Source organism: Catenulispora sp. MAP12-49 (genome assembly GCF_041262705.1).
In the GTDB taxonomy this organism is placed as follows: Bacteria; Actinomycetota; Actinomycetes; order Streptomycetales; family Catenulisporaceae; genus Catenulispora.
Genome location: NZ_JBGCCP010000030.1, coordinates 57,672 through 115,342 on the forward strand (window position 1 = coordinate 57,672; position 57,671 = coordinate 115,342).

Genomic DNA, 57,671 nt, shown 5'->3' on the forward strand with positions numbered 1-57,671 from the left:
AGCCGGTGCCCCTCAGCCAGCAGGACGGCGCGGGGGTCGCTGCGGAACGCGGCCGTGCGCAGGTCCGGGTCGCCGGTGGGGAGCCACAGCAGGGCCGCGTCGGAGGTGCCCGCGTGGAGTTCGGCCATCGCCTCTACGGGTCGCAGGACCGTGCGGATCTCGACGTCGAACCCGGGGTGTTCGGCCTCGATGGTGTTCGCCAGCTCGATCGCGAGCTGCGTCGTGGGGTGCGAGGCCGCCGTGATCCGCAGGCGGCCGACGCGGCCGGCCGCCGCCGCGCGGACTTCGCCGTACAGGGTCTGGGCATCGTCCATCAGGGTTCTGCCGCTGGCGGTCAGCTGCTCGCCGGCGGCCGTCAGCCGGACGCCGCGCGAGGTGCGGACCAGCAGGGTGGCGCCCAGGGCGCGCTCCAGGTTCTGGATCTGCTGCGACAGGGTCTGCTGGGTGACGTGCAGCCGGGTCGCCGCCCGGGTGATGCTCGACTCCTGTGCCACGACCAGGAAGGACCGCAGATTGCGCAGGCTGATGTCGTCGATCACCCGCCGACGATAACCGTCGGCGGGTGATCTATGTCTGATCAAGAAGATCTGTGTCTGATCGGACTGGGCCCAATCGCTCAGAACATCGCGCCGTTCGCGCGCACCGTCTGCCCCGACACCCAGCCGGCCTCCTCGCTCACCAGCCAGCCGACCACCGGTGCGACGTCCGACGGCTGGCCGAGCCGGCCGCGCGGGCTGTGGTTCGCCGCCGCGGCCATCGACTCCGGGGTCTCTGCGTGCTGATAGAAGTCGTCGTCGATCGGGCCCGGCGCCACGGCGTTCACGGTGATGCCGCGCGCGCCGAGCTCCTTGGACAGCGCGAGCACCATGCGCTCCACGGCTGCCTTCGAGCCCGAATACAGTCCGTAGGGGCCGGTCATGATCGAGGTCAGTGTCGTGGAGAGCACCACGTAGCGGCCGTTGTCGGCGATGTGCCGGGCCGTCGCGCGCAGCGTGTTGAACGCCGAGCGGGTGTTCAGGTCGATCAGGTGGTCGAAGTCCGCGTCGGTGAAGTCCGCCAGCGGCTTCTTCATCACCGCGCCCGGAGTGTGGACCACGATGTCCAGCTTGCCGTGCCGGGCCACGACGCCTTCGAACAGCGCGTTCACGTCGTCCGAGCGCCGCGCGTCGGAGCGGATCGCCTCGGCCGTGACCCCGTGCTTCTCCAGCGCCACCAGCGTCTCCTGCGCGGCCGCGTCGTCGTTGGCATAGCTGATCACGGTGGTCGCGCCGCGCGCCGCGATGTTCTCGGCGAAGGCCGCGCCCTGGTTGCGGCTTCCGCCGATGATCAGGGCGACCTTGCCCTGGAGGTCCCGCCGCACTTCCGACATCGCAATGTCCTTCCATCGTCATGACCGGCCCGTGGCCCGAGTGCCGCGTTCGATGGTGGCAGGAGCCGGCGGCGGTCCGGAATCAGAAAGTCCCGGTGGCGGCCACAAGGAAGTCCTGTGACGAGGGAAGCGCTCTCCTGACACTGTTCAACATCCAAAAGGAACAAATCGGAAACACGCGCATGCGATGCTGACCCCATGCTTGATCAACGAAAGGTCGCCGTCGTCCGCTGGCCCGGCCAGACCCCCTCCGTGGAGAAGGGACTGCCGGCCCTGCTTGCCGCCTACCACCTCCGAACCGAGGCCGAGAAGGGCGAGTACGTCACAGACGTGTCGGCGCTGCCGGACAAGTACCGCGCGGAGATCTCGGATCCGCGGTCCGCGTTCGCCGATGACGCAGTGTTGGTCGCCCTGAGCGGGGAAACGCCCGTGGGCTGTGTGGTCGTGACCGCCGCCGCCGACGGCCGCTCGGAGATCAAGCGGCTCTGGACGGACCCGGCGTTCCGATCGCGCGGCGTCGCGACCGCACTGCTCGAAGCCGCGCTGGCCCACGCCGCCGACAGCGGCGTGGGCAGGGTGCGTCTGTCCGTCTGGCAATGGCGAGACGAGGCCGTCTCCTTGTACCAGCGACACGGATTCGTCTTCACCGACTCCTGGGACGAACGGGATCAACTGGTCTGTATGGAACGCACCCTATTGCCCGCCAATGGCCGGGTGCTCTAGTTCCGGCGGAAACCCCGACCCACCGCGTCGCGACTCAGCTCCGCCAAGCCGCCGCGCGGCACCTCGAAAACAGCGCCGCCCGGAACGCCGAGATCGATTGAACCTGCCCAGACCGACCTGCCACGCGCGTCGCGAACCAACACCGTCGCGCTCCCGCTGCCGTCGGTCAGCCGGACCCATGGATCGGTGTCGGCGTTGGCCACCAACAGCTCGTCCCATGCGCCGGCGGCGGACACCGGCAGGGCCGCGTGCCGGGCGACAATCTGCACCCGCGCGTCGTGGGCGCGGATCAGCGGGTAGCCGAGGTCGGGACGCGCGGGCTCGAAGGCACCCTGTTGCAGGGTCTGCTCATAGCGGCGGAAGATGCCGAGCCAGAAGACCAAAGCCTGGTGTTGCTCCGGCGTCAGAGTCGCGAGGTCCACCGAGATCTGCGGCACGGCGAACAGGACATTGATCAGGTGGCACGCCACCTGCTCGGCCGGTTCTTCCGGGTGCCACATCAGCATGTCGGCGTGGACCGGGATCGGGCCGGCCGCCAGGCGTACGTCGGTGGTCCGCTGCCGGTTGTCCAGGCCGCTGAGCGGGCAGTCCGTGGCCCGCAGCATCGTCGCGTGCGGCCACAGGCCGGGGCTGACGTAGGGCTGCCGGAACTCGACGAGCGCGGTCGGGCGGACCGCCGTGATCCGGGTACGGATCTCCCCCAGCAGCTTGTCCACGCCCTCCGACACCGTCGCGCAGTCGGCCTCGGGGCCGGCCGGCGGGGCCTCCTCGCGGGCGAACCAGTCCAGGAAGTCGATTTTCAGGCCGTCCATCCCCCACTCCTCGACCGCGCGGCACAGCAGGTCGGCCAGGTAGGCACGGACCGCCGGGCAGCGCGGGTCGACGATCATCGCGTCCAGGGACTCGGCGCGGGAGAGCGCGTAGGGCTGGAAGCGTTCCCAGACGGTGCTTTCCTTGCCGATGAAGGGGATCGCGTACCAGAGCATGTACTCGACGCCGAGGTCGTGGACGCGTGCGACGTGGGCCGCGGTGTCCGGCAGGGACAGCGGCTCCCAGTCGCCGGTGTGGCCGTAGCCGCGGCCCCGGTCCGGGGTCATCCAGCCGTCGTCGACGATGATCAGGTCCAGGCCGAGCTCTTTGCCCAGCCGGGCCTGCTCCTCGACCGCCTCCGGCGTCACCGCCTGGTGCATCGAGTACCACGTCGAGTACGCGGGCTTGCGCGCCGTCGCCGGGATGTCGACGCTCCCGATGCCCCGGTCCGCGAGCCACCACGCGGTCAGGTCGGCCAGGCAGCGTGCGAAGTGCCGGCCGGAGACGTCCACGCGCAGCGTCAGCCGGCCCTGCGCCTGCACCCAGAAGCGGAACTCGCCGGTCTCCTCGAACACTCCCCCGGCGGCCAGCACGTCGACCTCGGCCGCGGCGAAGGTGCAGCGGCCCACGTCGCCGGTGCCGACCAGCGACGCGATCGGGGCGCCGCGCGACAGCGAGACCTCCTTGGGCGCCGACCACGCGGCCGGGATCCCTTTGCCGGCCATCGTGTCCGGCGTCCACAGCGCCGTCACGTCGACGCAGGGCAGCCGCCATTCGGCCCGCACCGGACCGTCGGCGCTGGTGAGTACGAGCTCGATGATCCCCTCGCCGACCAGCCGCGCGGTGCTGTCCTCGGCCGTGGCCCGGAAGGTGAGCCCACCGCAGTCGATGAGTTGTACGGGCCCTGCGATGGGCTCCGCGTACGGCTCCCAGACCTCTGTCGTCGACGTCGTCAACACAGGCGGCTATCCCTTCGTGGCACCGGCCAGCAGGCCGGAGATGAACTGCTTTTGGAGGACGAGGAACAGGATCATCATCGGCACCGTCGAGACGGCCGTCCCGGACAGGATCGCGCCGTAGTCGGTGTTGCTCTCCTGGCCGTGCAGTGTGGCCAGGGCGACCGGGAGCGTGAGCATGTCCGGATGCCGCAGCGCGATCAACGGCCAGACGAAGGAGTTCCACGAGCCCAGGAACAAGAACACCGCCATCGCCGCCAGGAACGGCCGCATGACCGGGACCACGACGCTGAACAGGACCCTGAGTTCCCCGGCGCCGTCGACCCGCGAGGCGTCCAGCAACTCGTCGGGCAGCCCGGACAGCGCCTGGCGCATCATGAAGATGGCGAACGGCACGCACAGACCCGGCAGCACGATCGCCTGGTAGCTGTCGAGCAGGTGGAACGACATCATCATCCGGAACAGCGGGACCAGCATCACCTGGTCCGGGACCACCAGCGTGGACAGCAGCAGGCCGAACAGGACGGTGCGTCCGCGGAAGCGGAACTTGGCGAAGGCGTAGCCGGCCAGCAGCGCGATGGTCAGGCCGCCGAGGGTCTGCAAGGTCGCGATCGCCAGCGAGTTGCCGAGCACCCGCCACAGGCCGACCTTGGCGTTCAGGTCCCTGAGATTGGCCAGCAGGTTGCCGCCCGGAAGCCACTTGGGCGTACTGCTGAAGATGTCCGCGTCCTTCTGGGTCGCGGCCACCACCAGCCAGTAGATCGGCGCCACGCACAGGCCGGCGACGGCGGCGATGACAAGCGTGAGGGGCCAGCCCCGCAGTCGGGATCCGCTCATTTCTCCCGGTCTCCCATGAGCCGCATCTGGGCCACGCCGAGGATCACCACGAGCAGGGTGAGCGCGTAGGCGATGGCCGAGGCGTATCCGAAGTCGAAGTAGTGGAAGCCGTTCTCGTACAGGTACATCGACACCGTCAGGGTCGCGTTGTCGGGGCCGCCGCGGGTGAGGATGAAGGGCTCGTCGAACAGCTGGAGCGTGCCGATGCTGGAGAGCACAACGGTGAACAGGATGATCGGCCGCAGCGCCGGCACCGTGACCGAGCGGAACCGGCGCACCGCCCCGGCGCCGTCGACCATCGCGGCCTCGTACAGATCGCGCCGGACGCCTTGCAGCCCGGCGAGGTAGATGACGGCGTTGTAGCCGGTGTAGTGCCACGTCAGGACCAGGACGACGGCCATCCGCGCGCCGCTGCCGCTGCCCAGCCAGTCCACCTTGCCCAGGCCCACCCCGTTGAGCAGCCAGTTCAGCGCGCCGTTGTCCTTGTTCAGCAGGAAGCCGAACATGACGCCGGTGGCGACCAGGCCGGTGACCGCGGGCATGAACAGCCCCAGGCGCCAGACCGGGCGCCAGCGGACGTAGGAGGAATTGACGCCGAGCGCCAGCAGCAAGGCCAGCCCGAGCATGAGCGGAACCTGCACGACGAGGATCTCGAAGGTGTTGCGCAGGGCCTGCCAGAACAGCGGGTCGTGGATCAGGCGCTGGTAGTTGGCCGCGCCGACGCTGTGGGTGGCGTTGCCGGCGCCGCTGGTGGTGGAGATCCAGAGCGAGTCCAGGATCGGATAGGCCTTGAAGACGGCGAAGGTCAGCAGGGCCGGCGCGAGGAGGAAGTAAGGAACCAGCTTGCGGCGGGTCCAAAGACGGCGGCGGGGTGGCGGGGACGGGCGCCGGGCCGCGGCCGGCGCGCCCACGAGTCCGAGGCCGGCTCCGGCTCCGGCTCGAACTCCGGGGCCAGGGCCGTTTCCAGCTCCGGTCCCGGCCCGTCCGGCGCCGAGGTCGGCAGTCACGCGGCGATCTTCCGGCTGGTCTGCTGCGCCAGCTGCGTCGCAGCCTTGCGCAGTTCGGTCGCGGGGTCGGCGCCCTTGAGGAAGACCCGCACCTGCGCGTCGCTGGCCAGCTGGAGCGCGCGGGCGTAGTCGCCGGAGTAGTTGGTCGCGTCGGCGCCGTCGGTCAGCAGCCCGGTGAAGACCTGGAGCGGTGCCTGGCCGCCGTAGAAGGCATCCGGCTTCTGATACAGCGGGTCGCTGTACGCGGCGGTCAGGGCCGGGAACACACCGCCCGCGCCGAACATCGCGTTCATCGACGCCGGCCTGGTCAGCGCGTACTCGACGAACTTCCAGGCCGCCTGCTTGCGCGGGCTGCTGTTGGCGACGGCCAGGTGCGTGGAGTTGACGATGGCCGAGCGCTTGCCGCCGGCCGTCACCGCGGGCGGCTTGGTGAGCCGCCACTTGCCGCTCTGGTCGGCGAACGTGGTCTCCAGGTAGTGCACGGCCCAGGCCGGGTACGGCGCCACGGCCAGCTTGCCGGCCTTCATCAGGTTGCTCCAGCCGTGGTCGCCGGCCGCGTCGCCGACCAGGCCGGCGTCGTTGAGCCGCTTGATGACCGTCAGAGCATTGATGGACTGCGCGGAGCCGAGGGTGATGTTCCCCTGCAGATCGAAGTAGAAGGCGCCCTGCAACTGCATCAGGGACTGGAGGAAGTCGCAGTCCGGCGAGGAGGCCGCCGGCTTGTCGATGCCGATGAGGTAGACGCCGGGGTTGGCGGCTTTGAACTTCGCGGCGTCGGCCAGGACGTCGTCCCAGGTCTGATAGGCGGTCGGATCGATGCCGGCCTTGTCGAACAGGTCCTTGCGGTAGAAGAAGCCCAGCGGGTTCACCTCCCACGGCAGCGCGTACGCGTGGCCGTCCTTGCCGGAGACGACGGGCCACAGGCCCTTGGCGAACGCGTCCTTGTGCGCGTCGGCTCCCAGCGCCGACAGGTCGGCCAGGCCGCCGGGGAACTTCTCCAGGTAGCCGGGCAGGTAGTCGCAGCCGATGTGCAGCACGTCGGCCAGGCCCTGCCCGCCGGCCGCCAGGCCGACCGTGATCTTGTCCCAGATCGCCGGGTTGCCGACGTCCTGGACGTCGACGGTGATCCCCGGGTTGTCCTTCTGGAACGCCGGGACTATGCCCCGCAGGGCCGCGGCGGCGGTGGTCCAGGACCACACGGTGATCTTGCCGGTCGCCGCGCCGCCGCCGGAGGACGCGGTGCTCCCGCCGTCCCCGGAACAGGCCGAGAGGGTCTGGCCCGCGGCGAGGGCGAACAGGCCGGCGCCGGAGGCTCGCAGAAGACTGCGACGAGTGAGGTCTGGCATGGGGGTTCCTCTCTGGATGGGGATACGCCTCGATGTGCCTTGGAACTCGGTGTGCCGTGGAGCAGGTGGTGCCGTGGTGCAGGTCGTGCAGGTCGTGCAGGTGGAGCAGGTGGAGCAGGTGGAGCAGGTAGTGCAGGTGGCGTCTAGGCCCGGGCCCACCGGACCAGCACCGGAACGCAGCGCTCTGCGAAGTACTCGTAGTCGGCGGCCGTGTTGTAGACATGCGCCGACAGCCGCAGGTAGCCGACCCCGCCGAACGCGGTGAACGCGGTCGCCGCCCCCAACTCGCTGCCCACCCGATCGCGCAGCGCGTCGGCCTGCTCCCGGGTCGAGGCCAGGCCGTCGGGCAGCCGGACCAGGCGCAGCGCGGGCACCGGCATGCCGACGTCCGCCGCGTGGTCCTGTCCGGTGACCTCCGTGAAGGCCTGCGCGATCACCGCCGCGCCGAAATCGGCGAGCTCTGTCATGTAGCCGCGCGCCGTGTCCCAGCCCCAGGTGTCCTCGACGAACCGGAACGCGGCGCTGGCCGCGAGGTGGGCCGAGGCGTCCAGCGTGCCCTGGGAGTCGAACCGGGCCGGGTAGCGCTCTTCGGCGCCCCAGGAGTCGATCAGCGGGAACAGTCCTTCGCGCAGCGGGCCCCGCGCGACCAGCAACGCCGCTCCCGGCGGGGCGCAGGCGAACTTGTGCAGGTTGCCGATCCAGAAGTCGCAGTCCAGGCCGGCCAGCGGATTCCGAATGAGGCCCGGTGCGTGGGCGCCGTCGACCAGCAACGGGATCCCGCGCCGTGCCGCCTCGGCGCCGAGCAGTTCCACCGGCATCCGGCGGCCGGTCGGCGAGGTGATGTGGTCCACGACGATCAGCGCGGTCCGGTCCGACAGCTCGGCGGCCACGGCCTGGAACGCGGTGCCCTCGTCGGCGGCGAGCGGGACGTGCGCGGTGCGGACCTCGCCGCCGTACCGCCGCGCCAAGCGCCCGGCTCCCATGGTGACCGCGCCGTAGCCGTGGTCGGTGACCACCGCCTGACCGCCGGCCGGCAGCGTCAGCCCGGCGAAGACCGTGCTGGCCCCGGCGCTCGCGTTCGGGACCAGCACCGTGTCGTCCGGCTGGAGGCCGAGCGACTCGGCGATCTCGGCGCGCGCCGCGGCCATGCGCCGGGACAGCCCGGAGAACCAGGCCACCGGCGAGGCCAGCATCTCCCGGCGCAGCCGTTCCTGGACGAGCTGGGCGGCGACGGGGACCGCGCCGAAGGAGCCGTGGTTCAGGTGCCTGATCGCGGGGTCCAGCGTCCAGGCGCGGGACGCCGGACGTCCGTCCGGGAGGCACAGCGGCTTCGGCGCGGTGGCGGCGGTGCGCATGGGGCTCCATCTGTGGGTCTGGGGTCGGGCAGCAGGGATCTCGGGCAGCAAGGTTCGGCGAAGTCATTGGATGACTTCAGCAAGTCATCTAATGACTTGCCGAGAAGCTAGCAGCACCCAGAGCGCGAGGCAATGCCCGATCGGCGATCCACCTGGGGATGCTCCGACCGACCACCCAACCCCGATCCAAAGTCATCTAATGACTTCTCGGAGAGTCGACGTGGTGTTTAATGTCTCGGGCAGCACCGAGCGAGCGAGGGAGCGTGGCCATGACCCCGGAACCGGAGGCCAGGACGGCCGTGGACCGGGCGTTCACCGGCATCCGCCGGATGATCGCCGACGGCCGGCTGGGCCCGGGCGCGCGCCTGCCGCTGGAAGGAGAGCTCTGCGAAGAGCTGGAAGTCTCGCGCGGCTCGCTGCGTGAGGCGGTGCGGATGCTGGCCGCGCTGCACATCGTCGAACCGCGGCACGGCTCCGGCACCTACGTCTCCAGCCTTGAGCCCGCGGAGATCATCGGCAGCCTGTCCCTGACCGTCGAGCTGCTGCCGCCCGCGGGACTGCTGGAGCTGTACGAGATCCGGCGCGTCCTGGAGTCCTACGTCGCCGGCCAGGCCGCGGCCCGCCTGACCCGCGAGGCCGAGCGCAAGCTGTTCAGCCTGATGGAGGCCATGGAGGCCATCGAGGAGCCCTTCACCCCGGAAGCCCTCGACCTGCACTACCGCCTCGACTTCGAGTTCCACTCGATCATCGCCCAGACCGGCGGCAACACCGCACTGGAGTCCCTGCTCGCCGTCTTCCGCGGCCGCGCCCGGGCCTACCAGGTGTTCGAGCTCCCCGAGGGCCCGTCCATCAAGCACCGCAGCGACGAGGAGCACCGCGCGATCGCCACCGCCCTGGCCGACCGCGACCCCGCCTCCGCGGCCCACCACGCCGCCGAGCACGTCGCCCACACCGAGCGGTGGCTCAGGATCCTGGTGGACCCGGCACGCAGACCGGCTTAAGCCGTTTCTTGGGGCGCCGTGTAACCCGGCTGCTGTGTCAGGAGCGGCGCCGGAAAGTGGCACGCCACCTCGTGCCCCACCGCAGATCCCGCGACCTGCACGAGCGGCGGCGCCTCGGCGCCACAGACCTCCGCCGCCTTCGGGCAGCGGGTGCGGAACGGGCAGCCCGAGGGCGGGTTCAGCGGGCTGGGCACGTCGCCGACCAACCTGATGCGCTCGTGCTTGGGCTCGGCGCCGTCGTCCAACTCCGGGACCGCCGACAGCAGCGCCTGGGTATATGGGTGCTGCGATGCGCTGTAGAGGGTGTCGCGGTCGGCGACCTCCACGATCCGGCCCAGGTACATCACCGCGACGCGCTGGCTGACCTGGCGGACCACGGCCAGGTCGTGGGCGATGAAGACGAACGCGATGCCCAGGTCCCGTTGCAGGCGTCGCAGGAGGTTGACGACCTGTGCCTGGATGGAGACGTCGAGGGCTGACACCGGTTCGTCGGCGACGATCAGCTCCGGCTCCGTGGCCAGGGCGCGGGCCACGCCGATCCGTTGGCGTTGGCCGCCGGAGAACTCGTGCGGGTAGCGGTGCACGTGTGCCGGGTCCAGGCCCACGGTCTCCAGGAGTTCGGCCACGCGGTTCCGGCGGCCGGCCTTGGAGCCGATGCGCAGCGATTCCAAAGGCGCGGCGATGATGTCGCCGACCGTGTGCCGCGGGTTCAGGGAGGCGTAAGGGTCCTGAAAAACCATCTGGATCTTGCCGCGAAGCGGTGCCAGCTCCCGGCGGTCGGCATGGGTGATGTCCTGGCCGGCGTAGCGGACGTGGCCCGCGGTCGGCTCCAGCAGCCGGGTGACCAGGCGTCCGGTGGTGGACTTGCCGCAGCCGGATTCGCCGACCAGTCCCAGGGTCTGGCCGCGGGCCACCGCGAAGGACACGCCGTCCACGGCCTTCACCGCGCCGGCGTGGCGCGGGATCAGCAGCCCGCGCCGGACCGGGAAGTGTTTGGCCAGGCCGGCGACGTCGAGCAGCGGGGCATCGGGTGCGGTGGCCATCAGAGGGTGTTCCGTTCAGCAGCGTGTTCAGCAGCGTGTTCAATGACGTCGTCCTTAGCGGCGCGTTCAGTGGTCCGCTCCAGGGCAAGGTGGCAGGCCCTGGACCGGCCGTCGGCCGAGCCGGGCGCGAGCAGCGGAACGACGGTCGCGCACCGGTCGCCGGCGACCCGATCCCGCTGCTCACACCGAGGATGGAACGCGCATCCGCTCGGCGGATCGAGCAGGTTCGGCGGGCTCCCGGCGATCGGGATGAGTTCGGCGTCCGGGTCGCCGGCCAACGTCGGGACGGAGCGCAACAAGCCGGACGTGTAAGGGTGCTCAGGCGCAGCCAGCACCTGCGCGGCCGGGCCGTTCTCGACGCAACGGCCCGCGTACATCACCATCACGTCGTGCGCCACGCCGGCCACCACGCCGAGATCGTGGGTGATCAGCAGGATCGCCAGCTGCGACTCGGCCTGGAGCTCGGTCAGCAGCTCCAGGATCTGGGCCTGCACCGTGACGTCGAGCGCCGTCGTCGGCTCGTCGGCGATCACCAGCTCCGGCTCCCCCATCAGCGCCATGGCGATCATGACGCGCTGCCGCATGCCCCCGGAGAACTCGTGCGGGTACTCCTCGACCCGGCGGCCGGGGTCCGGGATGCCGACGCGCGCGAGCATGTCCACCGCCCGGACCTTGGCCTGCCGCCGGCTCGCGCCGGTCCGGCGCCGATAGCCGTCAGTGAGCTGATACTCCACCGTGTGGTACGGCGACAGCGCGGTCAGCGCGTCCTGGAACACCATCGCGATCCGCGAGCCCCGGTAGGACGCCATCGCGCGCTCGTCCAGGCCCGCGAGGTCGACCCCGTCGAACTCGATCCGGCCGCCGACCTCGGTCCGCCGCCGATCGTGCAGGCCCAACAACGCCAGGCCGGTCGCGCTCTTGCCGGAGCCGGACTCCCCCACCACCGCGAGCGTCCGACCGCGCCGCACCTGGAAACTCAGACCATTGACCGCCTGGACCGTCCCGCTTTCGGTCCGGAACCGGATGCCCAGATCCTCGACCTCGAGCAGCGGAGCACCAACCGCATCGACTAGTTCGTGCGCGATACCCATCAGAGCCTCACTCGGGGATCGATGAACGCGTAGCAGAGGTCGACCGCGACGTTGCACAGGACGATGAAGGCCGCCGCGACCAGCACGGTCCCGGTGATCATCGGCAGGTCCAGGTCGGTCACCGAGGAGACGGCCAGCTGCGCGATGCCGTGGATGTTGAACGTGGTCTCGGTGATCACGGCGCTGCCCAGGAACAGCCCGAGATCCAGGCCGAACTGTGTGAGCACCAGCGTCATCGCGCCGCGCCAGGCATAGCGCAGGTGCACCACGCGCGGCGGCAGGCCTTGCGCGCGAGCGGTCCGGACGTATTCCTGAGACTCGGCCTCGATCATCGAGGAGCGGGTGAAGCGCACATAGGTCGCCGCGCTGACCACCGCCAGCGTCGCCCAGGGCAGGATCATCCCGCCGAACCACTTGCCGGGGTCCGCGGTGATCGGGTTGTAGCCGGGCTGCGGCAGCACCGCGAACTCGTCCACCAGCAGGTACCGCGCCACGATGCCCACGAAGTAGACCTGCATCGAGGACCCGACGAGCGCGATCGCGGTGAGCCGTTTGTCCAGGGCCTGGCCCCGGCGCAGCGCGGCGATGACGCCCAGCCCGACGCCGACCGTCAGGATCAGGGCCGAGGCGCCGACGGCCAGGGACAGCGTCGCCGGGAAGCGGTCGGCCAGCGTGGAGGTCACCGCCTCGTGGTTCACGAACGAGTAGCCCAGGCACGGCGCCGCACACCAGGTCGGGCCGTAGTGCCGGCCGGCGACGATGCCGTGCACGAACTGCCAGTACTGCTCCCACAGCGGCCGGTCCACGCCGAGGTTGTGGCGGATCGCGGCCAGCGTCTGCGGGGTGCAGGTCTTGCCGCAGGACAGCCGGGCGGGGTCCGAGGGCAGAGCGAAGAACAGGAAGAACGTGACCGCGCTGATCGCGAACAGGATCAGCACCGCTCCCAGTCCCCGCCGGAGGATGAATCCGAACACGGTTTGCTCCAGGTCCAGGGGGTCGGACGGCTACTTGACGTAGACGTCGAGCGGGTAGCAGGTCCCGATGAACCCGGTGTGCACTCCCCCGAGCCCCGGGCCGTAGAGCGAGACCTGGCGGACGTCGACCCACGGGATCACCGGCACCGACTGCATGATCTTCTTGTCCAGCGCACCCCACGCCGTGTTCTGCTGGCCCAGATCGGTCAGACCCTGGATCCGGTCGATCTCGGCGTTCACCCCGGCATCGTTGAACAGCGAGTTGTTGCCGCCGCCGTCGGTGATCTGCCGCCCGTCGAACAGCGGCGGGATCACCGAGGAGGCACTGGGCCAGTCCGGACCCCAGCCGCCCCAGTAGACATCGAACTGGTTGTCGACCTTCTGGGTCTCGTCATAGTAGTTCTTGGAGCTGATCGCCTTGGTGACGACGTTGAACCCGGCCTTATCAAGGGCCTGCGACACCGCGACAGCCGCCTGCTGCCAGACCGGATCCTCGGAGTAGGCGAACACGATCGTCGGATGCGGGTTCGAACTCTGGGCCAGCAACGCCTTGGCCTTGTCCGGATCACCGGTGGCGGGGACGCCATACAGGTCGTAGTCCTGGTAGCCGTTGGTCACCGGCGACAAGATGGTGTTGGTGTAGTCCCCATAGATCGGCCCACCGAACAGCTGCCGCACCTGCTGACGCGGGAAGGCCTCCAGCAGCGCTTGCCGGACCTTGACGTCGGTGACGCGCTTCGTATTGATGTTGAAGAACTCCGAGAAGGGCGTCACCTGGTTGACCAGCCGCGCCTTGAGGCTGGGATCGCCGTTCACCTGGCTGGCCAGATCCGCCCCGATCGAGACCTTGAAGGTCATGGCAGTACGGTCCGGCCCATTGGCCGCCATGAGCCGCTGGTTGATGTCGACCTCCTGCGCCCCGAACTCGAACTGCCACTGGTCCGGATAGGCATGCCGCACCGGATCGGTGGCCGCGTCCCAGTAGGGATTGCGTGCGAGAACCATGCCCTTGTCAACATCATGACTGACAATCCGATACGGCCCCGACGAGAACGGATGCTGATCGAAAGCCGCCTTGGTGTCCTTGTCCTTCGGGACCGGGCTGTAGGACTGCATGGCCAGCGCGAACGGGAAGTCCTCGTGCACCGAGGCCAGGTGGAAGACGATCGTCTGCGCGTCAGGGGTCTGAATCGCCGACAGGTCCTGACCACTCCAGGGGCCGGAGTAGACGCTGGAGTAATCGTCCTTGCCGGTCAGCCACATCTGGAGGTACTGCGGACCCCCGGACAGCTCCTTCTGGAAGGTGCGCTCGATGCCGTACTTGACGTCCTGGGCGGTGATCGGGCTACCGTCCTCGTACTTGAGACCAGCCTTCAAATGATACGTCCACGTCTTGCCATCGGAACTACTCCCGGTGTCGGTCGCCAAGTCCCCGACCAGCTTCGTGGTGTTCCCGACCTGCTGGTAGCTGGTCAGCTGCCGAGTCAACAGCAGATCAGCAGTCTGATTCGTCGACGACCAGACCCGCGCCGGGTCCAGGTGACTGAAGTCCGAGACCTGCAAGACCGTGACGGTGCCCCCGGGCTTGGCCCCCGGCACCGCCGGATCGGGCCCGGTGGAGTCGGCCGCCGTCCCGATCGCCACCGACTGCTTGGCCACGGCTTGCGCCGCCGGCTCAGCCGAACCGCCCTTCTTACCGGACGCCGAGCACCCGGTGCCGACCGTCAGGGTGCCGAGCACCACGAGCGCGAGCACAGCCCGCGACCGGTTCCTGGATGTGGACATGAGTGTCCCCTTCACTATTTATCAGACAGTGGATTCACCGACCGCACTCAGCGGTCAGAAGGCGCCAGAGCATCGCGCACCGAGTCCCCGAGCAGGTTGAACGCGACGACGAAGATCAGAATCGCGACACCCGGCACGAGCATGTACGTGATGTCGGACAGGTACACCTCGGCCCCGCGATGGATCATGCGCCCCCAGTCCGGCGTGGGCTCATCGATCCCCGCGCCGAGAAACGACAGCGCGGCCTCGGCCGTGACATAGGCGGGCACCGACAACGAGGCCGACACCAGAATCGGCGTCCACAGATTGGGAAGCAGCTCCCTGACGATGACCCGCCGGGGCGAGGCCCCACCGATCCGCGCCGCCTCCACGAACTCCCGCGTCCGCAACGAGATCACCTGCCCCCGCAACAACCGCGCCACCGGCGCCCACCCGAACGCCGACAGCACCACCACCAACGTCACCACCCGCATCCACGTCGGCGTCTGCCGATCAGCGGACACGAACAACGACTGCACCACCGGCACGAACGCGATGATGAACAGCGTCGAGGGAAACGACAGCGCGACATCCACCACCCGACTGATCCCGAAGTCGAGCCACCCGCCGGCATACCCGGCGACCAGCCCGACAGCGGTCCCCAGCACAGTGATGATCAGCACCACCGCCAACGCGATGAGCAAGGAGGTCCGAATGCCATAAACCAGCTGGGTGAAGACATCACGCCCCAGCCCCGGCTCCAACCCCAGCCAGAACCGCCCACTGACACCGCCCAGCGCACCGGTCGGGTAGCCGTAGTCATCAAGCAGACCGGGCTCATTCTGACCATACGTCGTGTAAGGATCCTTACCATAAACGGCACTGATCAGCGGAGCCGCCAAAGCGACGACGAAGAACAGGCCGACCACAACCCCAGCCACCACACCAGTACGGTCGGCACGAAACCGCCGCCAGGCCAACGCAGCCGGCGTACGCGCCACGGCCACAACCGGCACAACGCCCGGCACACTGTGATCGAGGGCTGCGGAACCGGCCGTGACACCGGTGAGGTCCATCTCGGGACCATCCATCCTTGAACTGGTCATGCGGTGGCTCCGTGGGCAGATCGCGCGGCGGAAGAAGCCCGGCCTATAGCGGGAACCGAGCGTGGAATGTGATTCATCGCCACCGTCAAGCGGCGTGGAAGAAAGCTCTCATCCGCCCGACGCGGAACACAACGTCTACGGCGATAGAGAAATAGCAGTCCGGCGATAACATCCCGCACGCAAAGGCGAGCGAAAACGCCGAAGGCCACAGCGGGGGGTTTGTTCCGGGTCCCCCGCCGCGTCGACGGGCGAAGCCAAGCTGGCCGGTCCGGTGGTGTCAAGTCGCACGTTTCGCGACCAAAAGCAGCGTGTGATCCGGCTTTACACCACCGGACCGGCCTGCTTCCGTCAGGCGGCGATGCGGCGGGGGACCCGGAACATGGCGACCACAAGCAGCACCGCCACCAACAAGCGCAACGCGCCCACGCACGAAGACAAAGCCGAACAGTCGCGGGCCGCCGGTTGCAGGAGGTCCGCAGGGGGCGCCCCCCGCTGTAGAGCGCCCGCCGGAGGCACCTGCCTTTGATCTTAGGCACCCACCAAACGCGGCAGACACCCGCCCGCATGACGCGTGCGCAGTGACTCGGACCGGCGCGCGGTCGTGAACACGCGAACCGCCGGCCGCCAGCGCGAAATGAGTGGCTCACCCGAATGCGCCACCAGCGGATCCCGTAAACCGTGCGCGAAGCCGTAGAGAAACGCCTTTAAGGCCCGAAGACCAGCAGCACGCTAGCCACCCACTCAAGTCAGCAGCACGCTAGCCACCCACTCAAGTCAGCAGCACGCTAGCCACCCACTCAAGTCAGCAGCACGCTAGCCACCCACTCAAGTCAGCAGCACACCGACCAGCAGCACGCCAACTAACAGCACCCCTACCTCGGCACCGTGTTATAAGTCCGAGCCGCCCACTCCCGCAGATGCGGCGCGGACGCCGTCAGCTCCCGGTACGCCGCGACCGCCGAGCGGTACAGCGCGTCCACGACCTCGTCGCACACCGCCCCCACGCGCCATGCGAGCAGGTACCGGCACCACAGTGGCGTCCCGGTCAGGGGCTTGACCACCACCCCCTCGGTGGCGGCGAACGTCGCCTGGACCACGCCCACGCCGAGCCCTTCGGCGATCATCGCGTGCAACTGGCCGCGGTCGCCGAGGAACTCGTGGACGGTCGACGGCTGGAAGCCCGCGACCTGGCAGGCTGTGTAGAACACGCCTGGCCAGCCGGCGCCGTCGTCGGGGGTCACGAACCAGGCGGCGTCCGTCAGCTCCGTGAGGTCGACCTCCATCCGGCGCGCGAGCGGGTGGCCCGCCGACATCGCGACGAAGCTCGGCTCGGTGACGATCCCCCGGTGCGCCACCGTCGGCGAATGCCGCAGCTCCTGGCCTGGATAGTCGACGGCGATCGCCACGTCCACGTCGCCGTCCTCCAGCATGCCGACGATCTGCGCCGAGGAGTAGACGCTGCTCACGGTCACCGTGTGATCCGGCGCCGCGCCCCGGAACCGGACCAACAGCCCCGGCAGCATCGGCGTGTTGGTGACCGCGAGTGTCAGAACCCCGGCTCCCCCGCCCGCCCCCGCCCCCGAACGCACGTCGCGCGGCCCCATGGCCTCCACCCGAGCCACAACATCCCGCGCCTGAGCCACCACCTCCGCCCCGAAAGGCGTCGGCTCCACCCCTGCGCTACTACGCTCGAACAACGGCTCCCCGAAGTACTGCTCGATCCGCTGAAGTTGCGTAGTCAGCGCCGGCTGCGAATACCCCTGCGACACCGCCGCACGCCGCAAACTCCCGGTATCGGCAATAGCGCACAACGCCCGCAGATGCCGGATCTCCAGCCGCCCCATAAGTCCCCTCCCCTATTGAAATCGGTCGGTGTTATAGCGCGGCTGGAGAACTGTTATAGAAACAAGTGAGCGCTCAGACTATAGAAACGAGTGAGCCCTCAGAGCCGACCCACAACAGCTTCCGGATCATTCGCCGGAGTGCGCGGGGTCACCGACCCCGAAACCGCCGCCCCAGCCTTCGCTGCCTTCGCCGCATCCGCCCCCTGCGCCGCCTTCGCCACACTCGGCGTCGGATCAATATACGAAGGTGTCGGATCCGCCTCAGGCGCACAGGCCTTCGCCACAAAACCCTTCCCCGACGGCATCGTCCCGTCCCGCAGGTACGCGACGAACGTGTCGTCCAGACACGAGTCCCCATGGAACAGAATCTCGTGGAAGCTCCCACCGTTCTGCACCACCAGCTTCGAACTCGGCAGCGCCTCATGCATCGCGACCGCACCGGCGTACGGCGTCGCCGGATCCTCCGTGGCCTGGAACAACAACACCGGCGGCAACCCCTTGCCCGTGATCGGCAACCGGCCGGCCGTGTTCCCCTGATACGGCCAGAACATGCAAGCCGCGTTGTACCACATGTTGTTATACGTATAGAAAGGCGCGACCGCGTTCACCGCCGCCTGATCCTTCTGCCAGTACTGCCAGTCCCGCGGCCAAGCGTTCTCAGTGCACTGCACCGCGTTGTAAGCCGGGAACGTCCCGTCATCCGCCCCCGGTGCGGCGTACCGGTTGTACGCGATGTTCAGCGGCCGGGTGTCGTGGTCGACCAGGTAGCCCGACAGCACCGTCGCCATCCGGGGCCACCGCAGGAAGTTGTACCCACCCCCATAGAACGTGTCCTCGAACTCGGCCGGCCCGATCTTCCCCGGCGCCGGCGAAGCGTCGACCGGGTTGGTCCGCAGATCCGCCTCAACCGCGTTGTAGTTCTTGATCACGGCATCAGCAGTAGTGCCGAGGTGATAGACGCTGTCCGCCTTGGCCGTCCACTCCGCGAACGCCTCGAAACGCTGCTGATGCTCCTTGTCCTGCAGAACGTTGTGGTCGTACCACGTGATCGTCGGCCCGACGATGCTGTCCAGCACCATGCGCCGCACATGCGAGGGGAACAGCTGCCCATACGTCGAGCCGAGCGAAGTCCCCCACGATCCCCCATAGAACGAGATCTTCGAGACCCCCAACGCCCGCCGAATACTGTCCAGATCCCGCGCGTTGTCCACGGTCGTCATGTGCGGCAGCAGCCAACTCCAGTTCGCCGCGCAGTCGGCGGCGTACTTCGCGTCCTTCTCCAGCCACGCCTGGGACGTCCCCTGCGACACCTGGTAGTCCGGACGCTCCCCGTCGAAGTAGTGCGCATCGCAGGTCACATGCGGATCGCTGGCGTTGGTCCCGCGCGGGTCGAAGCCGATCCAGTCGTATTCGGAGGCCACGTCGGCCGGCATCTGGCCGGCGATATATGCCGGCATCCACAGGCCGCTGTCCCCAGGTCCACCCGGGTTCAGCAGGATCGGCCCCTGCTGCTTGTCCTTCGGCGCGGTGGCCGGCAGCCGGTTCAGCTTGATCTTGATCTTCTGGCCGTGCGGCTTGCCGTAGTCCACGGGGACCTCCAGCATGGCGCACTGGAGCGCGGGCGTCGTCGGGTCGTCGCACGAGGTCCAGTCCAGCGCGCCCTGGCCGGTGTCGTGCGCGACGGCGGCCTCGAGCGCGGACTCGGCCGCGGTCTCCGGGCTCGTCGGCGCCGCCGACGCCGGTACGGCGCACACGGCCGCGACGGCCGCCGCGGCGGTGACTATGACAATGGTCTTCTTCATCGGTCCTCAGCACCGTCCTGCGTTCATGTCCATCAGCCGGGACAGCACGACGTCCCCCGATGCGTTCACACCGTCGTGCTCGTATTCGTTGGTCACCCAGGCGCGGGCGGCGCCGACCTGGTTGAGAGTGCGCAGCGACAGCTCCGCGGGCACGTACATGTCGTCGTGGTAGACGGCCGCCGCCAGCGGGACCTGATTGGCGGCCAGGCGCGCCGGGTCGTACAGCGCCGGCCAGTCGGTCCAGTCGGCCAGGATCTCGGCGGCCGCGGCGAACGGTCGCAGGGCCTTGATCTCCTCGAACATCCAGGGGTAGATCATCTCGCCGGTGAACAGCAGCGGATCGGCGTCCTCGGCGAACCGCGGATGCTCGGCCATGATCCGCTGCGCCGCCCACGCGGTCGGCAGCGGGCCCTGGGCGAAGCACGGCTCCTGCATGATGGTGAACAGGGGGTTGTCGACGTAACCGGTGTGCTGCATGACCTGGAGTGCGAAGGTGTCGGTCAGCTCGCCCGAGCCGTCGAAGGCCTCGTCGAGGATCCAGTGCACGCGCTCGAAGCCGTCGCTCATCCCGAACGCCAGCCCCAGATTGCGCAGCCGGCGCGCGGTCAGCCGGGTGCCGTCCGGCAGCAGCACGTTGCCGGCCGCCGCCGCGTCGGCGATCCGGCGGACCAGTTCGGCGTCGGCCGGATAGCGTGCGTAGTACTCGCGGTTCTTGGCCTCGACCAGCGGATAGGTGATGCGGTAGACATCGTCGGCGGTGGCCTCCAGCCCCGACAGGCCGCCGGTGACGTGGCAGGCCCGCAGCCCTTCCGGGGCGAGCGAGAGGTATGTCAGGGTGATGAATCCGCCGTAGCTCTGGCCCAGCGTCTCCCAGGGCTCGTCCCCGCACAGCCGCTTCCGGATCACCTCGGCGTCGCGGACGATGGCGTCCGCGCGGTGCAGCGCAAGATAGCGCGCCAGGTCCTTGGCGGAGCCGAACCGGGAGGCGAAGCCCGGGTTCACCGGGGTGGACCGGCCGGTGCCGCGCTGGTCGAGCAGCAGCACGCGATGGGTCTCCAGCGCCCGCGAGAGCCAGCCCGGGTAGTGGCCGCTGGGCCGCGGCGACTTGCCGCCGGGACCGCCCTGGAGGAAGACCAACCACGGCAGACTTCCGGCGCCGGCACTGGTACCGACGGTATCGACGGCAAGCGCCGGGTCGACGATCTCGCGCGCGAACACCTCGATGGTGGCGCCGTCGGGCTCGTCGTGGTCGAGGGGGACGGGAAACACGTGGTCGGTCACGGCCAAGCGTGGGTTCATCAAGAAGGTCACCTCGGTGAGGGGGATTGAGAGGATTGATGGGATCGAGAGGGTTGAAAGGGGTTGAAGGGGTTGAGGGAATGGCCGCCCGGGCCGGGCGGTTGATGGCCGCCCGGCCCGGATCCTCGCCGGATGTGGTCAGTGCAGTCGGTGCAGTCAGTTCAGTGCAGTCAGTACTGCGTGGAGACCGTGACCCCGCTGAAGGCGGTGACGGCGTACAGGCTGATGTAGCGGTAGCCGGCCGCCGCGTTGGTCACGGTGATCTTCTGCGTGGTGCCGGAGCCGGTGGAACTGGCCGTGTAGGTGCTGGGGCCGGCCCAGTTGTCCGGGTCGTAGTAGAGGGCTGCGTTACCGGTGCCGCCGGCGGTGGAGACGGTCAGCGTGGTGGTGCCGGCCGGCAGGTAGATCCACAGGTAGTCGGTGTTGCCGGCGCTCTCGGCCTGGTTGGCGCGGGAGCAGTTCTGGCCCATCGCCTGCGGGTTCGGGTCGGAGCAGGCCGGCAGGGTGGTGGTGCCGCCGCCGGCGGCCACGGCGGTGAGCCAGGAGTCGAAGTCGGCGTCGTAGGCGGTGCCGATGTTGTTGTAGACGGCGTAGCCGCCGGTGTAGTTACCGGTGCGGAAGTCGGCGAGCATGGTGTAGATGTCGGCCGGGTGCCGCTCGAACATGTAGCGGACCGCGAGGTAGCCCCACGGGTAGGTGCGCGTGGTGTCGTCGATCGCGTACGTGTTCTGGAACAGCTGGCTGAGCTTGTAGGTGTGCTTGGCCGCCTCGGCGACCGCCTCGGTGTCGGTGACGCCGCGGTAGGAGTAGGAGACGTACTCGGCCTGGCCCTCGATCCACCAGACGTCCGGCACGGTGATCTGGGTGCCGAAGTCGCCCTTCATGTCGTAGATCGACTGCATCACGTGCGTGTACTCGTGGTTGAGGTTCCACACGCCGGCCACGAAGCCGTCGTCGGGCGACTTGATGTACTCCACGGAGACGACCACGTTGTTCGGGTCGGTCGGGTCCCCGGTCAGGGTCTCGCCGCCGTTGTCGGTGTCGTTGCCGTAGATGACCCAGGAGTAGACCTCGTACTCGAACGGGCTGTCCCAGATCGCGATGACGTCGTTGGACTCGTACTCGCCGGGGATCGGCCCGGTGACCTTGTCCAGGTTCTCGAAGAACGGCACCTCGTTGCGCAGGCTCTGGCACACCGCGGCCTGGTCGCTGGCGCTGAGGGACTGCGACTTGATGGTGCGGTTGTCACAGGCGTAGGTGTTCGGCAGGGAAGCCGCGGTCAGCTCCGAGGCCAGGTTGCAGGTGCCGTAGTACGAACACTGCGACGCGTCGTACTGGTCGGCCTGGTAGGCGACGTGGACCCACAGGTTCGCGGTCGTGCCGGTGATGGAGGAGAAGCCGAGCAGGCCCTTGGCCAGCGGACGGATCTTCGTCTGGAGCGCGGTGATGCCGACCATGCGCGCCAGGTCGTTGCCGGCGTTGGAGTCCAGGGCGTCGTTCGAACCGCCCAGCAGCGCGGAATGGTTGCGCGCGAAGGAGTTCAGGGTGTCGACGATGCTGGAGTCGTTGGTCACCGCGGTGACGAACGCCGCGTTCCAGTTGCCGTTCCACAGCGGCGTGTAGACGTTGTTCAGGAAGCCGTCCATGTAGTACGAGGCGTCCCACGCGCTGGTGTAGGCGTTGAGGATCTTCTTGTACACATTCAGGAACGAGCCCTGCACCTGCGCGCTGTCGGTGATGACGACCGCCTCGCCCAGCACCTGGCCGTTGGCGTCGGTGACGTCGCCGAAGTGCGGGGTGTTGAACAGCGTGGTCAGGCCGGACACGACGGCGTTGCTGAGCGTCGCGTCATAGGCCGGGACACCGGAGTTGGGCTGGTACTGGACGTAGTACCCGGCCTGCATGAAGTACATCAGTTCGTACAGACCGGTGGAGTCGGTACCGGTGTAGGACGAGGCCGACTTCGCGACGGCGTTCGCGACCGTGAGCATGTTGGTCTCGTTGAACACCGCGTTGGCGGTGGTGCCGCTCAGCGAGAACAGCGGGTTTATGCAGGCGGTCGGGTCGACGGACTCGATGAAGGAGACCAGCGCGGCACCGCTTCGACCGGAGAAGTCGGCGGTGGTGCAGGAGGTGACGGCCGCCTTGCGCGCGACCGCGGCGTGGGCGGCCGCCTCGGACCGGATCGCAGGGTGCTGAGCCGTGGCGCCGGTGGTCGAGCTGCTCGTCGCGCCGGCCCCCGAGCCGGCCGTCGAGCCCAGCTTCACCGGGGCGCCGCGCAGGGTGGCGGGCACCGGCGTCGTGCGGTCCGCGGCGGCGTCGGAGGCGGCGCCGGTGTCGGCTCCCGTCAGGGACGGAGCCTGCGGAGCGTGCTTTGCGGCCTGGGCGACAGCCGCCGGCCGGGGCGAGGCCGGGTGCTGCGCCGCGCTCGCGGTGTTGGCCAGCAGGCCCACGACCAGCCCCGCGGCCGCCACGGTGGCGGCCGCGAATCTGGGCAGGGGTGATCGGTTGCGCATGGGGTGGCTCCTCAGGGGGTGGCGGTACGCCTCCGAGGGAGGCGCTGTGTGGTACGTAACATTGCACCCTCATGGATATGGAGCAACAGGCTGAGATACAGCACTCTTCGGGCCGGGGCTACAACATCAGGCGCCACCCATGCGCCACTCGTGCGCCATCGTGCGTTATCGCGCGCTACGGATGCGCCTTCGTGTACGTCCGCGAAGCCCACGCCTGGAAGCTCGGCGATCTGGCGAGCAGTTCCCGGTGCGCCGCGTACGCCGCCGAGAACAGCGCCTCGGCCAGCGGTTCCGGCACGTTGTCCCGGCGCCAGGCCAGGACGTAGCGGCACCACAGCGGCGTGCCCGCCAGCGCTTTGACGATCACCCCCGGGCCCGGATCGAACGTCGCCTGCACCGGCGAGATCCCGAGTCCGGCGGCGACCATCCCCTGCAACTGGCCCCGGTCGCCGAGGTACTCGTGGACCTTCAGCGGCGTGAAGCCCGCGGCCTCGCAGGCCCCGTAGAACACCCCCGGCCAGCCGGCGCCGTCGTCGGGCGTCAGGAACCACGCCTCGTCGGCCAGATCGGCCAGGCGCACGTCCAGCGCGCGCCGCAGCCGGTGCCGCGCCGGCAGGGCCACGAAGGTGGGCTCGGTGAAGATCCCGCGGTGCCCGATCGCCTCGGAGTGCCGCAGCTCCGAGCCGGGATAGTCGGCCGCGATCGCCGCGTCCAGATCGCCCTTCTCCAACTGCTCGACGGTCTCGGAGGACGCGTAGACGCTGCTGACGGTCAGCGCGAGATCCGGGAACTCCTCACTGATCCGCGCCGTCATCCCGGCGAGCACCGGCGAGTTGGTCGCGGCCAGCCGCAGCACCCGCCCGGCCATCCCGTCCGCCTCCGGCACGGCGTCGAGGGAGTCGACCCGGGCCACGATGTCCCGCGCCCGCGCCAGGATCTCGCGCCCGTAGCGCGTCGGCTGCACCCCGGCGGTACTGCGCTCGAAGACGTCCCGCCCGAAGTACTGCTCGATCCGCCGCAGCTGCGAGCTGAGCGCCTGCTGCGAGTAGCCGAGCACGACGCCGGCCCGGGCGACGCTGCCGGCGTCCGCGATGGCGCACAGGATCCGCAGGTGGCGGAGTTCGAGATCCATTCGCGAGCCCTTACAGTCTGCCGATGAGATCGGAGCGGATGGTGCCGGCTACTGATTCTCTAGACAGACTCGCCAGAAGGGCAGAGGTAACAGAAAACGAAAACCTAGTAGCCGTACTCCTCCCAGCGGCTGAGCACCCGCTCCTGGATCTCGGCCGGCCAGCCGTTGCGGTAGCTGCCCTTCACCGGGCGGCGGCCTTGCGGGAACAGGTCGGCGAACAGGCAGTTGTAGATGACCTTGCCCGCCGCGAAGCTGTGCTTCTCCTCGTCGTTCAGGTACACCGTCAGCGGGTCGGTGAGTTCGGGCGGGTAGTGGAACGCGCCGCGGTCCACGTCGGGGTGGGAGCGGGTGGCGAAGGCCCAGACGACGTCGGCCAGGTCGGTGATGTCGACGTCGTCCTCGACCAGCAGGATCTTCGGCGCGTGCACGGCCGCCGGGCCGCTGAAGATGACGTCGGCGATCTTGTCGACCAGCTCGTGGGAGCCCAGGCCGGTGCTCTCGTGCCAGTCCTGGCGCACCGCGACCGTCAGCCAGTGGACGGCGGCCTCGAAGTTGTACCAGGTCGAGGAGACCGGAAGGCGGGCCTCGCGCAGCAGGTACAGGATCTCTGCGGCGGCCGTCGTCCCGATGACGGTGTCGTCCTCCTCGACCGGCGGGCCGGCGGCCACGACGGGCAGGATCGCGCCGTCCCGGTGGGTGATGGCGGTGACGGTGAAGACGGGCTTCGGGGAGCCTTCGGAGGAGTTGTATCCGGGGTATTCGTTGAAGGGCCCTTCCATCGCGGTCTCGTCCAGGGAGACGAAGCCCTCGATGACGATCTCGGCCGTGGCCGGCACCAGGATGTCGACGGTCTCGGCCGGCACCAGTTCGATCCCCTCGCCGAACACCGCGCCCAGGTAGTGACTCTCGTCCATACCCGCCGGCAGCGGCATGCCGCCGACGATCGGCAGGCCCGGCTCGGTGCCCAGGGCCAGTGCGATGGGCATCGGCTCGCCCCGCTCGGTCCACAGGGCGCGGATGATGCCCAGCTGCTGGGACCTCGGGATCAGGCAGGCGAGGCGGTTGCGGTCGTGGATCATCATGCGGTTGACCGACCAGTTGGTCCAGGTCCCGTCCGGCGTCTTGGCGATGTTGGTGCCGAAGGTCTGGATGTAGCGGCCGCCGTCGTTGCCGTGGATCCACGGCGTCGGGAACTTCAGCAGGTCGATGTCGTCGCCGAGCAGGATGTTCTGCTTGCAGGGCGCGGCTTCGGCGGCCACCACCACCGGCGGGATGCCGGGCTTGGCGCGGGCGTCGGCGAGGCGGTCGACGATCTGCTGGCCGGTGGCCTCCGGGGGCAGGCCGACCGAGAGTGCGAGCCGCGCCAGGCGGTGCCGGGGGTTGCTCAGCGCGACCGGCGCGCCGAGCAGCCGGAACCCGCTGCCGGAGTAGCCGGTGAGGTTGGTGAACAGCGGCGCCGGCGCCTGGAGGTCGTAAGAGCGGCGGATGATCGCGCCGACCTCCAGGTTCCAGTCGACCTCCGCGTCGATCCGCTGGATCTCGCCGATCTTGTCCAGCTCCGCGATGTATTCGCGCAAGGAGCGCAGGTGGTTCACAGTCTTCCTTTCGCAGGGGCCGACACCGTCGGTCATCCGCCCCATCGAGGCAGGTCCGGGACGTCGATCCCGAACAGGTCCAGGGCCCGGCCGGCCGTGTGGTCGACGATGTCGTCCACGGTGTCCGGCCGCAGGTAGAAGGCCGGGACCGGCGGCATGACGATTCCGCCGGACTCGGTGACGGCGGTCATCGCGCGCAGGTGGCCCAGGGTGAGCGGGGTTTCGCGGACCATCAGGACCAGCCGCCGCCGTTCCTTGAGCGTCACGTCGGCGGCGCGGGTGAGCAGGTTGTCGCCGTTGGAGTAGGCGATCGCCGACAGGGTCCTGATGGAGCAGGGCGCGACGATCATGCCGGCGGTGCGGAACGAGCCGGACGCTATCGCCGCGCCGATGTCGGCGGGCCGGTAGGACACGTCGGCCATCGCGGCGAGATCCCGGGCGGTCAGGCCGGTCTCGTGGGCGCGGGTCTGCTGGCCGGCCGGCGTCACCACCAGGTGCGTCTGGACACCCGCCTTGCGCGCCAGTTCCAGCACCCGCATGCCGTACGCGATGCCGGTCGCACCGCTGATCCCCACCACCAGGCGACGGGTCTCCATCGTCCAGCCCCCTTTCACGGATCGCCGGGAAGATCGCAGAGCTCAGTGTCATCGGCCCGCGCCGGTTCCGTCCAAGATCCCTTGAGTATGGTGAGATACCTTTCGGGTATGGCGCTCGATCTTCGGCTGATGCGGTACGTGATAGCCGTGGCGGAGGAAGGCGGTTTCCAGCGGGCCGCCGAGCGCCTGCGGATAGCCCAGCCGCCGCTGAGCCGGCAGATCCGGGACCTGGAACGGGAACTCGGCGTGACCCTGTTCGAGCGCCGGCCGAGCACCCGCCTCACGGCGGCCGGCGAGGTCTTCGTCGAGTCGGCGCGCACCGTGCTGGCCGAGGCCGACCTGCTGGTCGAGCGGACCCGGCTGGCCGGGCGGGGCGAGGTGGGCACCGTCCGGATCGGCTATATCTACTCGGCCGTGTTCGACACGGTGCCGCGGATCGTGGCCGCGATGCGCGAGGCCTTCCCGGAGGTCGTCGTGGACGTGCGTGAGGGCTGGACTCCCGATCTGGAAACGGGGCTGCGAAGCGGCCTGTACGACCTCGTGCTGTCCCGCGATGTACCGCAGCACCCTGACTACGACCGCGAGGTCCTGCGCCGGGAGGGCCTGGTCGCGGTCGTCGACGAGCACCATCCGCTGGCCCGGCGCGGCTCGGTGGCACTGCGCGAGCTCAGCGGCCACCGTTTCTGCCACCCGCCGCGCCGCCTGGCACCGGACCGCCACGCGTACATGATCCGGGCCCTGGAGCAGGCCGGCGGAACCTACGAGTTCTCCGAGAACCCCGTCCACGGCCTGTCCCACCTGGAGCTGAGCGACCTGCGCGCGTTCGCCCTCGTGGCCGCCAGCGTCGCCGGCCGGGTCCCGGTCGGGACCGCGACCGTGGCCGTCGCGGACGACCTGCCGCCGCTGGAACTGGAGATGGTCTGGCGGCGGAACGACGGCTCGGCGGCACTCAGGGTCCTGATCGACACGGCGCGCCGACTGGCGGAGGACGAAGGCTGGAGGGACGCCGGAACGACGGCGGCCTGACAGATACAGATCAGGACCACACCTCGAAGGGCTCGTCCAACTCCTCGACGGACAGGAACCGCTCGATGAGACCGGGCAGGCAGCGCGGCGCTTGTCGCGGTGGCGGAAGCCGATCGATGATGGGCAAGTCCTGCGGGAGTTCGCCCAGGTCCACGGACCGAGCTTGTGAGAGCCCGTCAGAGCTTGTCAGACCCGCGGGATGACGGTCCCGGCGGCGACGCGGGCCGCTTCCAGCCGGCGGGTCGAGCGTTCGGTGCGGGTGGTGACGCCGTAGCCGTCGCAGAACTTCACGCCGAGGTCGCGGCGGGTCCTGGCGGCGGTGGTGGTGCCGGTGGCGGTGCGGCGGAACATGGGGTGCCCCTTGTCTCGAAGTTTTTCGAAGCAGGCCTTAGCTTGCTCCTTGTTTTGAGATCTGTCAATCTAGAAGCATGTCGAAACAGAAGGAGTCGCCGCAACTGTCCGAGCCCGTGGCCGCGGCATCGGCCGCCGCCCCGACGTGCGAGCCGCTGGCGGACCGCTCGATCTCCACCGCCGACGCGCTCGCGCTCGCGCCCGCGTTCAAGGCTCTCGGCGACCCGATCCGGCTCCAGCTGCTGTCCCAGATCGCCTCCGCGTCCCAGGGCGAGACCTGCGTGTGCGACCTGGAAATCGGCTTCGACGTCTCCGGCCCCACCATCAGCCACCACCTGAAGGTGCTGCGCGAGGCCGGCCTGATCGAGGGCGAGCGGCGCGGGACCTGGATCTACTACACGGCCGTGCGCGAGAAGATGTCCGCCCTGGCCGGGCTGCTCGTCGTCGCCGAGCCCGCGACGGCGGACGCCTGACCGGGATGCCGCTGCCACACCGGAACGGCCCGCGGCCCTTAGGGTTGGGAACGTGAGCGGGCTCGGCGCGGCGTGGTACCGCTCGATCAAGACGGCCTCGCGGTCGGGCATGCGGGTCGAGCGGGCGTTCAACGACCCGTCGGCCGCGCTGCGCTCCGGGCTGGGCGTGGCGATCGCGCTGTTCGGGGCGCTGGCCTGGCTCGGCCCGGCGCACGCGGTGCTGCCCGCGCTGGGGGCGCAGCTGACCGGGATGACCAGCATCCTGCCCGGGTACCGGCGCGGTCCGGGGCTGGCCGCGGTGACCGCGCTCGGGCTGTTCGCCAGCGCGTTCGTGGGGAACGCCGTGGCGCCGTGGCCCGCGCTGTTCGTCCTCGTACTCGCGGTCTGGGCGTTCGGGGCCGCGATGTTCTGGGCGCTGGGGACGGCGCCGGGGATCGCCGCGTCCCTGACGGTGCCGGTGATGCTCACGATCGTGCGGCCGCCGCGCGACTTCCACGACGCCGTCGAGTTCGCACTGCTCATCGGCGGTGGCGCGGCGGTACAGGTGGTCCTGATCGTGATCTGGCCCGACCGGTCCTGGAACGCGCAGCGCACCGCGCTGGCCGACGCCTGCGCCTCGGTCGCCGACTACGCGCGCCGCCTGAGCCGCGACCCGGACGCGGTCTTCGACCCGAACGCACTGGCCCAGGCCCGGGCCGCCGCCACCCTGACCCAGCGCCAGGCGCGCCGCCGGCCCGTGGAGCTGTCCGGCATCCGGGTGCTGATGGACGAGGTGCGCGCCGTGCTGGCCGCGCTCGCGCGCCACGGCAGCGGCAAGGGCAACAGACCTGGCCTCGGTGGCAGCAGCAACGGCAACAGCGACAGCGGCGGCAGCGGCAGCCGGAATCCCGATGGCGAGCGGGAGCAGGTGCGCGACCTGCTCGACGCCGCGGCCGGGGTGCTGGACACCGCCGCGGCCTCGATCCGCACCGGCTCGGTGGTGCCGCCGTCGACGGCGCTGCTCACGGCCATGGAGCGGGCGGCCCGGGACAGCCTGGTCGGGGAGGCCGCCCAAGACGCGGCCGAGAAGCTGATCGAGCTGCTGACCCAGATCGACGCGGTGCTGCGCGAGACCGATGAGGGCGAGGAAGGCACCGACGGCGTGCCGAAGCGCCGGGGCATCCTGGTCCGCCCAGACGTCCGCCAGCGTCTGGCCGAGGCCGGCCGCACGGTCCGGCACGAGCTGCGCCTCGAATCCCCGATCCTGCGGCACGCGCTGCGCGTGGCCGTGGTGGTCGCGGTGACCGACGGGATCACCAAGGTGCTGAACGTGCAGCACGGCTACTGGGCCGCGCTGACCGTCATGATGGTGATGCGCCCGGACTTCTCCCAGACCTTCAGCCGCGGCGTCGCCCGCTTCGCCGGCACCCTGGTCGGGGTCGCGCTCGCCTCGGCCGTGGTGGAGCTCACCCACCCCGGCCCCTGGGTGGCCGCGGTGCTGGCCGTGGCCTGTACCAGTGCGCTGTACCTGGTGATGCAGTCCGGCTACCTGGTCGCCAGCACCCTGATCACCGCCTACATCGTCTTCCTGCTCTCGATGGACGGCCTGGCCCTGGCCAGCACGGTGCGCGAACGCGTGGCGCTGACGCTGCTCGGCGGACTGATCATCTTCACCTCCTACGCGCTGTGGCCGTCCTGGCAGACCGTCACCCTCGCCGGGCGGCTGGCCGATCTGATCGACACCACCGGCGTCTACGCCGCATCGGCGGTCGAGGCGGTCGCCGTGCCGGGACGCGGCAGCCGCAGACGGGCCCGCGAGGCCCTGCTCAACTCGCGTGACGCATACCTGGCGCTGGAGTCGGCGGCGATCGCGGCCGCCCAGGAGCCGGTGCGCGACCGCGGGCCGAGCCGGGAGGGCCTCACGCGGGCCCACCGTGCCCTGGCCCGCCTTTTCGAGGCGGCCGTCGTCCTGCAGACACACCGACCCGCCGACGACGAACCGTCTGGGCCGGCAGCGGCACCGGCGGGCACAGAGTTCGCCCACACCTTGCGCGACGCGCTTCTGGCCACCGCCTCGCAGGTCCGCCACGGCCAGACCGTCGACACGGCGGATTTGGAGGGCGCGCTGCGGACCTGGAGAGCGGCGAACGACGGCACGCCCTCAGCGGTCCTGCGGGACGTCGCCCACCTCGCCGCCGAGGCGAATCACTTGCAGGAACTGCTGGTCACGCTTGATACCGCGAGATGAGTGGTGCCGCCGTGGGCCCGCAGGTCTGCCGGGGACACGCCCCAGTGCCGCTGGAACGACTCGCTGAAGTGCCGGCGGTCGAGGTAGCCGCAGGAGCGGGCGATCGCGGCGATCGGGGTGTCGCGGTGTCCGGGGTCGCAGAGCAGTTGGGCGGCGGCTTCCAGGCGGCAGCGGGCCAGGTAGGCATGCACGGTGCAGCCGGCGAACTTCCGGAACAGCCGGGCCGCGTGCCGCTCGCTGAGGTGCACCTGGGCGGCGACCTCCGGCATGCGCACCGGCCGGTGGTAGTTGTCGTGCAGATAGCGGATCATCGTGGTCACGGTCGGCCCACCCGGCGTGGCAGGAGCCTGCCGGGACGGGGTGCGGGACGGGGTTCGGGACGGTGGTTCGCTAAGGGCCCGGGCGCAGGCGACGACGAGCGCCGAGGCGAGCGAGCCGATCATCTCCGCGCTGCCGGGCCCGGGCTCGGCGGCTTCCCGGGCGAGCTGTAGCAGGATCTGCGGGACGGGCCCGTCGGCGACGTGCGCGATCCGGTGCTCTCCGGTGGTGAAGGCGTCCATGAGGTCGGCGGCGTCGGTGCCGGCACCCTTCGTGGCCCCGTCCTGGAGCACTGCCCACGACCAGTAGACGATGCCCATGGGGTCCGACTCATCGGCGACGATGTCGTGCACGTCGCCGGGTCGGGCCAGGAACAACTCCCCCGGACCGATCGGCCGCTCGGTGCCGCCGACGCGGAACGTGCCGTGTCCGGCGTAGGTGTAGCAGAGCTCGTAGCAGGAGTGCACGTGCGGGAAGTTGCGCCACGGCTCGGGGGCGTAGAAGCCCCAGTCGACGAACTCGATCCGGCGGCCGGCGAGGCGGGCCCCGACCCGTTCGGCGCGGAGCAGGCGCAGGGCCGCCCCGGAACGGCGCAGGCCGTCCGCCGTCTGGTCCGTGCCCGGGGCCCGGGCCTCGCCGCCGCCGGTGCTCACGGGCGGCGGCCGGTGGGGTCGACGCCGCGCAGGATCATGCCTTGGCCCAGGGACCACTGGTGCTCGTCGGTGGTGGGGCGGTCCTCCGGGTCGCGGTACTGCACGAGCCAGGTGACGCGCTCCTGGTCGGAGGTGTTCAGGCCGGAGCCGTGGACCGTGAGGTAGGTGAAGAACAGGACGTCGCCGGCCTCGGCGGGGCAGGGCACGGCGTCTGCCAGCGGCCACTGGTCCGGGGACAGGTGCCAGCTTCCGTCCTCGATGTGCTCCAGGGGGCCTTCGCGGTGGCTGCCGGGGACGACGCGGACGCAGCCTTGCTCTTCCGAGGCGTCGCTGAAGTGGAAGATCGCCGCCGCGACGGAATCCTTGGCGTGCGGGAAGAAGGGGTGGTCCTGGTGCATGGGGAACGGGGAGCCGTTCTCCGGCGGCTTGACGAACATCTTGGTGTGGTGGAGCTGCACGTTGGGGCTGCCGTTCAGGGCCGCGGCGGTGTCGGTGAAGCGGCGGTCGACGAGCAGCCGCGCGAAGGCGGCGGAGTGGAACTGCGTGTCGTGGCAGTGGCGCAGCCGGGTGGCGCCGGTGTGGGTGCCGGTGCCGGCGGCGGCTTCCCGGGCGCTGCCCCACGTCGGGTCCTCGGTGTCGTTGAGGCGGCCCAGGAGGTCGTGGCACTCCTGCCGCATCGCGGCGGCCTCGCCGGCGTCGAGGATCCCCTTGACGAGCAGGTAGCCGTGCTCGCGGTAGAAACGGACATCGGCGTCGGTGATCGGGTACCGCGCGGCGCTGGGGGCGGCGGTTTCGGGTGCGTCCTGGATGTGCTGTTCGGCCATGTCTCGACGGTAGGTCGGGCGGCGGCGGCCGCAGAGCGGTTCACCGGCCACGCAGGTGGGGAATCCGGACAGGCTACCGCGCCCGGTGCTGAAGGCAACCCGGCCGTCATGCCCGGCGCAGTACCCGGGGATCCGGGGGCGGCCCCAGCCGGACCGCCCCGACCGGCCGCTCCGATCGGGCATATTCGAACCCTGTCGCCCTGGCTACTGTGAATCACCGCTCGGCAGCCCGCTCCCGGCGCCGACCGCCCAGATCGGAGTATGCCGGTGCACGATGTCGCGACCTTCCCCACCAAGACCGCCGCATCGCCGGCGTCCCGGGCCGAGTGCGCCGCGCTGGACGCCGCCGACCCGCTGGCCGCGGCGCGGGCCGAGTTCGTCCTGCCGGAGGGCGTCGTCTACTTCGACGGCAACTCGCTCGGCGCGCTCCCCCGGCGCACCATGGCCGGCGTCACGCGGATGGTCGAGCAGGAGTGGGGGCAGGGGCTGATCCGCAGCTGGAACGGTGTGGACTGGTACCCGATGCCGCACACCATCGGCGAGCGGGTGGCCCCGCTCATCGGGGCCGGGCCCGGGCAGACGGTGATCTGCGACTCCGTCTCGGTCAACCTCTTCAAGATCCTGGTCAGCGCGTTGCGGATGCGCCCCGGGCGCACCGTCCTGGTCTCCGAGCTCGACATCTTCCCGACCGACCTGTACATCGCCGAGGGCGTGAACCGGTTGGTCCCGGGCACCGGACGGCGGCTGATCGGGCGGGACGGCCCGGACCTGGAGTCAGTGCTCGGCCCGGACACCGCCGCCGTGCTGCTCTCGCACGTGGACTACCGCACCGGGCGCCTGCACGACATGGCCGCGATCACCGAGCAGGTGCACCGGCACGGCGCGCTGATGGTCTGGGACCTGTGCCACTCGGTCGGCGCGCTGCCGATCGAGCTGGACGCGTGCGGCGTGGACTTCGCTGTCGGGTGCACCTACAAGTATCTCAACGGCGGCCCCGGATCCCCGGCCTTCCTCTATGCCGCGACGCGCCATCAGGACTCGATCGACCAGCCGCTGCTGGGCTGGTCGGGACACGCCGACCCGTTCGCCCTGGAACCCGGGTACACCCCGGTTCCCGGCGTGGGCCGCTTCCTGGCCGGCACCCCGCCGATGCTCAGCTTCGCCGGGCTCCTGGCCGCGTTGGAGGTGTTCGAGGACGTCGACCTGCACCAGGTGCGGGCCAAGAGCCTGGCGCTGGCCGAGCTGGTCATCGCGCGCGGCGACGAGCTGGGGCTGGACCTGGCCACGCCGCGCGAGGCCGACGCGCGCGGCAGCCACGTCACCTTCCGGCACGAGCACGGCTACCAGGTGGTGCAGGCGCTGATCGAGCGCGGGATCATCGGGGACTTCCGCGCCCCGGACCACATGCGCTTCGGGCTGACCCCGCTCTACACGAGCTTCTGCGAAGTCTGGGACGCCATGGACGAGATGGCCGACATCCTCGCCTCCCAGTCCTGGCGCCACGAGCGGTTCCAGCGGCACGGCACCGTCACCTGAACCGCCGCGGTGGCCCTGCCTGAACCGCGTGCCTGAACCGTCTCGGCGGCCCTGCCTGAACCGCCTCGGCAGCCCTGATCGACCGGTCCGACGGGGCGCCCATCCCGGGCTGGTCGAGCCCTGAGATCCACCGTTGACTGACAAGCCGGACCCGCCCGGGGCGGACTGCGAGCGGAGGCGGATGGCGATGTCGACGGCGATACCGAGGGCGGTGTCGGTGGACGGGCCCGGCCTGGAACGGGATCTGGCGGCGTGGTCGGCGGCCCCGGAGCCGGCGCGCTTCCCGTACCTGCCGGTGGTCGGCGCGTACCACGCGGTCGGCAAGCACTTCGTCGCCGCGAGCGTGCTCAAGCACCTCGACGTCGCCCGCTCCGCCCTGTCACAGACTACTGATATTCAGACCCCTGATATCGACCCGGAGACCCCGCGGCTCGCCGCCTTCCTGGACGTCCTGCTCGACAAGTTCGACGAGCGCTATGACTACCAGACCTACCTGGCCCTGAGCCTGCTGCCGATGCCCGACGGCGGCGAGTCGCCCCTTCAGGCGGCGACCGCCGGCGATGCGCAGCGACAGCACGACCGGCTGCTGGTCCAGCTCGGCACCGACGCGCTCGCCTTCGAGCTGGCCGCCTTGGACGGGGACACCGGGCTGTTCCCGCACCTGCGCCCCGATCCGCCGGTCGCAGCCAAGCGGTGCCGCCTCGGACTGCGGTCCCTGGGACCGGCGCTGGAGCGGCTGAGCCTGGCCGAGGATCTGGAGCCCGCGCTGCGGCCGGGCCGGCAGGGCGACCCGCTGTCCGCCGCGCGGCAGATCTGCGCGCGGGTGCGAGCCGACGCCTCGCCCGGGGAGCGGCGCGTCGTCGACCTGTCGGTCCTGCCGGTGTGGACCTCGCACGACGAGTACCTGTTCATCAGGGTCCTGCAAGCCTTCGAGACCCGGTTCGCCCTGCTGGCCGTGCGGCTGCGGGCGGCGTTGGCGGCGCTGGCGATCGGACGCCCGCGCACGGCCGCCGCCGAAGTCCGGAACGCGCAGGCCGGCCTGGAGGAGTCGTTCCGACTGTTCTCCCTGCTGGCGACCATGCAGGTCGCCTCGTTCCAGGAGTTCCGCCGCTACACCGAGGGCGCCAGCGCGATCCAGTCCCGCAACTACAAGCTCGTCGAATCGCTGTGCCGCATCCCCGACGAGGACCGGCTGGACTCGGCGGCGTACCGCTCGGTGCCCGAACTGCGGGAACGGGTACTCCAGGGCCAGCCGAACCTCGACGACGCGGTCTGGCTCGCCTGCCGCGCCAACGAGCTGACGCCCGCCGAACGCGAGGACGTCACCGGCGCGCTGCACGGCTTCGCCGCGCGCGTGATGCAGTGGCGGCAGACGCACTACAGCCTGGCGGTGCGGATGCTCGGCGACCGGCCGGGGACCGGGTACACCGAGGGCACGCCGTATCTGCGGCAGGCGCGTGGCATCCCGGTGTTCCAGAAGACCGACCAGAAGTCCGACCCGGGCCGCTAACGCACGTACATCAAGCCCTTCTGCAGGACGAACGCCACCGCGACCGTCCGGTTCGGGCAGTTCAGCTTGGCCAGCACCGCGCCGACGTGCCGCTTGACGCCGTGCTCGGACATGCTCAGCCGGCGGGCGATCTCCTTGTTGCTCAGGCCCTCGACCAGCAGCTCCAGGACCTCCAGCTCGCGCGGGGTGAGCAGGAACTGGCGGCGGATCGGCTCGGACTCCACTGAGCGCAGGCGCGACAGCAGTCCTCGCGCCAGCGAGGGCGGGACCGGTGCCTGGCCGCGCGCCACGCGGACCAGGGTGTCGGCCAGGGTGGCGGCGGTGAGTTCGGTTTCGAGCAGGAAGCCGTCCGCGGGCATCGCCACGGCCTGGGCCACCACCTCGTGGGTGGGCAGGTCGTAGTCGCGCAGGACCACCAGGGTCCTGGCATGGCCGCGGGCCGCGCCGGCGGCCAGGGTCTCGAAGTCGCCGTGGGGCAGCGGGGGCGAGGTCACCACGACACCGATCCGTTGGAGTTCCACCTGGGTCACCGCCTGCACCGGATCGGCGCACTCCTGGACGTGCTCCACCCCGGGGAGACGGGCGACCATCGCCGCCAGTCCTGACCGCATCAGCTCGGTGCCCGCGGCGATCAGGACACGCAAAGCGCCTCCCGCGGACGGCCCGCGGCCTGTGACACCTGCCCCGTATCGACCATGACGGACTCCTTACCGGAAATCTTCATCGACCCGGGGGCGAGGACTCGATCACGCGCCGTGAACGCGACCATTGTTACCCCCTCTCCCCCGCTTTGTCAGTACTCGAGGACGCTCCGAGGGAAATTGCCGACCCGCTCGAGCGCACCTGTCGGGGTACCCGTTCGGGGCGCCGGTGTGAGTAGCCGCTTGGGGATGTTCGGCCTTGCCGATCACTCCGTACGATGCGGAAACCGCAGGACCCAGCGACGAAGGGCAGGGTGGCGCGCATGCCGGTGCACTCCGCGCCGACCAGGTCCGAGCCGGGCGTTCCGGCGCGGCCGGTCGCCGAGATGAGCTACAACGAGCTCAACCAGATCGACCTCTTGCTCACCCTCCAGCAGCCGATCCCCGGCGCCCCGGACGCGCTGTTCTTCGTCGCCGCGCACCAGATCACGGAACTGTGGTTCAAGGTGATCGTGCACGAGCTCGACGGCGCGCGCCGAGCGATCGACGCCGACGCCCTCCCGGAGGCGCGGCGCCGGCTGGCCCGCGTGGCGCGCGGCGAGGAGGTGCTGGTGAGCCATCTGCGTGCGGTCGGGACCATCACCCCCGGCGATTTCGCGCTGCTGCGCGCGCAGTTGGGCACCTCCAGCGCCTATGAGTCGGCGCAGTTCCGCGAGATCGAGTTCGTCTCGGGCCGCAAGGACCCCCGCTTCCTGGACGGTCCGCGGGTGACCGAGGCCGAGCGCGTCCGGTTGACCGCCCGGCTGGCGGAGCCCTCGCTGGCCGATGCCTTGGAGGCGCTGCTGGACCGGCGCGGCCGGCCCGATCTCGCGCGGGTGATCGCCGGGGACGCCGATCCCGAGCTCGGCGCGCTGATCGAGGCGCTGATCGAGCACGACGAGGGCTTCGCGCGCTGGCGGCACGGCCACGCGCTGATGACCGAGCGGATCATCGGCTACCGCGACGGCACCGGCGGGACCGGCGGCGTGGACTATCTGCGCGCCACCGTCGGCGAGCGCTTCTTTCCGCAGCTGTGGGCGGCGCGCTCCGCGGTCTATGACTCCTGACATAAGAACCCTGTTTTTTTGAGGCGCCCCCAAGGCGGCACCAAGGCACCACCAAGGCACCACCGACACGGATAGGTGAGGCGAAAGCCGATGAGCGACACCCCCGCCGGCACCCTCGGCGACCTCCCCGACCTGGCCGCGGACAAGCACGGGCAGACCGCGTTCCTGTGCGACCAGCCCTGGCTCGGGTACGGCGGGCCGGTGCTGGACGTCGCCGGCTTCGCGCACGCCGTCCACGACTACGCTGACCGCTTCTGGGCCGCCGGGATCCGCGCCGGGGACACGGTGGTCGTGGTGCAGCGCAACCACATCGAAGTGCAGGCGCTGGCGTGCGGGCTGAACCGGATCGGCGCGCTGCCGGTGCTGCTGTCGGTCGGCATCGAGCCGGAGGAGATCGTCGAGTGCGCGGGCCGGCTGGAACAGCCCTATCTCGCCGTCGACGCGGTCGGGGCGGCGCGGCTGGCCGGGCAGACCGCGGCGCTCCAGGGGCTGACCAAGCGGATCCTGTTCCTCACCGAGGGCGGGAACCCGGAGGCACCCGCAAACGAGGCCGCGTCGGCCGAACCGTCCTGGGCCGCGCCGACCGGGGACCGCCAGACGCACCGGCCCTCGCCCCGCGGCGAGGACGACTGGGCGGTGATCACCCATACCTCCGGGACCACCAGCGTCCCCAAGCTCGCCGCGCACTCGACCCGGTCGCTGTACGGCGTGGTCCGCGCCCAGATCGCCGCCTCCCGCGCCTTCGGCCAGGTCGGGCTGTCCGCCAAGCACCTGTCCTTCGTGCACGCCCGGACCTGCTCGATCGTGCTGGCCTTCCTGGAGGTGGCGATGCCGATCCTGGCGATCGGCGACGCCCGGCCCGAGCCGGTCCGGCAGCTGATGCTGGAGCACCGGCCGGACTCGCTGGAGACGCACCCGAACGTGTTCATCCGGTGGGAGCCGGTGGCCGCGCACCCGTCGCGGCCGTTCAGCTCGGTGACCCGGTTCGTCAGCACCTTCGACGCGATCCACCCCCGGACCGTCAAGGCCCTGCTGGCCGGCTCGGACCAGCCCGGCGCCAACTACATCCAGGCCTACGGCCAGACCGAGACCGGCGGCGTGACGGCCCGGCTGGTGACCCGGGACGAGGCGGCCGCCTACCGGCCGCGCAACGTCGGCTCCGCGATCGAGGGCTCCTCGGTGCTGGTGGCCGCCGAGGACGGCTCGCCGGTGCCCGCCGGCCAGGCCGGCGCCATCTTCAGCAAGACCATCGGCCGCTTCCGCGGCTACATCGGCGCCGAATCCCCGGTGGACGAACAGTGGTGGCCGATGGGCGACATCGGCCGGATCAACCCCGACGGCTCCCTGGAGCTGCTGGACCGGCTCGTGGACCACGCCGAGGGCACCGACAGCTTCCTGGAGGTCGAGGACACGGTCCTGGACCGGCTGCCGGAGCTGATCGAGCTGGTGATGCTGAAGGAGGTCGGCGGGCACGACGTCGTCGCGGTGGCCTGTCCGCGCGAGGGCGAGGCCCTGGATCCCGGCCGGCTGCTGGCGGCGCTGCGCGAGACCAGTCTCGGCGCGGTCCCGGTGTACGTCATGGACTTCGACGAGCTGCCGCTCACCGGCTCCTACAAGGTGCGCCGCCTGCTGCTGCGCTCCCGCCTGGTCGCCTCGGGCGCCGCGCCCACGGTCGGGGTGGACGCGTGAGCCACCTGTGGCAGCTCTTCACGGACGCCGCCGAGCACGGCCGGTCCTTGTCCCTGCCGATGCAGGAGGGGCAGCCGGAGTTCACGCTCGCCGAGCTCCTGGAACGCGCCGAGCGGACCGCCGGTGATGTGATCGAGCGGACCGGGGCCCGGACCCGGACCGGCACGCCGCGGCGTCTCGGGGTCCTGATGAACAACGGCGAGCCGTGGGTTCGCAGTGCCCTGATGGCGTTCCGGCTGGACGCGGCGGTCGTCCCGCTTCCGCTGCCGGTCGGTTTCGTCGGCGCCGAGGCCTACACCGCGCACCTGCGGCGAATCGCGGACAGCGCGCAGTTGGACGCGATCCTCATCGACGACAGCCTGGGACCGGCCATCGCCCGGCGGGTCGCGAGCTCGCTGCCGGACATCGTGTTCATCGATGTGACCGAGCCCGGCCCGGGGCAAGAATTGGGGCAGGCATTGAAGCCGCCGGACTTCGCCAATGCGGACTCGACACTCGCGGTGATCCAGTACACCTCCGGCAGCACCTCGGCCCCCAAAGGCGTCACGCTGACGCACGCGAACGTGACCGCGGGCCTGGCGGGCGTGACCGGCGGCCTGGGCTTCACCGACGAGGACTGCTTCGGCGTGTGGATCCCGATGTTCCACGACATGGGCCTGTTCACGGTGCTCAGCAGTCTGGCCCGGGGCAACTCGGTCTGCCTGTGGCGGCCGCGGGACTTCGTGCGCCGTCCGATGCTCTGGCTCGACAGCTTCGCGAAGTCCTCGGCCACGGTGATGGCGGCGCCGAACTTCTGCTACGACCTGCTGGTCGCCGCGGTGCGCCAGGATCCGCCGGCGGAGCTGGACCTGGCGAAGTGGCGGGTGGCGTGCAACGGCGCCGAGCCGGTGCAGCGGCGCACGGTCGAGGCGTTCCAGGAGGCGTTCGCGCCGTACGGATTCCGGGCCGCGACCATGGAGCCGGTCTACGGGATGGCGGAGGCCACGCTGATCGTCTCGGCCAGCGACCTGTCGGCCCCTTGGCGCGCGCTGAGCGTGGACCGGGACCGGCTGCAGATCGGCGACGCGGTCCTGATGCTGCCGGACGACGCGGCCGGCGCGCGCCCGGTCGTCTCGTGCGGGAAGGCCGCGCCGGGACTGCGGCTGCGGATCTCGGCGGCGGACGGCTCGGTGGTGGACGGCTCGGCGCGGATTGTCACCGACCAGGTCGGCGAGGTTCAGCTCAGCGGACCGGCCGTGACCGGCGGCTACCTGAACCTGCCCGCCGAGCAGCAGCCGTTCACCGCCGACGGCTGGCTGCGCACCGGCGACCTGGGCTTCCTGCACGACGGCGAGCTCTACCTCGTCGGCCGGGTCAAGGACATGATCACCGTGCGCGGCCAGAACTTCTACGCCGAGGACGTCGAGGAGATCGTCCGCACCACGCTGGCCGCCGAGCAGCCGGGCGCGGGCGTCCTGCGCAGCGCCGCGATCCCGTGGACCCTCGATGCGGCCGCCGGCGGCGAGGTCGAGCGCATGGTCGTGCTCTGGGAGACGGCGCTGGCCGGGCCGGAGTCCGAACGGCTCGCACGCCTGGCCGCCGACCAGGTCCGGCACCAGCTCGGCCTGGACGAGGTGTCCGTGGTCCCGGTGCCCACGGCCGCGATCCCGCACACGACGTCCGGCAAGGTCCAGCGCCACGGGGCGCTCGGCCTCTACCGGAGCCTGGCCGACGACGCGACGAAGGGGTGACGCCATGATCGGCTCGCCGGAGGACACCGACCATCTCGCCGTGGTGTGCGCGGCGCTGGCCGCGGAGGCCGACCCGGACCTGGAGGGGATCGACCCGGACTGGCAGCTGACCATGATCCCCGGGCTGGAGTCGGTCAAGGCCCTGCGGGCCGTGGTGCGGATCGAGGACGCCTGCGGGATCGCGATCCCCGACGACTTCCTGTTCGAGACGAACACCGTGCGGCAGCTCGCCGACCTGGTGGCGCGGCTCGTGGAGAAGTCCCGGTGACGCCGTCGCGGCTGGAACCGATCGAACGGTTCGAGCGGGTCCCGAGCGAGTTCGCCCGGTACGCCGTAGACCTGGAGGCCGCCGCGAGACTGCTCGGGCTGAGCACCGAGCGGACGGCCGAACTGGCTCCGGAGGCGCTGCCGCACGAGACCGACCCCGAGCGCGGGCCGATGTTCGACTACGTGGACGTCATGAACCTGGCGCTGTTCGCGGGCACGTCGCGCGACAGCATCCCCGAACTCGCGCTGCGCTTCCTGCTGCGGTTCGCCTCCGGCGCGCGGCCGAGTTGGTACGAGCCGCGGCATTGGTTGGTGCGGGTGCGCGCGCCGCGTGAGGAGTGCGAAGCCGTGCGGCTGCTGCGCCCCGATCTGGCCGCGCCCGGCGTCGAGGAGATCGACCCGCGGGATCTGCCGGTCGCGACGGCCACGGCCGCGAAGGCCGCGGTCGAGCCGCCGGGCTACGAGGTAGCCGTACGCCTGACCGGCGCCGAGGCGACGGTCGGCGAGCCGGAGGTCCAGGCGATCTACGACGACATGCTGGAGTCCTTGTTGTCCGGCACGGTGGTCTACCAATCCGTCAGCGAAGAGCTGCGCATGCTGCACGAGCGCGCGTGGGATCTCGGCATGGCCGATTGTGTGGTGGTCAGCAGGCTGCTGGCGCAGCGGCTGCGGGAGGCCGGCTATCAGGCACGCGCCCGACGCGGCTATCTGCTCGGGCTGGTCGGCAGCGACCACTCCTGGTGCGAGTACTTCGAGGACGGCCGCTGGAAGACCCTCGACCTGGTGTTCGCGTTCCTCGCCGGCGGAGCGGGGCACCGCCGGATCCAGGCCTCGCCGGAGTTCGCCGCCGCGTGCCGGGGCGGACGCTTCAACCGGCTGCTGCCCTGCGAGTCCGAGGAAGCCAGCGCCCTGATCCTGTCCGGCGGCGAGCCGGCGCCGCCGTGGGCTCTGGCCGGTGTGAGCGCACACCCCTGGGAGTCGTGATGGACGAGGTCCGGATCAAGCAGGCGCGCGAGATCGTGCGCGAGAACCTCGACCACCCGGCGCTGCTCGACCAGATCACCGACGAGGAGGACCTGGTCACCGCCGGGGTCAACTCCGGGGAGATCATCCGGGTCGCGCTGGGCTGCGAGAACCACCTGGACCGGCCGCTGACCGACCTCGAGCTGAGCCGGATCACCTCGGTGCGCTCGGTCGCCAACCTGCTGGCGCAGGACTCTGATTCTGTTACGCCGTTGGAAACAGGGGCCTGAGATGTGGCTCACGGATGTGCTGGACCGCAATCGCGTACGGTATCCCGACCGCGTCGCTCTGCGCGACCGCCGACGCGAGGTCAGCTGGACCGCGCTGTACGCCGAGATCGGCGCGTTCGCCCGGGAGCTGACGCGCAGCGTGCCGACCGGCAGCCGGATCGCCATCCTCAGCGGCAACAGGCTGGAGATGATCGAGGCGTATCTGGCCTGTGCCGCCGCGGGAGTGATCGCGGTGCCGGTCAATCCGGCGCTGACCGCTCCGGAACTGGCCGGGATCCTGGAGGGCGTCGAGCCGGCACTGGCCGTGGCCGACGAGGCGGGGCGGACTCGGCTGGCCACCGAGCATCCGGGCCTGAAAACCGTGGCGATCGAGCAGGTGGCCCAGTTCGCGGCGGCGGAGGCGGAGGCCGACTCGCTTCAGGCTGCTGATCCACTGCCGCGCGCCGGCTCCCTCACCGAGCCGTTCGCGATCATGCACACGTCCGCCACCACCGGGCGCCCCAAAGGTGTCGTCGTCGATCAGCGGTCTGTGCAACTCAAAGCTCTGTCTTGGCTCGCTGAAGTCCAGTGCGGTCCGGACACCGTGTTCCTCGACGCGTGCCCGCTCTTCCACGGCAGCGTCGTCAATGCCCTGGCTTACCTCGGGGCGGGCGCCACCTTGTGCGTGCTGGACGAGTTCACCCCGCAAGGGTGTCTGAGAGCGTTGGAAGAGTGGCGGGTCCAGCACGTCCTGGTCGTACCCTCGATGGTCCGGCTGCTCCTGGAAACCAGGGCGCTGGCCACGACCGAGCTGTCGGCGCTGGACCTCGTCGTGCACGCGGCCGCGCCGATGCCGGCAGAACTGGCCGAGCGGGCCGCGACCGCGCTCGGCGCCGGCCTGATGGCGGTCTACGGCATCACCGAGGGCGGAGGACCCAGCCTGGCGCTGGAGCCCGGCGACCGGCCGGGTCCGGCTCCGGTGACCGGCGCGGCGTGCGTCGGGCTGCCGATGCTCGGCGTCAGCGCGCGGATCGCCCGGGAGGACGGGAGCCAGGCCGAAGCAGGCGAGATCGGCGAGCTGTGGCTCGGCGGGGACGGCCTGATGCTCGAGTACTGGCGCGACCCCGAGGCCACCGCCGCGGTCCTGCGCGACGGCTGGCTGCGCACCCGCGACCTGGGCTGCCGGGACGCCGCGGGCCTGATCTGGCTGGTGGACCGGCGCAACGACCTGATCCTGCGCGGCGGCCAGAACGTCTACCCCGCCGAGATCGAGGCGGTGCTGCGGATGAGCCCGCAGGTGGCCGACGCCGCGGTGGTGCCGGTGCCCTCGGCGGTCTGGGGACAGGCGCCGTTCGCCTTCGTCCAGCCCAGCGTGCCGGGCGCCTTCGACGAGGCCGCCCTGCTCGCGCTGTGCGTCGCGCGGCTGGCCAGCTACAAGCGGCCGGTGCGTTTCGTCGCGGTGGACACCATCGCGCGCAGCCCCGCCGGGAAGATCCTGCGCGGCCGGCTGCGGCAGCAGGCCGAAGCCCTGTCCGCACCGACAACGACATCGACGACACCGACGACACCGACCCCGACAGCAGGCCCCTGATGACCGAGACGACCCTCGCCGACACCGACTGGACCGCCCCGCTCGGCGGCTCGGCCGTGCTGGCCGCCGACTACGACAGCCACGACCAGCAGCTGCTTCGGCTCTACGCGCTGGGCAAGCAGCGCCAGTGGAACTCCGACTCCCGGCTGGACTGGAGCCTGCCGGTCGATCCGGACAACCCGCTGGGCATGCCGGACAGCTTCGTGTGGATCGCCGGGTCGGAGCTGTGGGACCGGTTGCCGCCGGCCGAGCACAGCGTGCTGCGCCGGCACGCGGCCGCCTGGGCCAGCTCGCAGCTGCTGCACGGCGAGCAGTTCAGCCTGGTCGCGGTCAGCAAGATCGCGCAGAGCGCGCCGGAGGCGGACGCGAAGCTGTTCGCGGCCACGCAGATCATGGACGAGGCCCGGCACACCGAGGTGGTCAACCGGCTGCTGACCGAGAAGATCGGCCTGCGCTACGGGCTCACCGGCTCGCTGGCCGGGCTGTTCGACAACGTGGTGCGGGACGCGCGCTGGGACTTCTGCGCGCTCGGCGTGCAGGTCGTGCTGGAGAACCTGGCCCTGGCCACGCTCACCGTGCAGCGGGACCGCACCCGGATTCCGCTGATCAGATCCCTGACCACTTATGTGATGCAGGACGAGGCGCGGCACGTGGCCTTCGGCCGGATCATGCTGCGCCGCACCTACCGCGACCTGACCTCCGCCGAGCTGCGCGAGCGGGAGGAGTTCGTGGTCGAGTCCTGCTGGTCGCTGCGCGAGGGCTTCGTCGGCGAGGCGATCTGGAACACCCTCGACTACGGCGCCCAGGAATGCATCGCCATCGCCCGTACCTCCCCGGCGCTGCGCCAGTACCGGCGGCGGCTGTTCATGCGGATCGTGCCCGCGCTGCGCGACATCGGGCTGTTCGGGCCGGCCGTCCGGGACGCGCTGGAGAAGATGGGCGTCCTGGGCTTCGCAGAGCTCGAAGAATCCCCGGCCGACTCGCTGGACGCCCTGGACGCCGCCGCCGAGGAGCTGGACCGCAGCGAGCGCGCCGCGCGGCAGGCCGAGATCGAGCAGATCGCCGCGCTCGGGGCCGCCGAAACCCCCGAAGCCCCCGAGGACGTCAGGACTCGCCAGACCCGCGAAGATCCCTCCGACCAGGAGCCCAGAAGATGACCACCTCCGCCGCCGTCGCGGATCAGGCCTCCCCCTCCCCCTTCAGCGAACGCACCGCCCGGCGGGCCGTCTGGCTGGTGCTGAGCGCGACCTTCGTCGTCTCCGCCGACATCTCGATCGTCGCCGTCGCCGCCCCGCCGATCCAGCGCGGCCTGCACGCCAGCTCCGGGGACATCGAACTGACCGTGGCCGCCTACCAGATCGCCTACGCGGCGCTGCTGATCACCGGCGGCCGGCTCGGCGACATCTTCGGCCGGCGCGCGCTGTTCACGTGGGCGTTCGCAGGGTTCGTCATCACCTCCGCGGCCTGCGGCCTGGCCACCTCCCCGGGCCAGCTGGTGGCCTTCCGGGCCTTGCAGGGGGTGACCGCAGCGATGCTCTCGCCGCAGGTGATGGCGACCATCCAGATCATGCTGCCGCCGGAGAAGCGGGCCGCCGCGTTCGGCGCGCAGGGCGCGATGCTCAGCCTGGCCACGGTCATCGGGCCGGTGTTCGCCGGGCTGCTGTACTCCGGGAACATCATGGGCCTGTCCTGGCGGCCGATCTTCCTGGTGAACGTGCCGTTCGGGCTGGCCGCGATCTGGCTCGGGCGGCGCTACCTGCCCACGCTGCGCAACCCCGACGCCAAGCGGCTCGACATCACCGGCACCTGCCTGGTCGTGCTTGCTCTGGCCGCGCTGATGACGCCGTTGTCGCTGGGCGAGCAGTACCACTGGCCGCTGTGGTGCTGGCTGAGCCTGGCCGCCTCGCCGCTGCTGATCCTGGCGTTCCTGAAGTCGCAGCAGGTCCAGGAGCAACGCGGCGGCTCGCCGCTGCTGCCGCCGGACCTGTGGCGGGACCGGGCGTTCCGCACCGGGGTCATGCTCTTCCTGCTGGCATTCAGCGGAGTCGTGGCCTTCTTCCTGTACTACTTCACGCTGATCCAGACCGCGTACAACGTCTCCACGCTGTGGGCGGCGGTCACCACCGTCCCGGTCGGCATCGGCACCATCGCGCTGTCCGCGGCCTCGGGCCGCCTGGTGCGCGCCTGGGGAGGACGCCGCGTCGCCTCGGTCGGGGCGGTGGTGTGCTGCCTGGGGGCGCTGTCGATGTTCGTGCCGGTGGTGCTGGCCACGGACTCCTCGCTGGCCCTGTGGTCGATTCCCTCGCAGCTGGTGCTGGGGTCCGGGATCGGCATGCTGTTCGCGCCGCTGCTGTCGGTGGTGCTGGCCGGGATCCGCAGCACGCACGCCGGCGCCGCCGCCGGGCTGCTGGTCACGATGCAGATCGCGGGCGGGGCGCTCGGGGTCAGCGCGATGGGGGTGCTGTTCAATTCGCGGCTGCCCGGCGGGTCGACGGACAACGCGACGCACGGGCAGCTTTCTTCGGCGATGGTCCACGCCATGCTCTACGACCCGTTCTCGTTCCTGGCGGCGCTGCTGATCATTCTGATTCTGCCCAAGTCCATCCGGGCCGCCGGTCGAGCCGCGGGAGCCGCACATGCCTGAACTGCCCGAGATGCCAGAGATGCCTGAAATGCCTAAGCCGCCCACCGAGCTGCCGCCGGTCACGCCTGAAGGGCTGCCCACCACACATCGCGGATTGCTCGACGCCATCATCGACGGCACCGCTCCCCGCCGCGCAGCCGTCGAAAGGCTCGCCCTCCCCGGCCTGGACACCTGGTCCCCCGGGCATGCCAGCGCCCTGATCGAGGTCGGTCCCGAGGTCACGTTCGGCGGCGGGTTCGTCTTCGGCGGCTATCTGTCCTGCCTGGTCGATCTGTACGCCGGGTTCGCGGCGATGACCGTGCTGCCGGACGACCAGGTCTTCCTGACCGTGCAGCTCGACACGACGTTCCACGCGCCGGTCGCACCCGGCCCCGTGGCCATCGAGGCGACCGTCGCGGAACTCACGTCCCGGCGCGCGGTCGTCACGATCCAGATCAGCCAGCACGGCAAACCCGCCGTCACGGCCACGGCGACCCAACTGCTCATCAAACCGCAGCCACCCAAAGGAGAGACTGTGGACGCCAACCAGCCCGCCGCCCCCGTCTACGCCGGCACCTACGTCGACCGCATCCTGGAGGTCTTCGCCGAGCACCCCGAGCGGGAGGCCTTCGTCCACGGCGAGCGGCGCGTCTCCTACGACGAGGCTCGGCGCGCGGTCCACCGGCTCGCCGCCGCGCTGCGGCTGCGCGGGCTGGGCAAGGGCCAGACCGTGGCGCTGTTCGTCGGCAGCCGTCCGGAGTCGGTGCTGATCCAGCTGGCGGTGCACCTGGCCGGCTGCCGCCTGGTGTTCGTCGCGCCCGAACCGGCCGTCCCGGAGCAGGGTGCGTTCCTGGCGCGTGCCGAGGCCGACGCGCTGGTCATCGATCCGGGCATCGAGCGCGCTGTGCGACTCGCGAGTCTGCACGGGCCGCGCGTGGTCCTCACAGCCGGTCCGGGAGGTTCAGACACAGATCCAGCCCTCGGCGAGGACCTGCTCGCCCTGGCCGACGCCCAGCCCGACGAGCCGCTGACGGACCCGGCGCAGCAGACCGACATCTCCACCATCTTCTACACCGGCGGCACCACCGGCCGGCCCAAACTGGTGCTGCACAAGCACAGCTACTACTTCGCGCTGATCCCGGCCAGCGAGCGCCGCAAGGCCGAACTCCCCATCCCGCACCGCTTCCTGATCTGCACCCCGGCCAGCCACACCAGCGGCCACATCGCGGCGATCCTGACCATGCTGGCCGGCGGCACCGTGCTGCTGATGGACGCCTTCGACGCCGGCGAGGCCGTCGCGATCATGCAACGCGAGCACGCCACCAGCCTGGGTGTCGTCCCGCCGATGCTGGGCGAGATCCTGGACCACCCGACCTGCCCGGCCGACGGCTTCCCGGACCTGGTCCGCATCCACTACGGCGGCGCGCCCACGACGCCGGCCAGGATCCGCCAGGCCCTGGAACGCTTCGGCCCGGTCCTGCGCCAGGCCTACGGCCTCACCGAGATCCCGGTGATCGCCTTCCTCGAACCGGCCGACCACGACCCCGCCGTCCCCGGCCGCCTCGGCTCCTGCGGCAAGCCGCTGCCGTTCCTGGCCGACCGCGCGGAGATCTCCCTGCGCGACGAGAAGGGCGAGGAGGTGGCGCAAGGCGAGATCGGCGAGGTCTGCGTCCAGGGCCCGCTGGTCATGGCCGAGTACCTGGGCGACCCCGAACTCACCGCGCAGGCCCTGGCCGACGGCTGGCTGCACACCGGCGACCTCGGCTTCTTCGACGGCGAGGGCTACCTGCACCTGGTGGACCGGCTCAAGGACGTCATCGTCACCGGGCAGACCTCTGACAACGTCTTCTCGGTCCTGCTGGAGGACGTGCTGACCAAGGCCCCAGGCGTCCTCGGTGCGGCCGTGGTCGGGCTGCCGGACGAGGCCTGGGGCGAGGCCGTCCACGTCGCCTGCGTCGTGGACGGCAAGACCCCGGTCGACCCGGCCGACCTGCGCAAGCGCGCGGTGGAGGAACTCGGGCCGCTGTACGAGCCGAAGTCGATCACCTTCGTCGACGCGCTGCCGTGGACGGCGATCGGGAAGATCGACAAGAAGGCGGTGCGGGAGATGTTGGCGCGGGGGCAGGGCTGAGCCGGCCGGGACCGGCTAGTCCTTCCGACCCTGCGTCCACAGAACCAGGTCCTTGACGATCTGCTCGTCGACGGCGCCCGGGCCGCCGAACACCGAGATATGCCCGGCGTCGCCGTACACCTCTTCGACCTCGTCGCGCAGATCGGACATGAGCCAGGGCGAACCGTCGGCCAGGCGCGGGTCCGCCAAGACCAGGGGCTGGCCGGCGTTGGCCATGAAGGCGCCGCCGGTGAGGGCGTCCGGGAAGCTGGTGCCGCTGGCCACGCCCATCTGCTTGGGCGCGTAGTTGGCGTTGATGGCGTCGAAGACCAGATGCGAGGTCGCGTAGCGGTCCGCGCCGTGCAGGTCGGTGAGGGGGATGTGCGCCAGGTTCGCGTCCGCCCGCACTGCGGTCGCGGCCGGGCCGCCGACCGCGGTGACGGACTTGTGCCCGGCTACGAGCGCCGCTGTCTGCGGGTCGAGGACCGGACCGTTCGACAGGACGATCGCAGTGTGTTCCTTCGCCGCGAGCGGACCGGCGGTCAGCGCGTCGGGGAAGCTCGCGCCGTCGGCCACGACGATGTCCGCCGCCGACCCGATGTGGGCGGCGATGCGGCGGGCGGTGTCGAAGCGGTCGACGCCGCCGATGCGCTCGACGTGCACCGTGGACGGCAGCTGCGCGAGTACCGCGTCGGAGACCGCGGACGTGCCGCCGAGGACGTAGACCGTCTTGCCTCCGCCGGCCAGCACGCGGTTGATCTCGGCGAGGGTGGCGGCGTCGAGCTTGTGCGGGTCCGTCAGCAACAGCGGACCATGGACGTGCGCGGCGAGCGGGACTCCGGCCAGCGCGTCCGGGAAACCCAGTCCGCTGGCCAGGACCACGGCGCCGGCGGACCCGGCGGACCACTGCGCCTGCGAGACGGCGACGGCCGTGGAGTAGCGGTCGGAGCCGGCGATGCGGTGGACGGTGACGACGGGCTGTGCCGGCGGGACGGCGGGCGGCGGCACGGTGACGGAGACGTCCGCGTGCGCGGTGCCTGCTGGTGGGCATAGCTCGCGCTGACGCCGTCGACGACCGAGTCGGAGGTCCCGGTGAGGTGGATCGCTCCGACCTGGCAGCATCGGCCTCCGTCCTGATGCAGAACGATCCGCTGCGAGTCCACGACGTGGATCTCGTCGCCGCCCAGCGGCTGGCCGTAGGGCATGGCCAGCGCGCCGTCGATCTCCACATCGTGCTGACCGGTGACGGTGACCCAGGAAGACCAGCCTCCGCTCTTGATGGTGATCGGCAGACCGGGAGTCCCGGAGCGGGTGACGTCCACCGCGCCGATCTTCTGCCCCCAGATGACGACCGTCCCGCCGGGCACCAGCAGCGACGACGCCATGGCGGCGTGCACGCTGCACAACGGCGCCGCCTGTACGAGGCCAGAGTTGCCGTCGTTGCAGGCCGCGGTGTCGGCATCGACATACAGAGTCGCGGGAGCATCATCGGCACGCGCGGCCGGGATCGCGAGGATCGCGCCACCGAAGGTGGACAGGACGGCCGCCGCCGCCAGGCCTACGTGCCGATTCCGCATAGTGGATCCCCCCGAGTCGGGCCGCAAAAGTGGTTGATCATATCGGGCCCGACCCGGGTTGTCTCCGTGCTAGCCGAACGTGAACGAGTAGGCGCTCAACCCCGGCGACAGCGTGATCGTCACAGTGCTGCGTTCCGAGTCGCTTCGATCCACGACGGTGTAAATGTCCGGGGCGCCGGACACCGGATAGCTCGTGCTCTTCCCGTCGACCGTGGCGGTGATCGTGCCGGTGCCGCCGATGTCGAGGTAGACCTTTGCGGCGTTGAAGTTCAGGCGGATGCCGGCGTTCTGGCCGGATGTCAGGGACTGCGCGGCCACGGTCCAGGTGCCGGTCAGGGCGAAGGCGTCGTCGGGGAGGTCGGCCGGGTAGGCGTAGGTCTGCGTTCCGGATTGGAAGGTGCCGGACTTGCCCGGTGCGAAGTTGTTCGCGCGCTCGGCGCCCAGGTAGGTCTCGGGGGTCTGGCTCTGGTCCGTGGGGGTCGTGTCCGGGACGTCGGTGGCCGGCGGGAGGGCGAGGCCGGCGGGATGCGCGGCGGTGAGAAGCTTGCGGATCAGCGATTCGGTGTTCGAGTAGGCGCCCTCGCCGATCGAGGCGAAGCGGACCTCGCCGGTGGAGTCGATGAGGTAGTCGGCGGGCCAGGATTCGTTGCCGAAGGCGTTCCAGGTCGTGTACTTGCTGTCCAGGGCGACCGGATACGTGATGCCCAGGCGCTTCGCACCGGCCGCGACGTCGCCGGGGTCGGCCTCGAAGGTGTACTCGGGGGTCTGCACGCCGATCACCACCAGGCCGTCGGCGGCGTAGTCGGTGTACCAGGCCTGCACATGCTTGATGGCGCGCTGGCAGTTGATGCACGAGTAGGCCCAGAAGTCGACCAGGACCACCTTGCCCTGCAGCTCGGCCGGGGTGAGCGCGGTGTTTCCCCGCGTGTTGAACCACTGCTGGATGCCGGTGATCGCCGGCGCCTTGCCGCAGTCGCCCAACGTGCTCATCTCCGACTGCGCACACTTCGCGAGGGCCTGGGGCCCGGCCGGGGCCAGCGCGTGTGAGGCCCCTGACTTGTCCAGCGCGGCGTTCAGGTTCGAGGTGTAGTCGGGCACGGCGCGCTGCAAGGCGTCGGTGACGTTGAACGTCAGCGCCACAGCCAGCGCGATGACGACGACGCCCGCCGTGATGCGCACCCCCCGCTGCCGGTTGCGGAAAGCCCGAACCCGCTCGGCCACCCGCCGCCCGGCCAGCGCGAAGGCCAGCAGCGGAATCGCGGTGCCGACCGCGAACGCGACGGTGAGCGCGACCGTCCCGACCCCGATCCGGCCCGAGGCACCGGCGACGGTGATGGCCGCCAGCACCGGCCCCGCGCAGGGCACGTACACGGCTCCGAGCGCCAGCCCGAGCACGAAGCCGCCGTGCTCATCGGTGACACGGCGCTGCGGGATGCGCGAGAACGGCCGCTCCAGCAGGTCTTCCACACGCTGGTTCATCATGGCGATGCCCAGCAGCACCAACACGACCAGACCGGCCCACCGGATGATGTCCTTGGGCAGCGGCAGGGCGCTCAGCACCAGGGTGCCCAGGAGCGTGAAGACGCTGAAGCTCAGGACGAGCCCGGCCACGATCAGATACGGACGCCGACTGCCGCGCCGCGGCGAAGGCGATTCCGCCTCCCCCGCACGACCGGCGGCACCGCCGGTGAAGAACAAAACGGGCAACATCGGCAGAACGCATGGCGAGATGCCGGTGATGAGGCCGCCGACAAGCCCGATCAGAACCAGAGTGAGCACGCCATCATCGTGCATGGGAAAACTGAGGTCCGCCTGACCAGTCGGGCTCCGTCACCGATCCGTAAGAAGGCCTGCGCGACCGGTGAACATCACTTCCGAGGCGCCGGCGCCGGCCGGTCGTCGGAAACCGGCCGACCGGACATGATGCGGCCCAACCCGCCGGTGAGCAGTTCCCGGCGCGAGGGCAGTTCCCGGTAGAACAACCAGGGATCGAGCCCGATCCTTCTGGCCTGCTTCCAGAACCGGCGGTGCTCCCGCGCCGCGTACACCGCTCCGCCGACTGCGACGACCCCGAGGGCGAGTACCAGCAACCACGGCGCACCGATCGCGGCGGTCACGGCACACACCAGCACCGTGACCGTCAGAACCGCGACCATCTGATGCAGGAACGCCACCTCGCGACGTGCGCTTCGCAGAAGCTTGATATCCACTTCGCCCCTCCCCGTGAACGTCTGCGCTTCAGTGTGGGCGCAGGCGACGACTCTCACAAGACAGCGCGTACGGCTCCCCGGACCATCCGGCGAGCCGCACGCACCTGCCCTCCTCAGACCGACAAGAGCATCAGTCCATGGCGTTCGCCGTGACCGTCGCCGGGTTGTTCAGGTTCCCGGTCAGCGGCAGGCTTCGCGAGCCGTCTCCGACCAGGATCTGGTACGTGCCGGCCGACGCGATCCAGTTGCTCGACGTCGTGTCCCAGTGCGCCAGATCGTGGGCCGACACCGTGAACGTCGCGGTGCCCGATGCGCCGGGGTTCAGCGTGATCCGCTGGAATCCCTTCAGCTGGTGCGGCGGCTCGCCGGCCGATGCCGGGTCGCCGACATACAGCTGTGCCACCTCCGTCCCGGCGCGGCTTCCGGTGTTCGTGACCGTCGCGGTCACCGTTGCCTGGCCGTTGTTCAGCGCCCCGATCTGCAGGTTGCTGAAGGAGAACGTCGTGTACGACAGCCCGAAGCCGAACGGGAACAGCGGCGCGACGTTGTTCTGGTCGTACCACCGGTACCCGACGTCGAGTCCCTCGGAGTACTGCACCGTGCCGTTGACGCCCGGCCACTGCGCCGTCGTGCTTGCCGGTACCTGCGTCAGCGAGGTCGGGAAGGTGATCGGCAGGTGCCCGGAGGGGTTCACGTCGCCGAACAGCAGCGCCGCGATCGCCTGGCCGAACTCCTGTCCCTGGTAGAACGTCTCGAAGACGCCCGCCACCTGGTTCAGCCAGGGCATCATGATCGCCGAGTTGTCGCTGAGCACGACGATCGTGTGCGGGTTGGCCGCGGCGACCGCCGAGATCAGGGCGTCCTGGTTGTTCGGCAGGTTCAGCGTGGTGGTGTCGGACTCCTCGTGGCCGTAGTTGTCGTCGGCGAACACGATCGCCACGTTCGAGGACTGCGCGAGCGCGACCGCCGAGGCCTGGTTGGTGCCGTCGTCGTAGGCGACCTTGACGTTCGTCCCGGCCGTCCGCTGCTGGATCCCGTACAGCGGGTTGTAGGTGCCCGTGCTGGTCGCGCTCCCGCTGCCGCCGCCCCCGGTGATCACACCGGCGCCGGCGTTGGTGCCGATGACCGCCACCGACTCGCTGCCCTTCGGGTCCAGCGGCAGGACGCCGTTGTTCTTCAGCAGCACCGAGCCTTCCTCGTCGCCCTGCAACGCCACCGCGCGGTGCGCCGGGGTGGCGACGATGGCGGTCGTCGAACCGCTCGGCGCCTTGTCGAACATGCCGAAGCGGAACATCTGCGTCAGCACCCGGGACACCATGGTGTCGAACGTGGCCTGCGTGACCTGGCCGGCGGCGACCGCCTGCTCCAGCGAGGCGGCGAAGAAGCCGCCGAAGGGCATCTCGACCGTCTCCCCGGCGTTGGCCGACGGCACGGTGGAGTGGATCCCGCCCCAGTCCGAGGTGATGAAGCCCTGGAACCCGGCCTGCTGGTACATCGGGATGTTCTCCACGGCGGGGTTCTGGCAGGAGTAGTTGCCGTTCACCATGCTGTACCCGCACATCAGCGCCGCCGCGCCGCCCTTCTCGATGGCGGTCTGGAAGCCCGGCAGGTACATCTCCTGCAGCGTGCGGGTGTCGATGATCTCGTTGCCGGGCGCCGAGGGCTGCTCGATGTTGTACGCGGCCGCGTGCTTGACCTCGGCCATCACGCCCTGGCTCTGCATGCCCTGCACGTCCGCGCTGACGATCTCGCCGGTCAGGTACGGGTCCTCGCCGAACGTCTCGTAGGACCGGCCCCAGCGCGGGTCGCGCACCAGATTGATCGTCGGGCCGAGCGAGACGTTCACGCCCTTGCCTGCGAACTCCTGGCCGACGGCCGCGCCGAAGTCGTGCTCGTAGGACGGGTCGAAGGTGGCCGCGTTGGTCTCCCCGTCAGGGAACTGCGTCACCCCGCCGAGCCCGTCGCCGACCCCGCTGGGCCCGTCCTCCAGGTTGACGCTCGGGATGCACAGCGCGGGCTGCGCGGCGATCTGCCCGATGTAGACGCTCGACCCGTCGCCGTAGAGCATCGCGTCCTTCTGGTCCTGCGACATCGCCCCCATGAGCTGCGCGACGCGGGTCGAGACGGCCACGTTCGGCTCGTTGAGCCATGGGCAGTCGCCCGGCGCGGGCTGCGGCGGGGGCGGCGGGATGGTGACGGTCTGGTTCCCGACGGTGTAGACCGAGAACTCCCACAGGGAGACGCCGTACCCGGTGGCGCGCGCCGTCGAGTACATCCGGATGTACCGGCCGGTGCCCGACACGTTCAGCGTCTGCGTCCCGCCGGTCCCGGTGGTCGTGGTGTAGATCGTCGACCAGTTCGCGTTGTCGTTCGAGACCTGGATCTGGAACCCGGTGGCGTAGGCGTTCTCCCACTGGAGTACCACCTGGCACACCGGCAGGCTCCCCCCGAGGTCCACGTCGATCCACTGCGGGTCCGCCGAAGCGCTGGACCAGCGGGTCAGGGTGCTGCCGTCGGTGGCGTAGAAGGGGTCGTACGCCGGGTTGGCGTCCTGGATCGACGAGGCGGTGGCCGGGTGCCCGAGCGCGGCGTTGGCGGTGCCGCAGGTCCCGTTCCCGCCGCCGGTGCTGCTCGGCGCTGAGCTGGGTGAGCTTGGTGAGCTGGGCGAGCTCGGCGAAGTGGGGACTCCCCCACTTCCGCCGGTGAAGACCCCGAACTCCCACAGCGAGTAGCCGTACTGCGTGGCGCGCGCCGTGCCGTACATCCGGATGTACCTGCCGGTGCCGGAGACGTTCAGCGTCTGGTTCCCGCCGGTCCCGGTGGTGGTCGAGTAGATCGTGGTCCAGGTCGCGTTGTCGGTCGAGACCTGGATCTGGAACGCGGTGGCGTACGCGGTCTCCCAGTTCAGCGCGACCTGGCAGATGGTCAGCGCCGAGCCGAGGTCCACATCGAGCCACTGCGGGTCGCTGAACGCGCTGGACCAGCGGGTCCCGGTGTTGCCGTCGACCGCGGCGGCGGCCGGGGTCCCGCCGTTCTCCGTCGAGGAGGCGGTGGCGGGCTGGTTCAGCGCCGCGTCCTGTGTGCCGCAGGTCCCGCCGCCCCCGGTGCCCGTGGTGCCGTAGACCTGGAACTCCCACAGCGAGTAGCCGTAGCCGGTGTTGCGCGCGGTGCCGTACATGCGGATGTAACGGCCGGAGCCGGAGACGTTCAAGGTCTCCGTGCCGCCGGGACCGGTGGTCGTGGAGTAGATCGACGTCCAGGTCGAGCCGTCGGCCGAGACCTGGATCTGGTAGGCCTTGGCCGAGGCCGTCTCCCACTGGAGCACGACCTGGCTGATCGTCGCGGTCCCCCCGAGGTCCACCTGGAGCCACTGCGGGTCGCTGTAGGCGCTCTCCCAGCGGGTGCCGGTGTTGCCGTCCACGGCGTTCGCCGCGACGTTGCCGCCGGTGACCGACGAGGCGGTCGCGGTCTTGCCCTGCGACAGCAGCGTCGGCGCGGCGTGCGCGGACCCCGCGGCGATCGCGACCATCAGCCCGCTGATGAGGGCGACGACCAGGGTCACCACCAGGGAGGTCATACGTGGATTCCGGGCGCGCACGGGTGGCGCCTGTTGACTGACGGCCATGCTTCTCTTCCTCGCGTCGTGGGGTGGCTGGCGGGAGGGAGAGCGCTCTCCGATGCAGAGCCTGGCCGGGGGCTGACGGAGAGTCAAGGTTTTGAGCGAGTTCCGCAACAGTTCCGCAACTCGCCCCTGGACAACGGAGGCCGCGGACCAGGTCCGCGGCCTCCGTCATGCTCTTTCAGCCGGCGATCTCAGAGATCGCAGGACTCCCGGGTATCGCAGGAATCTCAGGGATCACGGATAGGAGGTGACGTCCGAAGGCGTCGTGTTGGACGGTGTCGCCGCTCCCGTGGAGTTGATGACGTGCTGGATCACGCCGACCCCGCCGAGCGAGACGGTGAGCAGATCGTGGAACTGGACGCCGGCCGTGTTCGGCGCCTCGAAGGCGTGGTCGTTGACCACCGCCGGGTTGACGTTGAAGTAGCAGTAGCTGCCCATGCCATAGGCCTGATGCGACGTGACGTTGGCGCCCACCTTGTACGCCGGATAGCCGTTGGTCGAGCCGTTCATCCAGGCCGCCTGGTTCGGCGGGTCGTAGGGGTTCTCGTTCTGGAAGAAGATCGTCTCCCCGCCCTGGCCGTTCCAGACGACCTCGCTCTTCTGGTAGTGCTCCACGAACAGGCCGGTCGCCAGGACGTTGTCGCCGTTGACGGTCAGGCCGTTGTCCGCGGTGTTGGTGGTCCAGCCCACCGTGCCGGCGTTGCCGTGGTCGGCGCGCCACGCCCAGATGTCGTTCACCAGCGTGTTGTTGGCGTTGACCACCAGGCTGTCCGTCGCGCTGCCGGCGATGTCGCCGCCGATGCGGAAGAACACGTCCTGGACGGAGATCGGGTTGGCGCTGTGGTTGGCCGAGGAACCCGCGGGTCCGACGGTCAGCAGGGACGGCGAGGTGGTGGTGCCGGCGTCCATCAGCAGACCGCTGATCCGCACGCCGTCCACGTCGGCGACCTGCATGGTCGTGACGCCGCCGGTCGGGATGAGCGTCGGGAAGCCGGTGCCCAGCACGACGGTGTTCGGGTTGCTGACGTTCAGCGTCTGGTCGATGTTGTAGACGCCGGGGGTGAAGAACAGGCTGCAACCCTGCGCCAGCGCCGCGTTCATCTGCGAGGCGGTGTTGGACGGGGTCACCACGAAGAACTGGCTCATCGGCAGCGAGGTGCCGGGAGTCGGTCCGTTCGCCCAGCTCGCCCCCGAGGCGTTGGTCCGCAGGGACGGCAGGAACACGTGGTAATTGCCGGAGGAGTCGACGTACAGGTACGGCACGTCACGCGACGTCGGCGTGGTGGCCAGCGTCGTCATCGGCGGGGTCGGGAAGCTCTGGGCCGGCGCCCCGGTCACCCCGGAGAACACCATGTTCCAGACCGACCCGCTCCAGCTGCCGAGGTTGCTGTCCTGCGTGTACCACTGCTGCTGGGAGACGCTGGAGGCCTGCCCGCTGATCTTGCTGTCGGCGACGTAGCCGCCGCTGGCGTAGCCGTAGCTGGCCGGGTACATCTGGAGCCCGCCGTGGATGTCCATGCGGCGGAACGGCCCGGCCTGCGCGACGGCCCAGCGGGTGTTGCCGGCCGACGGGTTGACCGCCATGTTCTCCGCCGAGCGCCAGAAGTTCTGCGTGGCGTTGCCGGTCCCGTCGAAGGCGTCGACCGTGACGTCGCCGTTGATCGTGACGTCGTCGGGGTTCTGGCCCAGGCCCTGGATCGAGGTGTAGTAGCCGATGTTGGCGGTGTTGCTGTAGGTGCCCGGCTTGAACAGCAGGGCGTCGCGCTCGGTGCCGAACTGGTTCAGCTTCTGGTTGTTGAAGACGGTGTCGAGCGTGGACTGGATGGTCGCGCTGGACATGCTGGGGTCGAAGATGTGCACGTTCGGCCCGAAGTTCGGCTGGTTCGGCTGGTTGGTGCAGCCGGTGGCGATGCTGTTGACGGTCCAGGTGAACGTCGCCGTCCCGCTCGCTCCGGTGGCGTCGGTGACGGTCACCTTGGTGGCGAAGGTTCCCGCGGCGCTCGTCGTGCCGGAGATCAGGCCGGTGGCGGAGTTGATCGACAGCCCGGTCGGCAGGCCGGTCGCGCTGTAGGTCAAGGTCTGGCCGGAGGCGGAGTCAGAGGCCTGGATCTGCAGGTTCGCGGCGCTGCCCAGGGTCGTGGTCTGGTTGCCGGGGCTGGTGACCGTGACGCCGTTCCCGCCGGTCGAGG

General features: G+C 70.3%; 46 protein-coding genes (2 of these 46 cut by a window edge). 17 read left to right on the forward strand and 29 right to left on the reverse strand.

Going from position 1 to position 57,671, the window contains the following annotated elements; all coding sequences use genetic code 11:
- Positions 1 to 539: the 5' portion of a LysR family transcriptional regulator gene (locus ABIA35_RS37310; protein WP_370344613.1), read on the reverse strand. 358 nt of this gene lie to the left of the window's left edge; 539 of the gene's 897 nt are visible here — the first part of the coding sequence; its start codon is at positions 537 to 539; its stop codon lies off the left edge, out of view.
- Between the two features lie 77 nt (positions 540 to 616).
- On the reverse strand, positions 617 to 1,369 hold the full coding sequence (locus ABIA35_RS37315) for an SDR family oxidoreductase (RefSeq protein WP_370361067.1): 753 nt from the start codon (positions 1,367 to 1,369) through the stop codon (positions 617 to 619).
- Between the two features lie 198 nt (positions 1,370 to 1,567).
- On the opposite strand from ABIA35_RS37315, the gene ABIA35_RS37320 reads away from it, so the two are divergent.
- Positions 1,568 to 2,092, forward strand: coding sequence for a GNAT family N-acetyltransferase (locus ABIA35_RS37320; protein WP_370344615.1), 525 nt, complete (start codon positions 1,568 to 1,570; stop codon positions 2,090 to 2,092).
- Here the strand turns inward: ABIA35_RS37320 and ABIA35_RS37325 are convergent.
- From ABIA35_RS37325 to ABIA35_RS37345, 5 genes are all read right to left on the reverse strand, one after another.
- Positions 2,089 to 3,858, reverse strand: a complete 1,770-nt coding sequence (locus tag ABIA35_RS37325) for a glycoside hydrolase family 36 protein (protein WP_370361068.1) — start codon at positions 3,856 to 3,858, stop codon at positions 2,089 to 2,091. The two genes, ABIA35_RS37320 and ABIA35_RS37325, sit on opposite strands and share 4 nt — an antisense overlap.
- Positions 3,859 to 3,867: 9 nt before the next feature.
- The gene (locus ABIA35_RS37330) at positions 3,868 to 4,695 is read right to left on the reverse strand and encodes a carbohydrate ABC transporter permease (RefSeq protein WP_370344617.1); all 828 of its coding nucleotides are present in this window, start codon (positions 4,693 to 4,695) and stop codon (positions 3,868 to 3,870) included.
- Positions 4,692 to 5,606 carry a carbohydrate ABC transporter permease gene (locus ABIA35_RS37335; RefSeq protein ID WP_370361097.1) on the reverse strand — a complete coding sequence of 305 codons (915 nt, stop codon included), beginning with the start codon at positions 5,604 to 5,606 and terminating at the stop codon, positions 4,692 to 4,694. Before ABIA35_RS37335 ends, ABIA35_RS37330 begins: the two co-directional genes overlap by 4 nt.
- A gap of 92 nt (positions 5,607 to 5,698) precedes the next feature.
- On the reverse strand, positions 5,699 to 7,048 hold the full coding sequence (locus tag ABIA35_RS37340; RefSeq protein ID WP_370361069.1) for a sugar ABC transporter substrate-binding protein: 1,350 nt from the start codon (positions 7,046 to 7,048) through the stop codon (positions 5,699 to 5,701).
- 143 nt (positions 7,049 to 7,191) lie between these two features.
- Positions 7,192 to 8,403, reverse strand: a complete 1,212-nt coding sequence (locus ABIA35_RS37345) for an aminotransferase class V-fold PLP-dependent enzyme (RefSeq protein WP_370361070.1) — start codon at positions 8,401 to 8,403, stop codon at positions 7,192 to 7,194.
- A gap of 269 nt (positions 8,404 to 8,672) precedes the next feature.
- On the opposite strand from ABIA35_RS37345, the gene ABIA35_RS37350 reads away from it, so the two are divergent.
- Positions 8,673 to 9,404, forward strand: coding sequence for a FadR/GntR family transcriptional regulator (locus ABIA35_RS37350; RefSeq protein WP_370344620.1), 732 nt, complete (start codon positions 8,673 to 8,675; stop codon positions 9,402 to 9,404).
- Here ABIA35_RS37350 and ABIA35_RS37355 read toward each other — a convergent pair.
- The 12 genes from ABIA35_RS37355 to ABIA35_RS37410 all read right to left on the reverse strand — a co-directional run bounded on the left by ABIA35_RS37355 (position 9,401) and on the right by ABIA35_RS37410 (position 26,166).
- The gene (locus ABIA35_RS37355; protein WP_370344621.1) at positions 9,401 to 10,447 is read right to left on the reverse strand and encodes an ABC transporter ATP-binding protein; all 1,047 of its coding nucleotides are present in this window, start codon (positions 10,445 to 10,447) and stop codon (positions 9,401 to 9,403) included. The two genes, ABIA35_RS37350 and ABIA35_RS37355, sit on opposite strands and share 4 nt — an antisense overlap.
- A complete protein-coding gene (locus tag ABIA35_RS37360) occupies positions 10,447 to 11,538 on the reverse strand; it encodes an ABC transporter ATP-binding protein (RefSeq protein WP_370361071.1) in 1,092 nt (363 codons plus the stop codon). Before ABIA35_RS37360 ends, ABIA35_RS37355 begins: the two co-directional genes overlap by 1 nt.
- The gene (locus ABIA35_RS37365) at positions 11,538 to 12,512 is read right to left on the reverse strand and encodes an ABC transporter permease (protein WP_370344623.1); all 975 of its coding nucleotides are present in this window, start codon (positions 12,510 to 12,512) and stop codon (positions 11,538 to 11,540) included. Before ABIA35_RS37365 ends, ABIA35_RS37360 begins: the two co-directional genes overlap by 1 nt.
- Positions 12,513 to 12,542: 30 nt before the next feature.
- A complete protein-coding gene (locus ABIA35_RS37370) occupies positions 12,543 to 14,297 on the reverse strand; it encodes an ABC transporter substrate-binding protein (RefSeq protein ID WP_370361072.1) in 1,755 nt (584 codons plus the stop codon).
- Between the two features lie 47 nt (positions 14,298 to 14,344).
- Positions 14,345 to 15,382: an ABC transporter permease gene (locus tag ABIA35_RS37375; RefSeq protein ID WP_370344625.1), complete on the reverse strand. Its 1,038-nt coding sequence runs from the start codon at positions 15,380 to 15,382 to the stop codon at positions 14,345 to 14,347.
- Between the two features lie 872 nt (positions 15,383 to 16,254).
- Positions 16,255 to 17,226 carry a LysR family transcriptional regulator gene (locus tag ABIA35_RS37380; RefSeq protein ID WP_370361073.1) on the reverse strand — a complete coding sequence of 324 codons (972 nt, stop codon included), beginning with the start codon at positions 17,224 to 17,226 and terminating at the stop codon, positions 16,255 to 16,257.
- A 98-nt stretch (positions 17,227 to 17,324) separates the two neighbouring features.
- Positions 17,325 to 19,028 (reverse strand): alpha/beta hydrolase, encoded by a 1,704-nt coding sequence (locus tag ABIA35_RS37385; protein WP_370361074.1) that lies wholly within the window; start codon positions 19,026 to 19,028, stop codon positions 17,325 to 17,327.
- A gap of 6 nt (positions 19,029 to 19,034) precedes the next feature.
- On the reverse strand, positions 19,035 to 20,327 hold the full coding sequence (locus ABIA35_RS37390; protein ID WP_370361075.1) for an alpha/beta fold hydrolase: 1,293 nt from the start codon (positions 20,325 to 20,327) through the stop codon (positions 19,035 to 19,037).
- Positions 20,328 to 20,497: 170 nt separating this feature from the next.
- Entirely contained in the window at positions 20,498 to 22,843 is a 2,346-nt protein-coding gene (locus tag ABIA35_RS37395) for a M9 family metallopeptidase (RefSeq protein ID WP_370361076.1), read from the reverse strand.
- Between the two features lie 175 nt (positions 22,844 to 23,018).
- Positions 23,019 to 23,975: a LysR family transcriptional regulator gene (locus ABIA35_RS37400; protein ID WP_370344630.1), complete on the reverse strand. Its 957-nt coding sequence runs from the start codon at positions 23,973 to 23,975 to the stop codon at positions 23,019 to 23,021.
- 104 nt (positions 23,976 to 24,079) lie between these two features.
- Positions 24,080 to 25,570, reverse strand: coding sequence for a UbiD family decarboxylase (locus ABIA35_RS37405; RefSeq protein WP_370361077.1), 1,491 nt, complete (start codon positions 25,568 to 25,570; stop codon positions 24,080 to 24,082).
- A 32-nt stretch (positions 25,571 to 25,602) separates the two neighbouring features.
- Complete coding sequence (locus tag ABIA35_RS37410) at positions 25,603 to 26,166, reverse strand: UbiX family flavin prenyltransferase (RefSeq protein ID WP_370344632.1); 564 nt, start codon at positions 26,164 to 26,166, stop codon at positions 25,603 to 25,605.
- 108 nt (positions 26,167 to 26,274) lie between these two features.
- On the opposite strand from ABIA35_RS37410, the gene ABIA35_RS37415 reads away from it, so the two are divergent.
- On the forward strand, positions 26,275 to 27,192 hold the full coding sequence (locus ABIA35_RS37415; protein ID WP_370361078.1) for a LysR family transcriptional regulator: 918 nt from the start codon (positions 26,275 to 26,277) through the stop codon (positions 27,190 to 27,192).
- Positions 27,193 to 27,202: 10 nt separating this feature from the next.
- Here ABIA35_RS37415 and ABIA35_RS37420 read toward each other — a convergent pair whose 3' ends face one another.
- Positions 27,203 to 27,346: a hypothetical protein gene (locus tag ABIA35_RS37420; RefSeq protein WP_370344634.1), complete on the reverse strand. Its 144-nt coding sequence runs from the start codon at positions 27,344 to 27,346 to the stop codon at positions 27,203 to 27,205.
- A gap of 32 nt (positions 27,347 to 27,378) precedes the next feature.
- Positions 27,379 to 27,543 carry a hypothetical protein gene (locus ABIA35_RS37425; protein ID WP_370361079.1) on the reverse strand — a complete coding sequence of 55 codons (165 nt, stop codon included), beginning with the start codon at positions 27,541 to 27,543 and terminating at the stop codon, positions 27,379 to 27,381.
- 77 nt (positions 27,544 to 27,620) lie between these two features.
- Here ABIA35_RS37425 and ABIA35_RS37430 point away from each other — a divergent pair, with 77 nt between their 5' ends.
- Together ABIA35_RS37430 and ABIA35_RS37435 are read left to right on the forward strand one after the other, a co-directional pair.
- On the forward strand, positions 27,621 to 28,016 hold the full coding sequence (locus tag ABIA35_RS37430; RefSeq protein ID WP_370344636.1) for an ArsR/SmtB family transcription factor: 396 nt from the start codon (positions 27,621 to 27,623) through the stop codon (positions 28,014 to 28,016).
- 52 nt (positions 28,017 to 28,068) lie between these two features.
- On the forward strand, positions 28,069 to 30,243 hold the full coding sequence (locus tag ABIA35_RS37435; protein WP_370361080.1) for an FUSC family protein: 2,175 nt from the start codon (positions 28,069 to 28,071) through the stop codon (positions 30,241 to 30,243).
- On the opposite strand, the gene ABIA35_RS37440 is transcribed toward ABIA35_RS37435, so the two are convergent.
- Both ABIA35_RS37440 and ABIA35_RS37445 read right to left on the reverse strand, forming a co-directional pair.
- Positions 30,201 to 31,214, reverse strand: coding sequence for a helix-turn-helix domain-containing protein (locus ABIA35_RS37440; protein WP_370361081.1), 1,014 nt, complete (start codon positions 31,212 to 31,214; stop codon positions 30,201 to 30,203). The genes ABIA35_RS37435 and ABIA35_RS37440 overlap by 43 nt on opposite strands.
- Positions 31,211 to 32,038 (reverse strand): phytanoyl-CoA dioxygenase family protein, encoded by an 828-nt coding sequence (locus tag ABIA35_RS37445; RefSeq protein WP_370344640.1) that lies wholly within the window; start codon positions 32,036 to 32,038, stop codon positions 31,211 to 31,213. The genes ABIA35_RS37440 and ABIA35_RS37445 overlap by 4 nt, the downstream gene beginning before the upstream one ends.
- A gap of 261 nt (positions 32,039 to 32,299) precedes the next feature.
- Here ABIA35_RS37445 and kynU point away from each other — a divergent pair, with 261 nt between their 5' ends.
- Both kynU and ABIA35_RS37455 read left to right on the forward strand, forming a co-directional pair.
- Positions 32,300 to 33,574 carry a kynureninase gene (kynU, locus tag ABIA35_RS37450; protein ID WP_370361082.1) on the forward strand — a complete coding sequence of 425 codons (1,275 nt, stop codon included), beginning with the start codon at positions 32,300 to 32,302 and terminating at the stop codon, positions 33,572 to 33,574.
- A gap of 187 nt (positions 33,575 to 33,761) precedes the next feature.
- A complete protein-coding gene (locus tag ABIA35_RS37455; RefSeq protein ID WP_370361083.1) occupies positions 33,762 to 35,084 on the forward strand; it encodes a tryptophan 2,3-dioxygenase in 1,323 nt (440 codons plus the stop codon).
- On the opposite strand, the gene ABIA35_RS37460 is transcribed toward ABIA35_RS37455, so the two are convergent.
- Entirely contained in the window at positions 35,081 to 35,728 is a 648-nt protein-coding gene (locus ABIA35_RS37460; protein ID WP_370344643.1) for a LuxR C-terminal-related transcriptional regulator, read from the reverse strand. The genes ABIA35_RS37455 and ABIA35_RS37460 overlap by 4 nt on opposite strands.
- Positions 35,729 to 36,048: 320 nt before the next feature.
- On the opposite strand from ABIA35_RS37460, the gene ABIA35_RS37465 reads away from it, so the two are divergent.
- The 10 genes from ABIA35_RS37465 (at position 36,049) to ABIA35_RS37510 (ending at position 48,094) form a co-directional block, all read left to right on the forward strand.
- Positions 36,049 to 36,831, forward strand: a complete 783-nt coding sequence (locus ABIA35_RS37465) for a tryptophan 2,3-dioxygenase family protein (protein ID WP_370361084.1) — start codon at positions 36,049 to 36,051, stop codon at positions 36,829 to 36,831.
- A 90-nt stretch (positions 36,832 to 36,921) separates the two neighbouring features.
- Positions 36,922 to 38,520 carry an AMP-binding protein gene (locus tag ABIA35_RS37470; protein WP_370361085.1) on the forward strand — a complete coding sequence of 533 codons (1,599 nt, stop codon included), beginning with the start codon at positions 36,922 to 36,924 and terminating at the stop codon, positions 38,518 to 38,520.
- Positions 38,517 to 40,250, forward strand: a complete 1,734-nt coding sequence (locus ABIA35_RS37475; RefSeq protein WP_370344646.1) for an AMP-binding protein — start codon at positions 38,517 to 38,519, stop codon at positions 40,248 to 40,250. The genes ABIA35_RS37470 and ABIA35_RS37475 overlap by 4 nt, the downstream gene beginning before the upstream one ends.
- A 4-nt stretch (positions 40,251 to 40,254) precedes the next feature.
- The gene (locus tag ABIA35_RS37480) at positions 40,255 to 40,518 is read left to right on the forward strand and encodes an acyl carrier protein (RefSeq protein ID WP_370361086.1); all 264 of its coding nucleotides are present in this window, start codon (positions 40,255 to 40,257) and stop codon (positions 40,516 to 40,518) included.
- Positions 40,515 to 41,501 (forward strand): transglutaminase domain-containing protein, encoded by a 987-nt coding sequence (locus ABIA35_RS37485; protein WP_370361087.1) that lies wholly within the window; start codon positions 40,515 to 40,517, stop codon positions 41,499 to 41,501. The genes ABIA35_RS37480 and ABIA35_RS37485 overlap by 4 nt, the downstream gene beginning before the upstream one ends.
- Positions 41,501 to 41,770 (forward strand): hypothetical protein, encoded by a 270-nt coding sequence (locus ABIA35_RS37490; RefSeq protein ID WP_370361088.1) that lies wholly within the window; start codon positions 41,501 to 41,503, stop codon positions 41,768 to 41,770. Before ABIA35_RS37485 ends, ABIA35_RS37490 begins: the two co-directional genes overlap by 1 nt.
- A gap of 1 nt (position 41,771) precedes the next feature.
- The gene (locus ABIA35_RS37495) at positions 41,772 to 43,340 is read left to right on the forward strand and encodes a class I adenylate-forming enzyme family protein (RefSeq protein WP_370361089.1); all 1,569 of its coding nucleotides are present in this window, start codon (positions 41,772 to 41,774) and stop codon (positions 43,338 to 43,340) included.
- The gene (locus ABIA35_RS37500) at positions 43,340 to 44,497 is read left to right on the forward strand and encodes a ferritin-like domain-containing protein (protein ID WP_370361090.1); all 1,158 of its coding nucleotides are present in this window, start codon (positions 43,340 to 43,342) and stop codon (positions 44,495 to 44,497) included. Before ABIA35_RS37495 ends, ABIA35_RS37500 begins: the two co-directional genes overlap by 1 nt.
- On the forward strand, positions 44,494 to 45,984 hold the full coding sequence (locus tag ABIA35_RS37505) for an MFS transporter (RefSeq protein ID WP_370344652.1): 1,491 nt from the start codon (positions 44,494 to 44,496) through the stop codon (positions 45,982 to 45,984). Before ABIA35_RS37500 ends, ABIA35_RS37505 begins: the two co-directional genes overlap by 4 nt.
- A gap of 19 nt (positions 45,985 to 46,003) precedes the next feature.
- On the forward strand, positions 46,004 to 48,094 hold the full coding sequence (locus tag ABIA35_RS37510; protein ID WP_370361091.1) for an AMP-binding protein: 2,091 nt from the start codon (positions 46,004 to 46,006) through the stop codon (positions 48,092 to 48,094).
- 15 nt (positions 48,095 to 48,109) lie between these two features.
- Here the strand turns inward: ABIA35_RS37510 and ABIA35_RS37515 are convergent, their stop codons facing one another.
- From ABIA35_RS37515 to ABIA35_RS37535, 5 genes are all read right to left on the reverse strand, one after another.
- Positions 48,110 to 49,195 (reverse strand): cell wall-binding repeat-containing protein, encoded by a 1,086-nt coding sequence (locus ABIA35_RS37515; protein ID WP_370361092.1) that lies wholly within the window; start codon positions 49,193 to 49,195, stop codon positions 48,110 to 48,112.
- 524 nt (positions 49,196 to 49,719) lie between these two features.
- A complete protein-coding gene (locus ABIA35_RS37520; protein WP_370344655.1) occupies positions 49,720 to 51,429 on the reverse strand; it encodes a LysE family transporter in 1,710 nt (569 codons plus the stop codon).
- An 89-nt stretch (positions 51,430 to 51,518) separates the two neighbouring features.
- Positions 51,519 to 51,860: a hypothetical protein gene (locus ABIA35_RS37525; RefSeq protein WP_370361093.1), complete on the reverse strand. Its 342-nt coding sequence runs from the start codon at positions 51,858 to 51,860 to the stop codon at positions 51,519 to 51,521.
- Between the two features lie 130 nt (positions 51,861 to 51,990).
- Positions 51,991 to 55,437, reverse strand: a complete 3,447-nt coding sequence (locus ABIA35_RS37530; protein ID WP_370361094.1) for a discoidin domain-containing protein — start codon at positions 55,435 to 55,437, stop codon at positions 51,991 to 51,993.
- Positions 55,438 to 55,716: 279 nt separating this feature from the next.
- Positions 55,717 to 57,671, reverse strand: partial view of a discoidin domain-containing protein gene (locus ABIA35_RS37535; protein WP_370361095.1) — the 3' portion only. The gene runs 931 nt beyond the window's last position; only the last 1,955 of its 2,886 coding nucleotides appear in the window; its start codon lies off the right edge, out of view; it ends in the stop codon at positions 55,717 to 55,719.

Excerpts from the sequence above, each read along its gene's own strand:
- ABIA35_RS37315 (WP_370361067.1), bottom strand. The coding sequence starts at position 1,369 with ATGTCGGAAGTGCGGCGGGACCTCCAGGGCAAGGTCGCCCTGATCATC.
- ABIA35_RS37320 (WP_370344615.1), top strand. The coding sequence starts at position 1,568 with ATGCTTGATCAACGAAAGGTCGCCGTCGTCCGCTGGCCCGGCCAGACC.
- ABIA35_RS37330 (WP_370344617.1), bottom strand. The coding sequence starts at position 4,695 with ATGAGCGGATCCCGACTGCGGGGCTGGCCCCTCACGCTTGTCATCGCC.
- ABIA35_RS37340 (WP_370361069.1), bottom strand. The coding sequence starts at position 7,048 with ATGCCAGACCTCACTCGTCGCAGTCTTCTGCGAGCCTCCGGCGCCGGC.
- ABIA35_RS37345 (WP_370361070.1), bottom strand. The coding sequence starts at position 8,403 with ATGCGCACCGCCGCCACCGCGCCGAAGCCGCTGTGCCTCCCGGACGGA.
- ABIA35_RS37350 (WP_370344620.1), top strand. The coding sequence starts at position 8,673 with ATGACCCCGGAACCGGAGGCCAGGACGGCCGTGGACCGGGCGTTCACC.
- ABIA35_RS37355 (WP_370344621.1), bottom strand. The coding sequence starts at position 10,447 with ATGGCCACCGCACCCGATGCCCCGCTGCTCGACGTCGCCGGCCTGGCC.
- ABIA35_RS37360 (WP_370361071.1), bottom strand. The coding sequence starts at position 11,538 with ATGGGTATCGCGCACGAACTAGTCGATGCGGTTGGTGCTCCGCTGCTC.
- ABIA35_RS37370 (WP_370361072.1), bottom strand. The coding sequence starts at position 14,297 with ATGTCCACATCCAGGAACCGGTCGCGGGCTGTGCTCGCGCTCGTGGTG.
- ABIA35_RS37375 (WP_370344625.1), bottom strand. The coding sequence starts at position 15,382 with ATGACCAGTTCAAGGATGGATGGTCCCGAGATGGACCTCACCGGTGTC.
- ABIA35_RS37380 (WP_370361073.1), bottom strand. The coding sequence starts at position 17,226 with ATGGGGCGGCTGGAGATCCGGCATCTGCGGGCGTTGTGCGCTATTGCC.
- ABIA35_RS37385 (WP_370361074.1), bottom strand. The coding sequence starts at position 19,028 with ATGAAGAAGACCATTGTCATAGTCACCGCCGCGGCGGCCGTCGCGGCC.
- ABIA35_RS37390 (WP_370361075.1), bottom strand. The coding sequence starts at position 20,327 with ATGAACCCACGCTTGGCCGTGACCGACCACGTGTTTCCCGTCCCCCTC.
- ABIA35_RS37395 (WP_370361076.1), bottom strand. The coding sequence starts at position 22,843 with ATGCGCAACCGATCACCCCTGCCCAGATTCGCGGCCGCCACCGTGGCG.
- ABIA35_RS37400 (WP_370344630.1), bottom strand. The coding sequence starts at position 23,975 with ATGGATCTCGAACTCCGCCACCTGCGGATCCTGTGCGCCATCGCGGAC.
- ABIA35_RS37410 (WP_370344632.1), bottom strand. The coding sequence starts at position 26,166 with ATGGAGACCCGTCGCCTGGTGGTGGGGATCAGCGGTGCGACCGGCATC.
- ABIA35_RS37415 (WP_370361078.1), top strand. The coding sequence starts at position 26,275 with ATGGCGCTCGATCTTCGGCTGATGCGGTACGTGATAGCCGTGGCGGAG.
- ABIA35_RS37425 (WP_370361079.1), bottom strand. The coding sequence starts at position 27,543 with ATGTTCCGCCGCACCGCCACCGGCACCACCACCGCCGCCAGGACCCGC.
- ABIA35_RS37430 (WP_370344636.1), top strand. The coding sequence starts at position 27,621 with ATGTCGAAACAGAAGGAGTCGCCGCAACTGTCCGAGCCCGTGGCCGCG.
- ABIA35_RS37445 (WP_370344640.1), bottom strand. The coding sequence starts at position 32,038 with ATGGCCGAACAGCACATCCAGGACGCACCCGAAACCGCCGCCCCCAGC.
- kynU (WP_370361082.1), top strand. The coding sequence starts at position 32,300 with ATGCCGGTGCACGATGTCGCGACCTTCCCCACCAAGACCGCCGCATCG.
- ABIA35_RS37455 (WP_370361083.1), top strand. The coding sequence starts at position 33,762 with ATGTCGACGGCGATACCGAGGGCGGTGTCGGTGGACGGGCCCGGCCTG.
- ABIA35_RS37465 (WP_370361084.1), top strand. The coding sequence starts at position 36,049 with ATGCCGGTGCACTCCGCGCCGACCAGGTCCGAGCCGGGCGTTCCGGCG.
- ABIA35_RS37470 (WP_370361085.1), top strand. The coding sequence starts at position 36,922 with ATGAGCGACACCCCCGCCGGCACCCTCGGCGACCTCCCCGACCTGGCC.
- ABIA35_RS37480 (WP_370361086.1), top strand. The coding sequence starts at position 40,255 with ATGATCGGCTCGCCGGAGGACACCGACCATCTCGCCGTGGTGTGCGCG.
- ABIA35_RS37490 (WP_370361088.1), top strand. The coding sequence starts at position 41,501 with ATGGACGAGGTCCGGATCAAGCAGGCGCGCGAGATCGTGCGCGAGAAC.
- ABIA35_RS37495 (WP_370361089.1), top strand. The coding sequence starts at position 41,772 with ATGTGGCTCACGGATGTGCTGGACCGCAATCGCGTACGGTATCCCGAC.
- ABIA35_RS37500 (WP_370361090.1), top strand. The coding sequence starts at position 43,340 with ATGACCGAGACGACCCTCGCCGACACCGACTGGACCGCCCCGCTCGGC.
- ABIA35_RS37505 (WP_370344652.1), top strand. The coding sequence starts at position 44,494 with ATGACCACCTCCGCCGCCGTCGCGGATCAGGCCTCCCCCTCCCCCTTC.
- ABIA35_RS37510 (WP_370361091.1), top strand. The coding sequence starts at position 46,004 with ATGCCTGAAATGCCTAAGCCGCCCACCGAGCTGCCGCCGGTCACGCCT.
- ABIA35_RS37515 (WP_370361092.1), bottom strand. The coding sequence starts at position 49,195 with ATGCTGCCAGGTCGGAGCGATCCACCTCACCGGGACCTCCGACTCGGT.
- ABIA35_RS37530 (WP_370361094.1), bottom strand. The coding sequence starts at position 55,437 with ATGACCTCCCTGGTGGTGACCCTGGTCGTCGCCCTCATCAGCGGGCTG.